Below are 55,971 nucleotides of genomic sequence, written 5' to 3' on the forward strand. Positions count from 1 at the left end.
AACCAGGCACCCGCATCAGATCCTCCGCCCAGGTATTCCACTGGGATACGGCGGAACAGCCGAGGAAGTGGCTCATGTGATCGTCTTCCTGGCCTCCCCCGCGGCGAGTTACGTCACGGGGGCCAGCTGGGAGGTCGACGGCGGCATGGCGGAAGTAGGCGCCCAGGCCAGCTCGCACCTGAGCAACAATGACTGGCGAGAAGCCACCAACGCAGGCACCAGCCAAGCGCGACGCTAGCCGCCAGTGCGGGCGCCGCCGGCGGTAGCCTCCGCCGGAGGCGCCGCTGGCTACATTCGCTTCTTGACCTTGGCTGTGGCCGGTGCACTCCATGGGTCTTCGGGCCAGGGATGCCTCGGATAACGTCCGCGCATCTCTGCCCGGACCTGTGAGTAGGGTCCGCTCCAGAAAGAGCTCAGATCATCCGTCACGGCGAGCGGTCTGCGGGCGGGCGACAGCAAATGGAACAGCACTCGCACCCGGCCGTTGACCAGCCGGGGCGTTTCCGCCAGCCCAAAACACTCCTGCAGCTTTACAGCGGCCACGGGAGGGCCGTCGTCGGACACCTCCGGGTAGTCAATGCGGATGTTCGAGCCACTGGGTACGGGCAGTGTCTCCGGCGCCAGTTCCGCCAACCGGGATGCTTCGGGCCAGGGCAGCAGACGCCGTAACGGATCACTCAGTGAGAGTGAGGAGAGTGCCTTACCAGCAGCCACAGATTCTAATTCAGGCCCCAACCAATCCGGTAAACGCTGCAAAAGTGCGGCGTCACTGACGTCGGGCCACGGTGCCCCCAGTTCACGGTGCAGCAACGCCAAGCGGCGGCGAAGTTGATCCGCCGCTCCAGACCAGGCGAGCAGGCCCAGCCCCTCCTTAGCCACTGCGGAAGCCACAGCTTCGCGGCCTTGTGCCGGCGTGACCTTCGCGGGAGTCGACAGCAAAACAATGGCGCCAAGCCTGCGTTCCCGGCGTCCGGAGACCTTGCCGTTGCTAAAAGTTGCTACCACCGAGTCTTGGAGCATATGTGCGGCCACCTCCTGTGCGTGCTGCTGATCCAAGGGCGCTGCTGAGCGGATGATGGCGCCAGTTCCGGCGGCATCGCGGCCCTGCGCGCGAGAGACTTCAGCTACGGCCAGCCACTCGTGACCGGTCAATGGACTGCCAGCCGGCAAGCCCGCACGGGTGCCCGAGGAGAGCAGATATTGCTGCCCGGCAGCGTTTTCTACCAGCCTGGCCACCCGGTCCGGGAAGGCGAGTCCGACGACGAACCCCACCCCCTCGGCGGCACTCACCTTCCGCGGGTGCGCACCAGCCGATGGACCGGCAGCGGGGCTAGCTGCTTTATCTGTGGCACCGTTGCGGGTGTCCTTGCGGAGAAGTTGTTCGAGCCTGCGTACTGCCTGACTCCAGCGGTGCGATCCCGGATCGCGGCCGGAGCGCATACCGGAGAGTAGAGCGCTCAGATCAGCGCCGGGGGCTCTGCCATCTCCGGACACCAGGGCCACAATCTCAGCTGCCATTTTGGCCCCAACGACTGGAGCGCCGTCGAGCAGGGCACGGGCGAGGCGTGGGTCGGCGGGTATATCAGCAAGTGTCCGGCCCAAGTCCGTGGCGTGACCGGTGGCATCGAGGGCTCCGAGCTCGCCGAGGATTTCCACGGCGGCGGCCAGGGCGGGAGCCGGAGGCGCGGTGGGTAAACGCAGCCCCACTCCCCCTGGTGCGCCCCAGCAAGCGAGCAACAGGGCCGCGGCGCTCAGCTCGGCAACCGCAATCTCCGGCATGGGATGCGCCGGAGCTGCCGCGAAAGTCTTCTGCTCATAGCAGCGCACCACGGTTCCGGGACCTAAGCGGGCAGCGCGGCCGGCACGCTGATCCGCCGAGGCGCGTGAGGTGGAGACGGTGACCAAACCGGTCATACCGCGGGCAGCATCACGCCGGGGTTCACGTGAAAGTCCAGAATCCACCACCAAGCGAACTCCGGGCACTGTCAGCGAAGATTCCGCCAGCGACGTGGAGACGATGATGCGCGGCAATCCCCCGGGCTCACGCGCAGAAACAGCACGGTCCTGCTCACGGGCCGACACCTGACCGTGCAGCTCCAACACGTCGATGCTGGGCTCAGCAGAATCATGTGGACCAGCAGAGTTGGGTTCGGCTGCGTGCTGGCGAGCGGAGCGCAGCCGGTTTGCTATATAGGAGACTTCCCAGGCCCCGGGGGCAAATACCAGCGCGTCAATGGATGGATCTACAGATAGGGCCGCGGCATGCGCGGTGGCACCGGTGTCTGCTACGTGATCCAAAAAGGAGCGAGTGATGCCGCGCTGGTCCATGCGCGGCTGGGCTGAGGGGGCCCACCTGATCTCCAGGGGGAACAGCGCTGAGGGACAGTCAACCACGGGCGCCGGGGACCCGGCGTCGTCCGCTGCCAAGAGCTCAGCAAAGCGGGCGGCGTCCAGCGTGGCGGACATGGCGATGAGGGTCAGGTCGCTGCGCAACTGCCGGACTTCCCCGAGTAGGCCGAGCAAGAGGTCCGTGTCGAGGCCGCGTTCGTGGACTTCGTCAAGGATGACTGCGGCCACGCCCTCGAGCCCCGGATCGTGCAAGAGGCGACGCAACAGGATGCCAGGGGTGAGGAATTCAATGATCGTCTCGGCGCTGCTGTGGCTCTCGCCGCGCACGGTGTAGCCGACTTTGCCACCTAGCGCCGTGCCATCAAGGGACGCTAACCGCCGGGCCGCCGAGCGGACGGCCACTCGACGCGGCTGAGTGACCAGAACCCGGTGGGCGGCGGTGGCGCCGAGTGCGTTGGCTGCCAGGGGTGGCACCAGCGTTGTTTTGCCGGTGCCAGGAGGCGCCTGGACAACGGCCGAGAGACTCTCGTGGGCGGCACCTCCGTTGGTCCGCTGTGGCCCGGCGCCCTTGAGGATGGCGGCCAGATCGGGCAGGGACTGAGCAAAAACCAGTCCCTGCCCGATCGTGGCAATGTTGAAGGGTCCGCCCGGGATTTCAGCCTGAGCGGGAGTCGACATAAGAAATCAGCCGATCTGCAGTTCGCCCATGTCATCCCAATCGCTGCCATCCACCTTGCGGGAAATGATCTTGGGTGTGGAGACCAGGGCCGGGCGCATGGTTTCCAGGCCGGCCTTGAAGTGCTCGCTATTGACGTGCTTGCCGGCGGCATCGTCGTCCAGGAAAGCCTCGACGAGAACGAACTCGTTCGGATCAACGACGCTGCGTGACCAGTCGAACCATAGGTTGCCTGGCTCGGCGCGGGTTGCTTCGGTGAAGGGGGTCACAAGGTCGATGAACGTTGCGGTGGCTTCGGGCTTGACTTGGTATTTAACAACAATGAAGTACATGCCTCTAGCCTATCTCGATGAGGGGACATGCTGGGATTGCGCCGGTGTTGCGAGGCGGTGTTGAGAGGCGGTGGACCAGTAGCGGGCTACCAGCCGCGCTCACGCCACTGGGGCAGGGAGGGGCGTTCGGCGCCGATGGTGGTTCCGTCACCATGACCGGGCAGCACTACTGCGTTGTCCGGGTAGACGTTGAAGAGGCGTTCCTCGACATCGTTCACCAGTGAGGTGAATCGTGCTGGATCGTCTTGGGTGTTGCCGACGCCGCCGGGGAACAGGGAATCTCCGCTGAAAATGATGGGCGCAGCATCAGATCCTGGCTGCAGGACATAAGCGATGGAACCGGGGGTGTGGCCGCGCAGATGAACTGCCACTAGCTCGATTCCAGCCACAGACAGTGTCCCATCGTGTACCAACGCCAGGTCAATGGCCACGCCGGATTCTTTGGCAATGCCGGGGATGTCATCGGTGCCGGCAGCCGTGGGCACACCGCTGTGGGACACGAGCCCGGCCAGCGCGCGGACATGATCCCAGTGTTGGTGTGTCGTGGCGATCATGGCCAGAGATGTGGGCACCTCGGCGTCGCCCGTTGCATCCTTGAGCAGCTCCTTGATGGACGGGAGATCATCCGCTGCATCAATGAGGATCTGTGCCCCGGTGCCCTTGGCGGTAATCAAGTACACATTGTTCGCCATGGCCGAGACCACGTTTCGGCGCACTGTGTAGGCGGGAAGGTCGTATAGCAGCGAAGATTCAACAGTCATAAGAGAACCCTATCCCCAGTGAAGGGAATCAAACTTGACTCAGCGCCGCTCTCGGCCGAACGAACGCGAACAATATGACGTATCTGAATCAAAAGGTTCGGAATAAGTGCCAGCCTAGGTGCCGGCGTCGAACTTGAGAGAAGTAACGTTTTGCTTTGGGGCAAGTTTGTGACGCAACAATTAGAAATATTACTTCTCTTTTGCGTTCGGAGCGTTCACGCTGGAGGAATGAGCAAAACACGCACCTCAGTCCCGGTTCTAGATCTCTCCACCGCCCGCAATTCGGACGGCTTTTTCAATATGGAGTTCATCGACGCGCTGCGCGACGCCGCGCACAATGTCGGGTTCTTCCAAGTCATCAATTACGGCGCCGCCGAGGGCCAAGTTGAGGAACTATTGGAGACGGTGGCAGGGTTCTTCCGCTTGCCGCTGGAGCAGCGCCTTGAGCTGGATAACCGCAGCTCCGCCCAGTTCCGCGGGTATACCCGCCTGGGCAAGGAAATTACCCGAGGCCGTGCCGACTCCCGCGAACAGATCGATTTCGGTCCCGACCGTGAGCCGCTGATCGATGTCCCGGAGGATCAGCTGTTCCTGCGCCTGCAGGGACACAACCAGTGGCCCGATCAGTACCCTGAGCTGGAACGCACGGCTTTGCAGTGGACGGCGTTGATGGCGCGGATCGGCGTGGATCTGCTCGAGGGCATCAGCGTTGCGTTGGGTCTGCCGGAGGATTACCTGGCCGAACCGTTCACCTTTGCGCCCGCATGGATGGGCAAGTTGGTGCACTATGTTGGTGGTCAGGTTCCAGAGGCTGGCACCCAGGGTGTTGGTGCGCACGCCGACTACGGCTTTGTCACCTTGCTGTTGCAGGACAATGTGGGCGGTTTGGAAGTTCAGCCGCACGGTCAAGAAGACTGGATCCCTGTCGAGCCGATTCCCGGTGCCCTCGTGGTGAACTTGGGCGAAATGCTTGAGGTGGCCACCAATGGCTACCTCATGGCCACCATCCACCGCGTAACCGCTCCCCCGCCCGGCGTGGACCGCTACTCGGTGCCGTTCTTCTGGTCACCGCGCCTGGACGCCGTGATTGATACGGTGCCGCTGCCGCCTGCTCTCGCTGCCGAAGCTCGTGGTGTCAGCGATGATCCGGACAACCCGATGTTGTCCTCCTATGGCTCCAACGTTCTCAAGGGCTGGGTACGCGCCCACCCCGAAACGGCAGCCATCCACTACCCCGAACTCGGCTAATACACGCGGCGCTTGAAACGGCGCAGGATGACCCGGAAAACGGCGACGCCGCGAACTGTAGAAGCAGTTCGCGGCGTCGCCGTTTGCGAATACCTTGGTGCTTAGTTGCTGCTAGCTGTTCTCGGAGCCGATTTCCGGGGCGCCCTTGCTGGACTGACCCTTGCTGGAATTCTCGGCGCCGGACTTGCCCTTATTAACGGCATTGAGAAGTCCGCTGGCTGCTCCGCTGGAGGACTCCGTGGACCCGCCGCCGACCATGCCCTGCAGCAAGCCGATGATGTCCAGACCCGTCGAGTCCTTGATCAGCTGCGTTGTCTGCTGAACGCCGTTGGAGACGTTCTTGCTCAACTGGCTGGCGCCGTCGTTGGAGATGACTGTCATGTCCTTGATGGCTGCCATGGGAGCTGCCACCTCGCGGGCCATGGCAGGGAGAACTTCCAGGACCTTGCTGAGGATAGCGGCCTCGTTGAACTTCTCGTACGCCTCAGCCTGAGCTGCAATACCGGCAGCCTCGGCCACACCCTTTGCCTCGGTGGACTCGGCCTCAGCCTGACCGCGGGACTTGATGACAGCCGCATCGGCGCGGCCACGAGCCTCGACCACAGCAGCTTCGGCGTTACCGCGAGCGGTGGATGACGCGGCGTCCGCCTCGGCGGCAACCCTGTCACCCTCGGCCGTGAGCTTGCGCTTGGCGAGCTCTACGGTTGCTTCGATTTCAGCAGCCTCGGAAGCACGACGGCGTTCCTCCAGTTTGGCGTCAGCCTGCTGGATCAAGCGGTATTTCTCGGCGTCGGCCGGCTTGCGAACTTCGGTGTCGAGTTCCCTCTCGCGCAGTTCCGCGCGGCGCAAGGCAACCTGCTGATCGCGGATGATGACCTGCTCCTGCTGCTCTGCCGCAGCCAACGGGCCAGCCGCATCGGCGCGGGCCTGCCGGGCGTCGGCTTCTTCCTTGAGCTCGGCACGCTTGATGATCAGCTGCTGCTGTGCAAGCGCAACCTGCTCGTCAGCAATGGCTTTGGCCTGCTCGGCTTCCTGCAGGAACTGAGCTTCAGCGATCTTGGCGTTCTTTTCGGCCAAAGCGGCCTCGGGGCGACCCAAGTTCATAAGGTAACCGGAGTCGTCGTCGACCGACTGGATCTGGAAGGTATCGATCTCCAGGCCCTGGTTGTGCATGGAGTGCTCGGCTTCTTCTTTCACACTCTTGGCGAAGGTGGCACGGTCCTTGATGATGGATTCCACTGTCAAGGTACCCACGATCGAACGCAGTGAACCGGAGAGAGTCTCCTGCGTGTAGTGGTCAATGGCGTCCTGCTGGTTGAGGAAACGCTGGGCTGCCTTGCGGACGGAATCGGCGTCGCCACCGACCTTGACCTGTGCGACGCCCGTGAGGTGAAGTTTGATGCCGTTCTTGGAGATACCCTCAATCTTCAATGAAACCTGCCGTGAGGCCAGGGACAGAGGGTACGCGCGCTGCGTGAAGGGGTTGATGAAGATGCGGCCGAACACCACGCGCTGGCTGCTGGGATCTGGCAGGCTCTTGTTGTCTTTGGAGGAGATGACAAGGGCCTGGTCAGGGCTAGCAATATGCAGAGCAATCCGGGAGATGACGGCAGCGATGATGATCAGCACCACCAACACGCCGAGCCCAATGAATAAGGGAATGAGGGTCAAATAAGACATGACGCCTTTCGGGTTCACGGCGGCCATGCTGAGACCCACGGCCCGCCTAGTGGCTTCAATCCTACGGACTCCGGCGGTATTCTCCATTTATTGGAGTAACGTGTTCGCACATTCAGGCACCGACACCGGCGATGCAGTGTGTCAGTTGGAGAACAAACCGCAGATTGGCTCCATTTCGGGGACACGAAAGGGACTTGACGTGAATGATTCAAACGGCTGGGGCATCATTATCGAAGATGACGGGCCGGCGCTGATCATCATCTTCCTATTCATTTGCCTTGCCTCCATCGCCTTCCAAATCATGGAGAACGCCCGCCAACGCAGGAAGCTCGCAGTGGTGGCGGGCCCCAACCAGGAAATGCGGGCGAACCGGCGGATGTTTTTCTACACAGTGCTCGTCATTGGCCTTTTGACCCTCGTTGGCAACTACATCATGGGCATCACCTCCAGCTTGGCAGCATCGCACCTTGGCTCGCTGGAGGATTCAGCCGGCCTCCTCTCCCTGCCAGGCACGGGCACCACCCTGGTGACAACGGGCCTCTATGCCCTGGCCATTCTGGTCACCGCCGCCTTGATGCAGAAGAAGGAAAGGCTGGCGTTTCCGGAGCTGCTGGCGGACCTCAATGACGCACGAAAATTTGGCGTCCGTGACAGTGCCCGCCAAGTTGCCCATTACAGGACTGAACTGGACCAGCTCAGGGCGGAACATGACTCGAAACGTGCCGGCCCCTTCACCGGTGAAGACTTTGAACGCCTTTTCACCTCGCACGAGTCACCCGGGCGGCCCGGCCTCGTCGAGCAGCTGAAGTATTTGAAGACTGAACAGCACCACCGCGCCCGGACCCGGAACTTTCAACACAACATTTTGCTCAACTACCGGATCACCACCGGCAAGTGGATCCTGCCCTTTGCAGTGCTGGCCGGGCTCTCCTTGTTCCTCACCGTGCGGGAGTCACTGGCCGCGAACGACGGCGATGGTGACTTTTCGCTGGCCATCGCCTGGGCGGTGGCCAGCCTTTTGGGATTGGCAGCCACCGCGGGCCAGTATTTTAGTGACGTGGGCAAGGTACTGCTGGTTGCCCGCAGGGACTACATCTCACATCAGACGCAGGCGGAATGCCTGAAAATACTGGCCGATGCCGAGGCGGACCTGGCCGCGGTGGACGCGGCCGAACACGTTGGCGGCGCTGTGTGCGGCTGCATCCACGATGATGGATGGGAGCCGATCCTCAGCATGGGCCGGTGGGCCCTCCGGCGTCCTACACGCAGGCGCTAGCCAAGCATTCCGGCCTGGACGGGGACCAGGCTGATGGCGTTGCGCCGGTGGATGTTCTTGGCATTGCGGTCAAAGCCCTTGGCGTCCATGTTGTTGCCCAGCCTGAAGGCGGCAAGCGCCTCGTCGTAGAGCTCGTTCAGGCGCTTCCCGGAATATTCGCCCACTGTGCCGTCCGTAAACGTGATGGTGATTGTTGCCTTGGCCGGGAAATGCCGGGGCATGCGGACGAACCCGTCAGTGTCCTGCTTCAGTTCAATCATGGGGCTTCCGTTTCTGTTGGAGGCCGTTTCATTAGGAGTGAAAAGGCGCTGCCGCCGCCCATTTTGGGTTGGCGTGGAAATCAAGGTTCTCATACAGTGTGTGGGCCGCGTTATTCGAACCCCAACTGGCAGTTCCACGTGGGATTTCCAGCCCCGGCGCTGCGCATGATGAGCAGGATCGTTCACGATAAGGGGCAGGCGCGGGAAATATGAAAAACCGAACAACGTTTTCAGTTATGGCCGGCGCTTTCCTGATCACGGTTCCCTGCGACTATTCAGCATCTCGCGATCGATCATGTGCCCGGGCGTGACCGCTAAGGGAGAGCAGTTTCGCTACGGCCCCATGCATGGAACACCGGAACCGGGCTTCGACGCCAAACGCCTCCCCTGCGACATGCGTACCCTCAAAGTGATCGGGACAGACCTCATCTACGAGGTCGATAAGACACCCACGGCAAACGTGCGGCCGAACATCACCATCAAGTTCACGCAGTACATCCGTCTGGCTCGGACGTGGCGAGATTGTCTCTTGGAAACGGTCGGAGGAGGATCTGATTGTAGAGATCCTGACGCTGGTGCAGGTGGACGATGCGGACCGCCCCGGCGCCGGAAGACGGCGTGCCCACGGAATCCGTTGCTGGTGTACTGCCCAGGACTGTGCAGCCGTCGTCGGCAATCATCTGGAGATCGACCCGGCCGGGCTTGCCTTCGCTAGTGTTAACTAGATCAGGTTCAACGGGTGTTCTCTCAGCCCCGCGTGGAGCACCCGTGTCACTGCAAGCGAATATAGCCACACGTCCTGGCCGCCCCGCAATCGGGGCCGCCCGGACGTGTGCCTTGTGTTAGGCGAGGCGCTTGCGGACCATTTCAGAGACGGCCTTGCCGTCAAAGCGGCCGGCGATTTCGGCGGTGACCGGCTTCATGGCCACACCCATCTGGCGCATGGACAGTTCGCCCTGTTCGGCTTCCAGCCCGCTGATGATCCGGTCTACAATGGCTGCGGCTTCCTCGGCATTCAGGGCCTTGGGCAGGTAGGCCTCGATGACTTCAGCTTCCGACAGCTCTGCTGCGGCACGGTCGGGTTCGCCGGCTTCGGTGTAGATTCCGGCGGTGTCGTGGCGCTTGGCCGCTTCCTTCTGCAGCAGGGTGATGACCTGTGCGTCGTCGAACTCAACGGGGGTCTTGCCGCCCTTTTCACGCGTTTCAATCTCGCCCAGCACGTTGCGGACAGTGGTCAGGGCAATCTTGTTGCCGGCTTTCATATGCGTGACGACGTCTTCTTTGAGTTTCTGCTTCAGCGTGGACATTGGATTCCTTAAATTTGGTCACTGTGGCCGCACTGCGGCCGCCATGGTCAATTATCCCATCCAGCAACAGCCGCAATGTGCACAGCGGGCTTGATGGCAGCGATCGGCAGTGCGGCTGCTGCGGGTGGCCCCTCTGGAGGCGGCGGTAGGCTGATGGCACTACTTGGGGAGGCAGTCATGGCTGGACAGGGCAGCAGTTCTTTGAAGAAGGTCCTCTGGATCGTGCTCGGGGCGGTGGCGCTCTGTTTCGCCATCGTCCTGCTCGTCACGGACCCGGCCGCGCTGGGAGGCTGGCTGGCCCTAGGACTTGGCATCGCCGTCGTACTGGGCATGGCGGTCAAGATGATCCGTGCGCCCAGGGGCAAGAAGCTGCGGGCAGGGCTGGCTCCCATCGGGGCTGCGGCCGAAACCTACCAGGAATTGCTGCTGGGCCGGGAGCCGACCAGTTCCGCGATTGAGCATTCGTTCCCGGCTGTGCCGGACGACAAGGCGAGCAGCGGGAGCTGAGGGGCGCCGCATGCAAGCCTGCACGGAAATGGCGGCGCAGACGGCGAGTTGCTGGCCCGCTGCCCACGCCGCCACCGGGTGAAAACACTTATTGCTGGCCTGGCCCCGGATTCTTGGGGAATGGCGGTTGTTGCCACTGCTGCTGTTGGTCGATGCTCCCGGCATCATCGTCGAACCGCGGGGCTCGAACGGACTCTATGTGGCACTCACCCGTTGCACCCAGGAGCTGGGGCAGCTCCTGGTGGAATGAGCGGCCAGCGGCTGGGTCGGACCTGTTCGAACATGTCTTCTATATGACTGCCTGTCCGCCCGGCGTAGAATTTCCACGCAGCCAAACCAACAGAATCCAGGTGGTTCGCATGCGGACCGAAATCAGCGGGAAATGGGTGCGCGCCATGGTGGGCGGCACAACGGTGGTGGACAGCAGGGCACCCCTCATCTTTTGGGAGCAGAAGTTCCCCATCCCTGCCTATGCCTTCAGCCTGGACGAGGTCCGGATGGACCTGTTGGTGCCGGCGAACTCCGCCCCATCTGGCGCGCCGACGTTCTTCGGACCTAAGGGGCCCGTGGCCCAATGGTTTGACGTGCATGCCGGCGGCAGGGTGCTGCCCCACGCCGCATGGTGCAGGGACGATCCCGCCCTCGAGGGCCGCATCACCCTCACCTGGGCCCCGGAGGCGCTTGACCGCTGGCTCGAGGAAGAAGAGGAAGTCCACAGCCATCCGCGTGATCCCCACAAGCGTGTCGAGGCACTGCCCAGCTCCCGGCACATCACCGTCAAGCTCGACGGCGTGCTGCTGGCGGACAGCACCGAACCTGTTCTGCTCTTTGAGACCTACTTGCCCACCCGGTACTACCTTCCGCGCGCTGACGTGCGCCTTGACCGGCTGAGCGCCAGCAACAACCGCAGCCACTGCCCGTACAAGGGATACGCCGAGGACTACTGGGACGCGCCGGGCTCCCCCTCGGTGGCCTGGTCCTACCCCGACCCCTACCCGTCAGTGGCGCGCATCAAAGACAGGATTGCGTTCTACAACGAATCAGTGGATATCACGGTCGACGGGGTGGCCGTTCGACGTCCCCGGTCCATCTTCTCCAACACCAAGAACCGGCCCAGCGCATGAACGGCGCCGGCCCAAAACACACCGGCCGGAGCGATAATGAAGGCCTTGACCCTGCCGCGCTCGCCGTCCGGGACGCGGTCACGGCCCAGAGCTTCGGTCCCACAGCCCCGCATCGAGGGCAAACAACGTGGCCGTGACCCTGTTGGAGGCGCCCGTCTTCGCATAAATGTGCTCCACATGGTTACGCGCCGTCTTGGGCGCGATGACCAGCTCCGCCGCAATGGCCTTGTTGTCCATCCCCCGGCACAGCAGCCTGAGCACCTCCGCCTCTCTGGCCGTCAAGGCGGCAGGCAGGATCCGCCGTCGTGCTTCCTTATGCCCGGCAGCCTGCAGGACACTTTCAACGGCGTCCCCCGCCAACCTGCCCGCCCCCACCTCCGCACGCAGCCGCGCGGCAGCCGCGGCCGGGACCAGGGCCGGCCGGTGCGGACGCGGCTCAAGGGCGCTCTGGTAGGCGTCGGCGGCGGCCAGGATGCGCTGTCCCGGATCCAGCCTGGAGGCACCAAGGCCGCGCGGATATCCCGATCCGTCCAGCCACTCGCGGTGCGCACCGGCCAGCTCCGCCACCCGCCGCATGCCGGGCACCCGGCCCATGATGCGCTCGCTCAGGAATGGGTACAGCTGCAGGCGCTCGCGGTCCATGGATGACAGCGGCCCGGCCTTGTCCCAGACCCCGTTGGAGACGCCCATCCGGCCGAGGTCGTGCACCCAGCCGGCCCTGCGCAGCGCCAGCACCTCCGGCGCACTGCATCCGCGGTGTGCCGCGGCATGCGCGGCGAGGAAAGCGACCTGGCGGGAATGCCCGGCCGTCCACGGCGACTTCAAGTCTGCAAAATCACCCATCGCCGCCAACACCGTATCCAGTTCCGCGCCGCTGAGCAGGGGTTCGGCCGGGGCTGCCGCCAGTGCGGCGGGCCAGGGGTCCAATTCCAGCAATCCGTCGGTCAGCTCAGCTGCGCGGGCGCAAAACAAGTCCGCCAGCACGGGATCGAACTGGGTGCCGCGGCGTTCCGTGGCAATCCCCACTGCGGCGGTCACGCCTGCTGTGCGGAGGAAGACTTCCGCGGTGTCGGCCAGCTGGGCTATGCGCATCTCCAGCGGGATTCGGGCTCCCGAAATTCCGGCGGGCAGCCCCTTGCCGTCCCATCGCTCAAAGGTGTGGCGCAGGATCGCCGGCATGTCCGCATCCAGGCCCACCCGGTTGGCCAGCTGGCCCGCGGAGGTGCAGTGGGACCGGATCAGTGTCCGCATGGCGGTTGCCGCGGTTGCCGCAAACTGGGAGCGGCGGGCGGTGCGCTGCACCAGCGGCAGCGCCGTGCCGGTGTGGCGCAGCATCAGTGAAAGCATGGGCAGCCCGTGCGCGTCGATGAAGTAGTAGTCGGCACGGAAGGCAATGTCGTCCCCGAACAAGTCCGCGAGCTCGTGGGAATCGGCGTGGCAGCCGATCCAGGCGATCAAGTTGGCGTAATAGATGTGACCCCGGGCGTCCTGCCCGATTCCCAGCAGTTCAGCCATCCGCAGCCCCAGCAGCGTGGCCCGCAGCATGTGCTCCATGGGTTGGCCGAGCCCAAGGTCGATGGCCAGGGACAGTGCCGCCAGCAGTTCGGCGCGGCTGGTGGTGCCCGGATCCCGCAGCGCGGCTTGGTTCCGCGGCGCTGCCGGCTGACCCCCTGGAACCCGGCCCGGGGGCGGTGTTTTGACGCTGTCCGAACCGCGCTCAGCCACCCTCCCATTGTAAAACCGGAGCGTGGTCATGCACCCGCCGCAGGTCGGCAATGTTCAGCTTTCGCACGCCCCTGTACCGCGGTGGCCAGGATGATCACCGCCCGGTTCATGCCGCACCCGCCTTTCCGGCAAGCGCCGTGTGACCGCGTTGCGTCCGGACCCCTGCGCGCCCCGTCTCCGCCTGCGGCGCTGTGGACGGGAATCGCACGGTCATCTCGGCCACGAACAGGCCGCGCTGCGGCAGCCAAAAGTCAGCCAGATGTGCCTGCTCCGGCAGCGGTTGCGGAGCTCCGGCACTGTCGCCGTCGATCGTCGCGTGGCTGTTCTTGACCATCCACACGCTCAGCGGCTGGGCCTGGTACTGCTGGCCGTTGGGGACGGTTCCGGTGAGCCTCAGCTTTCCGGCTTGCAGCGCCGGGCCCATGAACCTGCCCATGGCGGCCAGCACCTTGGGCGAATGCCACCACGGATCAGGCATGAGGTGCGCCAGGGAGGTGAGTGCCGCCGTCGTGCGCGTTTCCCGGAACTCAAGGTCCCAACGCACGACGCCGGGCACGCCCACCGACAGTTTGAAGGGTCCCTCCCACCGGAACGGGACTTCGGCCAGGCGGGTCCCGGCAAGGGCGGCGCCGAAGTACCGGGCGCAGCTCACCTCGGGCGGGGCGTCGGCGTAAATGGTCCAGCCGACCGTGGGCCGGTAAAGCCACAGGGCGGTGTAGGCGGGGCCGACTGAGCTGGCCGGGAAGCGCCGGAATGCAAGGTAGTGCCCGGAACTGAACGGCATGCCCATGACGGCGTAGCCGGCGAACCGTTCGCAGTTTCCGGTCGGCAGGGTGGCGGTGGATTCCGCCAGCTCAGCATGGGACCTGGGTGAATTACTGGTCATGATGTGCTCCTTCACGTTGTGTGAAAAGCGTAAATCCGCGGGGCCGGCCGGGGCATGGGGCCGATGACCCATCTTTGCGCAGTGTCTTTGCTGTGGATTTTCGTGGGTTTCGGTGGCGGTTGCGGCGGGATGCGCCGGCACCGGGGACGGGGATGCCTTTGGCGCCATGCGGATGCCACCTCCGGCGAACAGCCCGGAACTGGCGGAACTGTTCAGCGACGCCAACGATGCCTATGCCGCATTCCCGCTTTCCGAGATTCAGGCAATCGGCGCGGTGATGGACATCCTATGGGCTGCAATGGACCCCTACTTCGGCTACAACACTTTGCCGATCGTGGCCGGTATGCACATGGACTCGATTGAGGGTGGCCGGATATTCAGCCCGATCTTTGAGCGATGCGTCTATCCGCAGACCGCCGGCACGATGACCGTGCGCGAGGTGGCAAGGAGTACGTGGTCTTCCTCAGGCCGCAGTCGTCCCGACGGCACATTTCACGAATACGCCATTGACGGCTTCCAGTTCGGGCTCCGGGAAGTCAAAGGCTCCGGCGATGATACTGCCGTTCTCAACATTGAGACCAGAAAGTGGGAGAGCCTGAGCGGCATCGTGAAGCTGGACTGACGGTGATATTCGTGGCAGAGGGGCCCGCCAGCCTCAGTAGAGCGGCGGCGCCGGCGGGTTCAAGGGATCCGGCGGAAAGATCGGATCCGGAGGGCCGGGGTGCGGATAAGGTTCGTTCGGCTCCGGCGGCCGGTACGGGTCCGGCGGACCGGGCGGCTGTGTGGGATCGGGATGCCGGGGCGGACCTTCGGGATCAGGGATGCTGCCGATGCTTGGATGTCGCTCGTCGGGATTCATGACTGTCTCACTCTCAGCACTGCTAGGCGCCGGTTTCGCGTGGTTCAATGTCCGGGTCAGAGGTGCTTTCTTCCTCCAACAGCTCGGGGTTCGGAACTATCAACTTGATGAAGTCCTCCACCGACGAGTGTTTCCCGGCGTCGGTGGACTCCTCAGCTGGGTCCCCATTGACTGGCTGTTTGTTCATGAGCCAACGTTACGCCGCCGGGACCGGTGAGGGAACACTTTTGGGCGGCAGGCCGCCGTCGTGCTTCCGGTCCGGCTGCGTCCCGGGACACACAGGAAAAACGCAGCTGATGCTGGCATAGTGCGTACCTTCGGGAACACTATTTCGTAGAGGCTGGGCATGCGCAAAAAGTTGATTGTCGCGGGAATATTGTTGGTGGTGGCCATCGCTGCCATCTGGGGCGGGAGCGTCATTTACGCCTCGGTGGAGAACGGCAAGGCCGCGGACCAACTCGCGCTGTCGACCCCGACACCCGGGGCCGGGCCGGTGGGCACGGTCGACGCCACCGAGCTGTCCGGAACATGGAAAATTTCGGCAGGGTCGCAGGCAGGCTATCGGGTGAAGGAGGTGCTCAACGGCCAGGGCGTGACCGTGGTCGGGCGGACAACTGAAATATCCGGGGAAGCGGGCATTGACGGCACCAGCCTGACGTCCGCGACTGCCTTGGTGGAGTTGGGCAAGGTGGCCACCGACAACGGCAGCCGGGACCGGCAATTCCAGGGCATCTTGAACACGGCTGAATTCCCCACGTCGACGTTCACGCTCACCTCTCCCGTGGACATTGCTGCCATCGCAGGCGGGTCCGCAACTGCCGAGGCGTCCGGGGAACTGACCATTGCCGGTGTCACGCGAGCCGTGAGGGTCAGCTTAAAGGCGCAGACCACGGACGGCGGGGTCGAGGTTCAGGGTTCCATCCCGGTCACGTTCGCTGACTTCGGCATTGCCGCGCCGGACCTGGGCTTCGTCAAGGTGGAGAACACCGGCACCATCGAGATGCTGTTGCAGCTGAAAAGGTAGCGCCCGACGGTTCAGTCGATCCTAAACGCGAGGCCTCGAACAGCCAGCTCTTCGCCAAGGATCCTGATTGTGTTGGATCCTACGCCGTGCAGTGCCAGGAGTTCCTTAGCGCTGTGGGTGCTGAGTTGTTCGAAGTTGCTGATGCCCGCAATGGCCAACGCCCGGGCTGCCGGTTTCGAGATGGTGCTAGGGAACTCGGGCGCTGTGCCGCTGCTGGGATTGGTCATGGCTTCATTGTTGCACCAAGGATCCGCAGGGCACCGTGAGGAACGCCGCACTACTCGCCGTACAGGGTTCCGGCTGGAATGTCGGTGCCTGCACATACCCTTGAGGCAGCAGGTTTTGTCCACGTATCACGGGTTCAGAACGAAGACCCGAGAATGCAAGGACGTGCCCTCATGATGGGAGCCCACCACGCCGCCAGCGGTGCCGCCGTTTGGCTGGCCCTGACCACCCAGTTCGACGTCGGACTGGGTCATCTTGCGCAGGTGGTTCCGGCACTTCCGGAGTCGCTCACCGTTGGCATGGGGCTGCTGGACCTGACGCCCACGTCCGTGGTGGCCGGGGCGCTGGTGACTGCCGGGGCCGCGCTGGTGCCCGACGCCGACCACCGGAATGCGACCATTGCCCATTCGCTGCCGCCGCTGTCCAACATCATGTGCATCCAGGTGGGGAAAATGTCCGGCGGACACCGGCACGGCACACACTCAATCCTGGGCATGGCCGTCTTCATCGCCATCGCAGCGCTGGCCGGCATGTGGACCATGGAACTGCGTGGTTGGGGCACGATATTTCCGGGTGCCGGACTGTTGGCGGTCATGCTGGCATCCTTTGCGGCCAAGGCGCTGAAGTTCGTTCCTGACACCATGCGCAAGTTTCCGTGGGCGTTGGGGATCGCCGTCGGCACGTTCGTCACGCTCTTTGCCCCGCAGCACGAGTACTGGTTCCCGTTGGCCATGGGACTCGGTGTGGCCGCGCACATCCTAGGCGACATGCTGACCACTGGCGGTTGCAACCTGTTGTGGCCGCTGCGTATCAGGCCGCCGCGCTGGCTGCGGAGGATGCCGCTGGTAAAGAACATCTGGCGCCCCAGCGGAAATGTGGCCATCCCCATCCTCGGCAACGCCGGCTCGGTGCGTGAATGGCTCGTGTTGGTTCCGGTCAGCGCCTACGTTCTCTGGGCCATGGCGGATGCGGTGTTTTCCTGACGCTGGCCTCGGCACTGGCTCTAGCTCTGGTGTAGGGAAACCTGACGTGCCAGGTCAACGTGTGCCTATGGGCCAGCAGTCACCTGCGGGCGATGCCCCACATGAGCCAAACAGGTAGCTGTACGGCCGGGAGTATCCAGCAGATAGCAACAAACGTGGCTCAGGTGTCAGTTCCCGGAGTCACGATCGTGGCGACGAGGCGAAGAATAGTGCTTCCGACAGTGGGTCCGCCGAAGATTGCCGCCATGATGACGTGGAATTTCAGTTGGCGCTTCTTGGGTTTTGGATAGTGGGCCTGCTGAAAATGGGCAGGTGTCTGGGCCAGGAAATGCGCTGGGGCAGGAGACTGAATCATTGGCTGCCGCGGGGTTGGCATTGGCATTGGTTGCGGCCGCACCGGTCCACGGTAGATCGGAGGCGCGTGTTGTGGCAGTCTCGGCCGGGATCTTCCGTAAGGTCACGGGCGTATTCAATGACGGAATGGTTTCGGAAGGCTCCTGTACTCGACTGGCAAAACAATGTTTGCGGCATCCTCAGGCAGGAAACCGCTGGGGCTCCGCACAACTATGGGCATAATCATGAGATCGTCCGTGGCCAACACTGTTAACATTGCAGCTAGCACGCAAAATTCGACAACAGGTCCGGGCGTTGCTTCCAGACGAAGGAATGATGCAAGGCATGTACATAAAGATTTGCGGTTTGCAGACTGCTGACACCGTCGCCGCAGCCGTGGGTGCCGGTGCTGACGCGATCGGATTTATCTTTTCCCCCGGGAGCCCCCGCACCATCACGGCAGAACTCGCCGCGGAACTGGGGCGAACGGTGCCAGTCGGCGTGGAGACGGTGGGCGTGTTCCGCAACCAGCCCATGGACGAGGTCCTGGAGATTGCTCGCAAAGCGGCCGTGACCACCGTGCAATTGCATGGAGACGAAAGCCTGGCGGACATGGCAAGCGTGCACGCCGCTGGCTTCAAGGCGCTGCGGGCGTTCTCCGCAGATGCCTACAACAGCCTCTCCCATGACGAGAAGCGTGACTGGGAATCCGAGCGGATCCTGCTGGACGCCGTCGAACCTGGCGCCGGTGTCACCTTTGATGCTGCGGTCCTGACCGATGGCACCCCCAACGGCTTCTGGCTGCTGGCCGGAGGCCTCAACCCGGCCAATGTGGCTGCTGCCGCCTCGGCCATGAAACCTGCCGGCGTGGATGTCTCCAGCGGAGTGGAATCGAGCAGGGGAATCAAGGATGAGCAGTTGATCCGCGATTTCATCCTGGCCGCACAGACAAACTCCTAGAGTCGCCAAACCACTGGTGCCTTGCACGCAATCCCGGAACTCAACTCGCCGGGTTCGGCGCCCAAGCCCGCAGCTGGAGAAAGCACGGCTCCGCACCAGGGTAGCGGAAACGTTGGCGGAACCACCTTGGACGCGGATGATGCCGCTACGTACGAATCCACCAAGGAAGTTCTGACGCAGCCCGGTGCTCTTACTCCTGGCTCGTATCTACACATTGGCCGCGACGGATACCTCACGCTTCAAAGCGTGCCGGCCAGCGCGTGGCTGCTTCTGGCCGTCCACGATGGCTCCAGCGAAGCGAGAACCGCGGCGACAAATCGTTGGGTGCGAAGCAATGCAGCAGATGAAGCACCGTTGAGTGTCCCCACTCGTCTCGCTGCTGGAGAGTACGCAGTGACCGTTCAGGAACCTGAAGGCGTACTGGTTGGTTTTGCCGCTTTGGCCATCGCCGAAGAAGTCCTCCCCACCGAATAGCCAACAGTTGACCCCACCACGCACAGCACTACCAGCGCTACGCCAACGCACGGAACGGCGTCGCCCACGGCACCGTCCAATGGGACCAATCAGGATGATTTGGCCGCCACAGGCGCCTCATCAACCTTGATGATTGGTGGTGCAGCTTTCGCGCTCATCGCCGGTTTGGTCATTGTGGCCGGATCTCGCAGGCGCTCCAGCCAGCACTAGGTACGAGCACGCAGAAGCCGGGCACCCCTTTTCCCGAAGGGTGCCCGGCTTTTGCCGCCATATTTTCAAGCCTTGCGAACGCTCCATGCCCAAGCGATCAAGGGGATTTGCAGGGGAAGTCTGATGGCGTGGATTCGCTTGCTCGCAGCTGTTCCCTCTGGCCCGAACGCGCGTCTCAAAGCAGAGAAGTGTCCGGCGGTGAATCCCACAAACATGACCGTTGCGGCAATAGCTGTGACTTTGCGGGTACGCGGAATCAGCAAACCAGCAACGGCGAGAGCCTCCGGGGCGGCTGACGCCAGAACCCACTGGCGACGTGTCATCACGCCCCGCTTGTCACCTTTGTCACTGCACAACGACGGCGGAACCACTGGATAGTAAAACGCAGGATTCTTCAGATGGTTGATAGCACTGGCACCCAAGAGGGCCGCCAAGCCCCACGTTTTTACGGTATCTACTCGCATCATGGACTTCTCTCGATCGTTCCTAAATGGTTTTCGCACAAGCATAGTGGGGGCTCGGAGGCATGGTGTGAGGAAAACGGGAATAGAAGCACCACAGTAGGCGCTTACTTTCGTGTGCCGTTGTTCTACAGTGGCAACTAGCCCTGTATATTTCTGGCACCTTTGAACTTTTCCGCACCATACGATCAGGACCCCACCATGTCACTTTCCACCGCTGAAGTCTCCGAAAGGCTTTCAGCCCGGGACCGCACCACCCTCGGCGTTCTCCTCGTTTCAGCCTTTGTGGTGATCCTCAACGAGACCGTCATGAACGTGGCCCTGGCCAAGTTGATGCACGAGTTTGATGTCTCATCCTCAGCCATCCAATGGCTGGCAACCGCGTTCATGTTGACCATGTCCGTGGTCATCCCCACCACGGGCTACCTGCTTAACCGTCTGTCATTGCGCACTATTTTCATCCTGGCGATGGGGCTTTTCTCGGCCGGTACACTCCTGGCAGGGCTGGCTCCGGGCTTTGAAATCTTGCTGGTGGCCCGCGTCGTTCAGGCTTCCGGCACCGCCATCATGTTGCCGCTGTTGATGACCACCATTTTGGATCTGGTTCCTTCACATCGCCGTGGTGCCATCATGGGCAACGTCTCGATCGTGATCTCGGTGGCTCCTGCCATTGGTCCCACACTGTCCGGGCTGATTTTGCATTCGCTGTCCTGGCGTTTCATCTTCCTACTGGTGCTTCCTATTGCATTGCTGGCCTTGATTTTGGGTGCACGGCTGCTGCCAACAGGTGGCGAACGCAGCCGCTCCAAGCTGTCCGTGCCCTCGCTGCTCATTTCAATTCCCGCCTTCGGTGGCTTGGTCTACGGCCTCAGCGGTATTGGATCGCCCGACGCCGGTACTCACCTGATTGCCCTCGTGGCCCTAGGTGTCTCACTCGTTTCTCTGGCAGCGTTTGTGCTGCTGCAGCTGCGACTCCAGCGCAGCGATAGCGCGCTCCTAGACATGCGCCCCTTCTTGCACCGCCAGTTCACGCTGGCCCTAGCACTGATGGTCATGGCGATGCTGGCTCTGTTTGGTGTCATCATCTTGCTACCGCTGTACCTCCAAAACGTGCGCGGCCTGGATGTCCTGAATACCGGACTCGTGATGCTCCCCGGCGGCATTCTCATGGGTCTGCTGGCACCCGGGGTGGGTAAGTTGTTCGATAAAGTCGGCGCCCGCCCACTGCTCATGCCCGGTGGTCTGCTGCTATCTGCAGTCCTCTTCGGCTACACACAGCTGAACGAGACCACGCCCCTGGCCATGATCGTCGGCATGCACCTTGCCATGTCCCTCGCGCTGGCGTTCATTTTCACGCCCGCTTTTACCGCTGGCCTGAACCCACTCCCGCATTCACTACATTCACACGGCTCGGCTCTGCTCTCCACCTTGCAGCAGCTCGGCGGTGCGGCTGGGACGGCCCTGCTGGTGGGTGTCATGGCTGCTGGAACCGTGGCCGCCGCCGCGGCAGGGAAGGATGAGATCGCTGCCCAGACCGCAGGATTCAGCAATGGTTTCATGGTCGCGGCATGCGTTGCCTTGGGCATTGTGGTCGTTGCCGCTTTCATGGGCAAGTCCGACGCCGAACCCTCCTCGGATGTGAGTGTCACCACCGAAAAGACTGCCACCGCCATCCACTAAAGTGTCCACCAGAGCTTGAGTCTGAGCTTGAGTCTGACTCGAAGTCGGGGACTGGGCCCGGTTCGTTGCCTGTAGTTGTGGCAGCGAGCCGGGCTTTGTCGTTTCTACAGTCGGGAGTCCAGCGAAGAGAACGGGTCAAAGACTGCACCTGGCCCAAAGGCTAATGCTGCGAACCGCTCACCAATGATGCGGTGGGTTTCGCCGTCCGGATGCAGCGCGTCCGGCAGAGGATGTTCCAAGGAGTCCGCTTCACCGTAAAGAGCAAGCCCATCTAGGAAATGTAAGTTCGAATCATGCTCTGCGCGCGAGTGCACGATCCGCTCCAACTCCTTGCGAATACTACGCAAGCTGAGTTTTCCGGCGGCAATCTCTGCAGGATCTCCGGTGGCCGTGAAACGCATTCTCCCTTCTGCGAAGGCAGCCATGTCAAACGCTCCAGGCCCCGGGGTATCTTCGTGGATGCCGCAAAAGATCGGTGAAATCACCAATAACGGTGTGTCTGGGTGCCCGTCGCGGATGGTATCGAGGAACCCGTGGACGGCTGGCCCGAAGGCGCGCAATCGCATCAGGTCCAGGTTGACGAGGTTGATGCCTATCTTGATACTGATGGCATCAGCTGGGGTGTCCCGCATGGTGCGCGCCGTGAACGGATCCAGCAGGGCGCTGCCACCAAAGCCGAGATTTGTCAGTTCCACCCCACCCAAGCGAGAAGCGACGGCTGGCCAGATCGCCGTCGGACGTGTGGCGTTGGAGCCGTGGCTGATAGAGCTGCCGTGGTGCAACCACTGGGGGCGTCCACTGTCACGCTGGGGTGCAACAGCTGCATTGCTTCGTAGCGCTAGGAGTTCGGTGGCTTCATTGTGGGGAAGCCAAATTTCGACATTCTTGAGTCCCTCTGGCAATCCGGTGAAGCTGTTAGTGCAGAGTGGACCTTCGGCCCGGGAAGGAATACCCGTGGCCATGTCTATGGTGGTCAAAGTGCCACCGTTGGTGACGGACTCCCCCAGAACGGTTCCGTCCACGATAAGTTCAATGACTCCATCTGGCCGGGCCGGCGCTCCCGCGTACGTGGTACGGGAACGTAAGGTGTCCAACTCAATGACCGTGGCGGTGGTTTCGAAGGCGATGCGCACTCCCGAGGGCTGCTGCTCCACCATCAAAAGTTGGGGATCACCGTTAGCCTGTGCACGGGCGGCAGCGGGCAGCCGATGCACGATCGTGCCAGTTGCGGTGCTCTCAAGTTCAAGGCCACCGCGAATGAAGACGGACGGGATGGGCTGGGTGGTGATCACGTTGCTCCAGAGTGTCTGTATGGCCGTGTATCTATGTTTGCTGCAGGCTCCATCCTTACACGCGTGACTGAAAACTTTTTCGTTCATGCACCACCAGGTACCCCGGTGGGATTAGTGCTGAGCTGCTCCGGCAAAACTTTTCGCTGCTTCCAGTGCCGGTGGTGTCTCCGGTTGCAGTGCCGCTTTGGCCTTGCTGCGGCGGGCCCGGAATATTCCGATAACCTTCTCAAGCAGGATTCCCAGAAGACCGGCCGCTACCATTGCGGCTACCAGGCCTAACAGCGGGTGTTCTTGCAACCACGTACCTGCCACCGCCCCAATAGCCACCGAATAGATGGCCCATAGGGTTGCTGAAAGTGCCGATACTGCCATGAACTTCCGCTGAGGGTATCTGGTGGCACCTGCAGTGAGATTGACGGCAACTCGGGCAACGGGGAGGAATCTTGCCACCAGAATCATCGCTACTCCTCGATATTCAAGCTCCGTCCCGGCTCTCGTAAAGGCCCGCTGCATGACTGGACGACGCATCCAGGCAAACCGGCTGATGCCGATTCTCCGCCCCATCAGGTACGCGATGTTATCGCCCAGAAAAGCGGCTACGGCGGCCGCCGCCACCAATAATCCAAGGGCTGCCAGGCCATGGCTCACTGCCAATGCGGCCACTGCCACCACCATCGTTTCGCTGGGAATCGGCGGAAAAAAGCCGTCCAGCAGACAGAACAGCACCACTACCGCATACGCCCACGGTTGCCCGGCAGCGGCCATTAACAATTCAGTCATGAGCACACGCTGCTGTCAGGGTGTTTTGCGAGAATTTCCATAGCTTCAACGCTACGGACAGCTGCGGGGCACCACTAGGGGGCAAACCCCCCACTTAGCCCTGAGGAAACCCTGAGTGAGGGGCGCATATTTCTTCGCGCGCCGTCAGGGCGAGTTGTGCCAAGAGCTGTTGGGCGCTTTGCTAGACGGCGTCTTCCTCAACATCGCTGGGACCGGAAAGGTTCATCTCCAATAACGGCACCACCTTGGATTTAGTGACGAATCGGTGAACGATCCAGAGCCCCAGGAAGATGGGGATGCCAATGTAGGAGGACAGGACTTCGACACCGCGGCCGGCCAGGACAGCCTCATAATTTTGCCCGGCAATCACCAAAATGAGCACCGCGAATGCCAGTGCCGGACCGATCGGGAAGAAGGACGCCTTGTACGGCAAATCGTCAACCGTGTTTCCTTGGGCGAGGAATCCCCGCCTGAAACGGTAGTGCGAGACGGCGATTCCCGCCCAGACAATGAACCCACTGAGCCCTGAAACGTTGAGCAGCCAGGCATAAGCTGCGCCCTGTCCTACGATGGCGCTCAAGAAACCGAAGAGTCCGACGCCGGATGTGGCCAGTAGCGCCGCCATGGGCACGCCCCGCGAGTTGACGCGGCCGAAAATCTTCGGTGCCTTGCCATCACGGGCCATGGCATAGAGCATGCGTGTCGATGCGTACAGCCCGGAATTCCCTGCCGAGAGAATGGCTGTCAGGATAACGGCGTTCATCAGCGCTGCGGCGAAGGCGATCCCTGCGCGTTCAAACACCAAGGTGAACGGGGAAGCGGCAATATCTGCCTCGCCCGATGACAAAAGACTGGGGTCGGTGAAGGGAATGAGGCAGCCGATCACGAAGATGGCACCGACGTAAAAGATCATAATGCGCCAGAAGACGGAGCGGATTGCACGCGGAACCTCTCGCCGAGGGTTCTGGGCCTCGCCAGCTGCAACACCGACCAGTTCGGTGTCTTGAAAAGAGAACCCGGCAATCATGAAGACGGAAATGATGGAAACCCATCCGCCATGGAACACATCCTCGCCCGTTTGCCAGTTCGTCATGCCCGATGGGCCGTCGCCTAGGATGCCAAAGATCATCAGCACACCGGCGATGAGGAATAGGATCACGGCAACAACTTTGATCGAGGAGAGCCAGAATTCACTTTCACCAAAGGCTTTGGCTGAGAGAGCATTCACTCCGGTCAGCAGTAAGAGGAAGCCACCGGCCCACACCCAGCCCGGCACTCCTGGGAACCAAAAGTCCATAATGATGCCCGCAGCAACCAACTCCGCGGCCACGGTTATGGCCCAGTTGAACCAGTAGTTCCAGCCAACGGCAAACCCGAATGATGGCGACACAAAGCGGGTTGCATAGGTCTGAAAAGAACCGGCCACAGGAATCTTGGCAGACATCTCACCCAAGGACTGCATGAGCAAGAAGACCATCAGGCCCACAAGAATGTAGGCGAGAAGTGCTCCACCGGGACCGGCCTGCGCGATGGTGCCACCGGAAGCCACGAACAGGCCCGTGCCAATGGCGCCACCAATCGCGATCATTTGAAGATGGCGGCTTTTGAGGCCTCGCTTAAGCTCGTTGTCCGCCTCGACCGGTTGCGGCCCGTGAGTAGCGCTGACCGCAGGCTTGAGGGCTTCGGTTTTTGTGTCCCCTGATTGATTGCTCATCATTGGCTAAGTGCCGCCTCTCGAGACGTAAGAACCTGTGACGTGGTGGCGGAGAGAACCCTTGCATAGTCCAAGGATTGGTACTGCTGATGCATGTGTGTGACTTTCTGGCTGTGTGCCCCGACGAGTCTCATTCACGAACAGGACACTTCATTATGACGGGGAATTGGCATCCACATGGAATTAGTGATCTGCATCATGCTCATGTGCCGAATGGATGCGCTTGAACGCGGCAAGAGTTGGCGCTTCGCAGGGCAATAGTTCACACGGAGTTGGTCTGAGCGTCACGTTGGCAGGGCAGGCTCCCAAGAGTCATGCCTTGTGCCCAACGAATATCCCGCCGCTAAGGAAAACTCTTGAGAAACAAACAATGGAGATTGCGCACCGCAGTCGGACTCGCCACCCTAGCAATGGCTGGAAGCGGCGTCGCTGTTGCACTGCCGGCCGTTGCTGACACCCCCAACACGGTGCGCATCAATGAGGTCATTCAGAACAACGACACCATTGCCGACGGGGTTGAACTCATCAACACCGGCCAGCAGGCTGTGGATGTTTCTGGGTGGCACATCTCCGACAATAAGCCGGAAAACGTCATAAATTTGCCGGCCGGATCAATAATTGCCCCCGGCGGCTACCTGATGGTGACGGTGGACGATGACACCGCTCCGGTGAAGTTTGGCTTCGGAAAAGAAGACGAAGCCAAGCTCCTCGGTCCCGACGGGACCACAGTGGTGGACTCCTTCGCCTGGAGTGGTCATTTGAGCACCTCCTACGCCCGGTGTTCCGATGGAACCGGAACATTCGCTGTTTCACCGCAGGCCACGCCTGGTGCCGCAAACATCTGCACGGCCCCAGTCGCCGGAAACCTGGTCATCAATGAGATCGAGTCCAGCGGCGGGGAGCCCGGCGATTGGATCGAACTCCTGAATAAAAGTGCTGTTGAGATTGAGTTGGGCGGACTCTCAGTCCGCGATAGCGATGACTCCCATGTCTACACCCTGCCGGCAACTGTCGTGGCGCCGGGGGCCTTCATGGTCTTGAACGAGGCGGAATTCGGCTTCGGGCTCGGTGCCAGCGATTCCGTGCGCCTCTTCGACACGGACGGCGCCACACTCATTGATTCACACACGTGGACTGCCCACTCCCCCACCAGCCTGGGCCGTTGCGCGGACGGAACTGGCGATTTCGCCACAACCGCCACCGCTACTAAGGGTGCTGCGAACGACTGCGTAGCTGTTGCGACGCCAGCGATCCTCGTGAACGAAGTAGAGTCCAGCAATGGCAACCCCGGTGACTGGATTGAACTGTTCAACGCGGGCACAACCGTGGTGGATCTCTCTGCTTGGGTAGTGCGCGACAACGATGACAGCGCCAGCCACGCAGCGGTGCTCCCCGATGGTGCCAGCATTGCTCCGGGCGGTTTCTACGTGGTTGAGGAAAACATGCTCGGCTACGGCCTGGGCAAAGCTGACTCAGCCCGCATCTACCTCCCCGGCGGCCAGGTACTAGTTGATTCCTATTCCTGGACTGCGTGGGGTAACGACGAACACGCCCCGACAACGTTTGGCCGCTGCGCCGATGGCACTGACAACTGGGCAGTGACCACCACTTCCACTAAGGGCGCCCCGAATGACTGCGGCCTCCCCATCCGCATCAATGAGATAGAGTCCGACGGCGGTGTCTCCGGCGATTGGGTAGAACTCACCAACATCGGTGCCACCCCAGTAGATATCTCTGGATTCCTGATCCGTGATGATTCAGAGAAGGCACCCTTCGCCGTTCCTGCCGGAACCACGCTGGGCGCGGGCGCCTACATTGCACTTGATGTTGATACCGCGTTTGGACTGGGCAAGGCTGATGCCGTGCGGCTCTCCGACGCGACCGACACTCAAATTGACGCTCACAGCTACAAAGCTCACGCGGCAACCACCTGGGGACGCTGCCCGAACGGCACTGGCGAGTTTGTGCAGACCAGAGAAGCTACCAAGGGTGCAGCCAATGCTTGCGAAGGCGATCTGATCACGGCCGTATGGCCCGGTTCTGACGCTGTTGCGACCGCAGATGTTGCAAACACCTTCGGCGCTGACATGAGTGGCTTGGCCTTTGAGCCACAGGCCACTGCAGGTGCCGGTACCTTGTGGGCTGTCAACAACGGTGCTGGCTCCTTGCACCGACTGGTTCAAAGCGGTGAGGATTGGGTGGAACAAGGTAACGATGTGTGGGCTGGCATCACGACCCTGCGTTACGCCGATGGCGCCGGTGAGGTTGATGCAGAAGGCGTCGCCATGACGTCCGCCGGACCTTCGGCCGGAATCTTTGTGGCCTCCGAACGAAACAACGCAGCCAGTGGTGTCTCCCGTCCGTCAATTCTGCGTTACGACGCCCTTGGTGGGGCTGACACCTTGGCGGCGACCGCCGAATGGAACCTCGTAGAGGACCTGCCTGTGATCGGCGCGAACGCCGGGCTTGAGGGAATCGCCTGGATCCCCGATACCCAGCTGGTAGCCCAGGGGTTCGTGGACGAATCCACTGCCACCGCCTACAACCCCGCTAGCTACCCGAACCATGGTGCGGGACTGTTTTTCGTTGCGGTGGAAGCCAACGGCATGATTTACGCCTACGCCCTGGACCAGGATGGTTCCGGTTACACCCGCGTGGCCACCATTGAGAGCGGGTTCCCCGGTGTCATGGAACTGGAACTAGATCCGGCCACCGGTTTGCTCTGGGCTATCTGCGACGACACCTGCGAGGGTCGCAGCGCAACTCTGGAAATCACCGACAGCGGCGAAGGCGCCGGAAACTTTGCGGTCACACAGGTCTTTGAGCGCCCCACCGGCATGCCTAACCTGAACAACGAGGGCTTTGCCATTGCCCCGGCGGTGTTCTGTGTGGATGGGTTCAAGCCTGTGGCGTACTCCGATGACGGACAAACCGACGGGCACGCACTGCGGACCGGCACCATGAATTGCGCCACGACTACAGTGCCAGAGGTGCCCGGCGCCGGTGAAGCCGTTGACGGAGAGCCGAGCCCGAGCAAGTCCCCTCAGGGCACAGATGTACAGCAGCCCAGCCAAAATGCTGCGGACAAGCAAGCTTCTGGTTCCTCGCAGGATCTTGCACAGACCGGAGCTAATGGTGCTGGACTCCTTGGTGGTGCAGCCCTGCTGTTGCTCGGGGGCATGACTGCCTTGGTGTTTGCCAACCGCCGGAGACTGAGTAACCACTAGTTTCTACCGACAGTAAAGAATCACCATTAGAGACACAAGACAGCAGGGTCATCGCTGCTGAATCACTCTGAAAGGGTCGGAGCGCTCGCACATGCGGACGCCCCGGCCCTTTCTGGTTTGAAGCCTGATGCGTTTAAAGCCTATTGCGCGGTCGCTTCTGTCGGCGAGGTGCTTGGAGCCATGGTCGCAATAAGCGCGTACTCAAGGGCAACATCAGGTAGGTCATGATCGGCGTCAGAATGCAGACGTTTAGCAGAACGGCCAGTGCCAACGGCCAATCGCTAGTGACTGGCCCCAGCAAGAAATTTGCCAACAGGCTCACGGGTAGGAATGGCAGGAAGATACTTATGGCCTGCTTCCACCGGGGAGGCACCACCGTTTCTGGAACCGTTATCGAGACATCTCCGGGTTGGTCAAACCAGCCTTCGATTCCCGTTCGATGCTCTACACGGGTGATTTCCATGAGGCCACCACTGCCGTCCATCCACCATTTCCGCTCATGCGAATCGTCCCAGGCGAGCAGTGTTTGCGCGTCGGAAAAGCGGTACATGACGTGCCATTCATTGGAGTCCAGTTTGCTGCGAACCCATCCGGACCCGAGGTAGCCAGGCCACTCTCGGGCAAGCTCCTGCCCAGCCAAGGCCCAGGCAGCGAACTGGCGGTGACAGCCGGGCTGGACGGTACGGGCAATGGACACAGTGACGGGTTGAAGTTGAGGCACCCCACTAGTGTAGTGCCCCACGCAAGCCACTTCCACCATGTGGACACCTCGCTACGAGGGCGTCAGGGAGTAGACAACACCAAGAAGGCGCCGGCCGCACCCAACAGGGCGGACCGGCGTCGTACTTCTTGGGGCGGGTTCTAGTCCACCACTACCCGGGGGAATGCGTCCGGGAGTTTGGCGGTGAGCCAGCTGAGCAGTGGGCCGAGCTGGAGGAGAGTAGCGTTGGCGCGGCCTTTCAGAATTGTAGGGGGGTTCCCGGGGCACGCCATGGTTTGTGTGAATTGCCTTGGAAGGGCGCTAGTGGCGCGGCTTTTCGTAGGTGCCGTGAGTGGCGATGAGTCCCATGATGACGGTGATAATAACGATGACTCCAATGACAATGGCTAGTCCCCACATATTCATGACAGTCAGCTCCTTCAGCTCAGCGGCACAGTGGCCGGCGGCGAACGGTCAGTGGCGGAAATTTGGGTTCGCCTACCCCCATCATGCACCCGCGGGCCAGATCTCTCCAGAGCTGTGCAGACAGGGGAACATGGGCGCCGCTATTATCGAAAGGAATTCTCGTGATCAGCGGAGCCCCCATGGAACTCGGAGCATTCTCAGCCAGTCTCGCGGTCAAGGACCTCAAAGAGTCGGTGGCGTTTTAGGAAAAGCTCGGATTTACCCTCACGTGGGTGATATTTCGCAGAACTGGCTCGTGATGAAGAACGGCGAATCCGTCATTGGATTGTTCCAGGGCATGTTTGAAAGGAACTCGTTGACGTTCAATCCGGGCTGGAGTCAAGATGCCCAAGCTATCGCCCCTTTTACCGATGTACGTGAAATTCAACAGCAGCTCAAGGAAGCGGGCCTAGAGTTTATGGCCGAGGCGGATCCTGCTTCCACCGGGCCGGCCAGCTTCGTGATTCTCGATCCGGACGGTAACCCGGTGATTGTGGACCAGCATGTGTAAGACACCAGCTCAATCGGTATCAGCGCCAACCACCATTTCGCTAGAGGAACGCTATGAAACTGACATTGACGCAATTCGTGAGCCTTGACGGCGTATCGCAGGGTCCCGGCTCCCCCGATGAAGACACCAGTGGCGGCTTTACGCGCGGTGGGTGGTTCGTCCCGCACATGGATCAGGACTTCATCGCTCAGGCATCGAGGTGGCTCGACCTCGCCGACGCCTTACTGCTAGGGCAACGCACCTACACCGCCTTCGCCCGCGATTGGCCGCTCATCACCGATCCGCAGGACCCGTTCACAGCACGCATGAACAGCCTGCCCAAATACCTCGCCTCGAACACCCTGACGGAGGGTTCCTGGAATCCCACCACCATTCTCTCCGGCGATATCAACACCCAACTCCGGGAACTCAAGGCCGCCCGAGGCGGAGAAATTCAGATTCACGGCAGCTCCACCCTCGCCCAGTCACTCTTCGCAGCAGGGCTGATCGATGAGCTCCGGCTCGTGGTGGCTCCCGTGGTGGTGGGTAGTGGCCGCCGACTCTTCCCCGACGGCGCCACACCCGCCGGGCTGAGACTGCTCGCCAGCCGCACCACACCTGGAGGCCTCGCGCTGCACAGTTATCAGCTCACCGGGCCTCCCGGCTATGCCACTTACACCGGTGTGCGGGACGTCCCCTCTTCCTAGAATGTGACCTTCGTGAAGTTCGACGGCGGCCCTCACCGTGGGAGCGCATCCGAGGCTTCGCGTGTGAGACTTGGTGTAGCTTCCCATGCTGCCTGTCACCAGCGAAACGCGCTGGCCTGCGAGGATGCCCGTGCCCCGATCACATAAATTCTCAGTTTCACGACACTTACCCATGGCCTTCTATAGACGCTCGAAACACTGTTCCGTATCAGGGAACCACCGGGCAATAAGTCGGGTCAAGCCTAAGGAATCTGGCAGCTGCGGAAACACGCCAATTCGAAAATTTCCGACATCTACTGCATTTGCTCCGGTGAACGACCGGCTTAAAGGACGATGCCGGATTCCCCGTTCAAACAAACCCTGACTGGACGCTGCGACAGTTCCAAAGGCAGGGAAGTGACCATTCAAGGCTCGCTAACGGGTGCTGCTCATCTATTGGAAGTACCTGCCAAAGCATTATGATCTCGACATGACTACCCTGCTTCCACCATCTGCGCTGCCCCTTTCAAAGGTCGAGCAGGCGCTCGTTGATCTGGCGAGAAAGACCATCGATTCAACCACCGATGCCGGGCCCGGTGAAGACGGCATTCACACCATGGGCGCTGCCGTAAGGGCTGCCGATGGTCGGATGTTCACTGGGGTGAACCTCTACCACTTCACCGGCGGACCATGCGCAGAATTGGTGGCGCTCGGGGCAGCGCGCGCAGCGGGGGCGACTGAACTGACACACATTGTGGCCGTAGGAAACCACGCCCGTGGCGTGAAGAATCCCTGCGGCCGTGACCGGCAAATCCTTGCCGACCACTACCCGAACATACGCGTGGTTATGACGTCATCAGGAGGGCCCGTGAGCATTCTCGCGAGCGATCTACTGCCGCTTGGATACGACTACAACGCTGAACAGCTGTAACCCCGAATCCACGCCCCGTAGGAGGTTGCCGCAACGGAAGCCTGATCGCGCCTGTGATTGCGACCCCGTTTAGGCAGCGTGCGGAATGATAGTCACGCTGAGCTCGGAGTCTAGAGCGACGGCGATTCGCTCCAGTATGGGGATCGTGGGCACTGCTCCGCCAGCCTCAAGCCGGGATAGTGCCGACTGGGTCATGCCAGCCCTGGCGGCGACCTCGGTCTGTGACAGACCCAGCGCAAGTCGGCGTTCGCGAACTGCCTGGCCGATCAAGAACGCCCGCTGTGCCTCGCCGTAGCCTTCACGATAGACCGCACTGCCTCGGCGATGGTGTGCGACCTTTTCATAGGAGTTGTGCGTAGGGTTCATTTCAACTTTCCTCACGTTCGTAGATGGTATGCGCGGCACCATGGGACTCTTCGCAGGTCCGCTGCGCTCGTATGGCTCGTTCAACCTCGAGCATCTCGGCACTGCGGGTCTTGTGGAACGTGGTGAGCGAGACCACCCGACGACCAGGTGCCAGCCAATAGGTCACCCTGGTCTGCTGGCGGAGCAGACGGAACCGCAGCTCGCGAACCTTCCCGCCTAGACGGCGAGCATACGGTTCGCTGAGGGTCTCGGCGTGTTCGGCAAGCAGGCCCACAAGGAAGTCGACACGACCAAAGTCGCGGTCAGTGAGGCTTTCCAGCCATGCCCGCACCTCGGGTTCCATCTCGACCTCGTACAGATCGGCCATGCACCCTACGCTATATACATTTCACGCAATATGGACGACATGACTGACGACGATCGAGCATCGCGCCTGCCCCGCAGCGGGTTCCCCTTGCGGGACACCACGCAGTCCCTAACGAACAGATCAGGGCTTGTTGGTGACTACAACCAAAAAATCTCGTGGTGAGATGAAATCCGGATTGGTGACACGCTGGTGACACGAAACCCGGATTAGCGGCACGTAGCGACGGATCCTACACTTGGGGCATGGATTTAACGGTTTCTGCGGCACTCACGATTCCCTCCAGCGAACTCAGCTGGCGGTTCTCGCGTTCTTCAGGGCCCGGCGGTCAGCATGTGAACACCTCCGATAGTCGGGCAGAATTGCTGTGGAACGTGGCCGAATCGGCGGTGCTGTCTGAGGAACAGCGCGTGCGTTTGCTTGAACGCTTCAGCAGACGGCTCGTGGACGGCGTCATCACGGTGGCCGCGCATGAACAGCGCTCGCAGTTGCGCAATCGGGAGATCGCCCTAGAGAAATTGGGTGTGCTTGTGGCTTCGGCGCTGGCCCCCGCAGCTACTCCCCGCAAGAGCACCAAGCCCACCCGGGGATCCAAACGCAGGCATCAGGCAGCGAAACAGCAGCGCTCCGCGACGAAACAGTTGCGGCAACGCCCTCACACGGATTGAGCTCGTCAGAACACTGGAGACTGTTGGGACAGGGGCGCCACTAAATGTTGGCGACCGTTAGGGTTGAGCCATGACACAGACTGTAGCGGTTTTGCTGGCAGCAGGTGCTGGAACCAGATTGGGGCTCGGGCCCAAGGCTCTCCTACCTTTCCGCGGAACCACACTCGTTGGACATGCAGCAGCGGAACTGCTCCGTGGTGGCTGTGCTGAAGTCTTTGTGGTGGTGGGCGCTGGCGCCACCCAAATGCGGGCCACTCCCCTGCCCCCAGGTTGCCGGATTGTGGAGAACCCACGCTGGGAAGAAGGTATGGGTACCTCCTTTGCCGCAGGGATCACGGCTGTGCTCAGCAGCAGCTGTACTAATGGCAGTGATGGCGCAGGTGGTGCCGAGAGTGGGCCCATCCTCGTGGCTCTGGTGGACCAGCCGGGAATGAACTTTGGGCTCATCCAGATTCTGCTCGCCCTGCACCGGCCCGGACGCATTACTGCCGCGGGATACCGCTCGACTTCTGGTGTGGAGGAATCTGGTACCCAAGATGCTGGCTCTATGACTGCTGGCGTTGAGCGCTCCGGCACTGCGGATGCCACCTCTGCAGTACCAGACCGGAGTAAGTTGCGGCGCGGGAATCCCGTGGTGTTCTCCCCCGAGCATGCCTCCGCAGCAGCAGCGGTGGCCACGGGGGATTCCGGCGCCCGAGCATACCTCGCCGCACATCCGGAGCTAGTAGATGTAGTCGATTTCAGTCCATACACCGATGGTTCGGATATCGACACCCCAGCGGACCTCCATCTGTTGGAACAATAAGTCCCAAACGGACCAATGCTCTCCAGGCCCACAGCGGTTCCTGCGGGGCATCGAAGATGTGACATGAAAGACGTGACCCGGCCGCAGGGAATACCGCCCCAATTCTCTAGGTTGTGCCAGACGTTGTCCATCAACTCAACTCTGGAGATGTCCTTGAACTTGTTTTCCCCCGTCACCCTCGGCAGCTTAGAACTTCCCAACCGCGTTGTCATGGCGCCGCTGACGCGGTCCCGGTCCGGTGTGGACGGTGTTCCCGGGGACTTGGTGGTTGAGTACTACCGCCAGCGCGCATCCATGGGCCTGCTGACCAGCGAGGGTGTCTACCCCAGCTTTGCCGGCCAGGCATTCGTGCGTCAGCCGGGACTAGTCACCGATGAGCAGATTGCTGGCTGGAAGCGCGTCACCGACGCCGTTCACGCAGATGGTGGGCGCATCATCGCCCAGGTCATGCACTCGGGCCGCGTCACCCACCCGGACACCAACGGCGGACGCCAAGTAGTAGCCCCGAGCGCCATCGCAATCGACGGCGTGACCCGCACCTATGAGGGCAAGGCGCCTTACCCGGTCCCCCACGCACTAGAAGAAGGCGAACTGGCTGGCATTGTCGGCGAATTCGTCCAGGGTTCCCTCAATGCCATCGCTGCCGGATTCGACGGCGTGGAACTCCACGGAGCCAACGGGTACCTGCTTCACGAATTCCTGTCCCCTGCATCAAACCAGCGCACTGACGGATACGGCGGCAGCCCCGCGAAACGTGCGCGTTTTGTCATTGAAACCGTGCAGGCAGTGGTCCAGGCCGTTGGCGCCGACAAGACGTGGCTGCGCATCTCACCCGAGCACAACATCCAGGGGGCACTGGAAACGGATGCAGCCGAAACGTTAGCCACCTATTCGGCGCTGGTAGAAGGCATCGCCCCTCTGGGTCTGGCCGGACTGAGCATTTTGCACAAGGATCCTTCGGGGAACCTGGTACAGACGCTGCGTACCCGTTTTGGTGGTCCCGTGCTGTTGAACACCGGGTTTGAGTCCGTCACTACGCTCGCCGATGCCCGGTCCCTGACCGAGTGGGCCGACGCCGTAGTGGTGGGCCGCCCTGCCATTGCCAACCCGGATCTGGTCCGCCGCTGGGCTGAGGACCTCCCACTGAACGAGCCGGATTTCGCCACGTTCTACACCGAAGGCGCGGCCGGCTACACCGACTATCCCTTCTGGGCGAACTAGTCTGGACCATCTAGCCCACCGCTAGCCGGCCAGCACTCCACCGAGACTCAAGAATCGCGTAACATTCGACGTCGGCACCCGCCCAAGTGCCGACGTCGAACGCGTTCTTGGAACCTTCGTTTAGCATGGGAGGCATGCGATGGTTTCTTCGATGAGGCGGGAAGCGTCCTTTGGCGCGCATCCCTCCCCGGGGCTACCCCGGGGCACGAAGTATTGCCTGATCCATGCACCGCGGGTGCCTCACTGCGCTCCGCGCAGCAGCGCACCCGCACAGACAGCCAGGTCATCGGAGAAGCCATCGCACTCATGACTCCATCCCTGAATTCACCAGTGACAGCGCCAGTAACAATGGCAGCGGCCACGCTCAAGCGCACACCACGCCCGACGCACTCAGCCATCGCGCAAACCTTGGCTCAAGCCTTTCTGACTTCCCCGCAGTGGCACAAGACGGATCTAGTAGATGCCGGTGCCCACGTTCTGGGAGCACGACGGCGTTGGCTGGGACCACTGGTTACTCACGTATTGCGCGGGTATCCGCGCCCGCCGCTGGATGCTCCGCGCGAGCTTGCCGCCATGATCGGCGGCTGTGACGCCTTCCTCGAGGCAGTCGCCAAGGCCGCCCAGCAACGCAAACCCATCTTGATCACCAACTATGTGTTGGCGCCATCGGCGGCCCGTGATCGTCGACAAACAGGCGTACCCCGGATCGACACCCTGGGCGAGCTGGCCCAACGTCTCAAGCTCAGCAGCGGCGAACTGGAATGGTTCGCGGATCCAAAGCACTGGAACCGAACGGCTGCTCGCAAACTGCAGCACTACCGCTACGAATGGCGGACCCGTCCGGGCAGGCTCCCCCGGCTGCTCGAGATTCCGGCTCCGCGCCTGCGCTCCATCCAGCGCACCGTGCTGCGGGAACTGCTCTATCCGGTGGAGCTTCATGATGCCGCGCACGGGTTTGTGCCGGGCCGCAGCGCCGTCACAGGAGCGGCCCAGCACACCGGGCGGGACGTGGTGCTGAACCTGGATTTGGTGTCCTTTTTTGCCAAGGTCACGGCCGGGCGCGTGTTCGGCACGTTGCGGCAGTCAGGCTTCACGGAAGCCGTGGCACACCGGTTGACGGGCATGCTCACTCACGTGGTTCCGCCGCGGGTACTTGCCCAAATGCCTGCTGGCGGGGACGCTGCCGAGCGGTTTGCGCTGCGCCAGGCCCTCTCCTTACCGCACCTTCCACAGGGCGCCCCCACCTCGCCCACGCTCGCGAACCTGTCCCTGCGCCGGCTGGATTCGCGCCTTGCTGGCCTGGCTGAAAAGTTCGACGGCGGCTACACCAGGTACGCCGACGACCTCGCCTTCAGCGGCGGCCGCGACATGGCGCGGCGCGCGGATGCATTCGTGCGGGCCGCCACCGCGATCATTGACGATGAGGGGCACAGTGTTAACCGCTTGAAGAGCCGTGTGCGCCCGGCCGGTGTCCGCCAGAGTGTGACCTCGGTGGTGGTCAACGAGCGCACCAATGTTCCCCGCGCCGACTTTGACCGTCTCAAGGCCATCGTCCACAACTGCCGCGTGCACGGCCCGGAATCGCAAAACTGGAATGGGCACCCTAATTTCCGCGGCCACCTGCTGGGACGCATTTCCTGGGTCGCTGCCCTGAATCCGGCACGCGGCGCCAAACTCCGCCAGGATTTCCTCCACATCCAGTGGTAGCACCCCACCCAGTGGTGAGACGGGGCGGTCGGTGCGTGCCGCCGTCGTGGTTCAAACCTTCGAGAAACTCCCGCCCTACGGGTTGATGGTTCGGTTGAGGTTCTTCAGGAGTTGCTTGAACCGTCTCTCGCCGGTATCGCTTAGCCTCACCAGCGTGTGGCCGTAACGGTTCTTCCGTTCCTTGCTGACCTCGACCATGCCGCGCTCCTCTAGGTCCCGAATGATTTTGGAGAGGTCCGTGATGGACAGCCCGGTTGATTCCTGCAGGGCGGGATAGTCCGCCTGTTCCACTTGGTGCAGGTGCGCCAGTGTGACAAATCGCTTGGGTGCCAGCAGGTGGGGGTCCAGGTCCTGATAGCTCATTGCTTCCTGCCCCTGCGGAAGAACAGGAGCAGGTAAAAGGCCAGCCACGCGGCCGGGGCCAGCCCGGCAATGATCCAGGCTTCCGGAAACGGCACCGTCTCGCCGCGCGTGAGCCCCCGCCAGATGGGCAGCATCAACCACGTGGTAAACGCGATGGTGGCGATAAGTCCGGCCTTGATCCGGGGCTCGTTGGGGCGGGCTTTCCGATCCGAGATCCAAAAATTGGAGGCTGCGATCGCTGCTGCCCCGGGAAGGAGCGCCCACCAGGGATGCCCGGACATGGCAAGCAAGCCCGAAAGCAACCCCGTGACAACTGCCGCGGCCGCATAGAGGTGATCGCGCAATTTCAGCTGCCGCTTGGGCGGGGCCGGGATCGAGGCGAGCAGTTTCTCGGCCTGTTGCCGAGTCACCACACCGGAGCCGGGCGTGTCATCCTGTTGCTTATCCATATCTCAAGCTTTGCATCTAGTTACAATAAGTGCAACTAGATGCAGGCTCTGGCCACGCAGCAATGTGAACCTTGGAAACCGGGGCCTGCTGCATGAATGTTCGGGAAAACCACATTAGAGAGGGCGCGTCCGGGAAAATTCCCCAGAAGGTGAGGGAGGGTTTTGGTGGAGGCCGGCCCGTCAGCTCCACAGCGCCACATGAACTTTTGAGCCACGGTGTGCCAGGCCCCGGGACCCCCGCTGGGCCACCATGGCAGCGGTTGCCGCAGCCGTGGTGGCGAAATGCTGCAGCTCCCGTGCGGCGCCCGTTGACCGGCCGCGGTCCAGCATGCTCGTCCACCACATCCCGACAATCGGCATTCCGGCGCTCGCCACGGCAACTAGGGCGCCCGTGCGCAGCTCGGTGCGCACCACGTGTTCCAGGGCCAGCATGACTCCTTCCCCGGACCTGACGGCTGCGAGGGCAGCCGTTTCACTGGTTAGTGCCACCATGTTTGGCGTGTTTCCGCCGGCCGCCAGCCACCGCCCCTCCTCGGTGGCATCCTCGATGCCGCGGGGTCCGGAAAACCATTGGTGTTCACGCAGCCGGGGCGCAGCGACCTGGCCGTGCGCCCTGCCCAGCGGGTGTGAGGGCGCGGCAACCAGCACCCGGCTGTACCTCAGGATCGGCAGGCTCTCCACCCCGGCCATGACCGCCGCCTCCGGCCGCGCGCCCAGGGCAATGTCGTAGGAACGGCGGGTGAGCAGGGCCGGCACATCCACAGCAGGCTCAACCACAACCTCCAAAAGGGCGCCGGGCATGCGCCCGATGAAGACGTCCAAAAGGCGGCCCGCCGCATGCTCGGCAAACGCAGCCGTTGCCAGCACCCGCAGCCCGCCGACGGAGTGCCGAGCCTGGGCCACATCGCGGCGAATCGCTTCGGCGAGCCCCACGAGCTCTTCCGCGTGCACGGCAAGTGCCCGGCCTCCCTCCGTCAGGGCAATTCCGCCGCCTGCCCGAACAAACAAGACATCGCCGAGGTCGCGGCGCAAGGCCGCCAGCGCGGAGGAAACTGCCGGCTCGCTGATCCCCAAAGCTGCCGCTGCCGCGCGCAAGGACCCTAATTCGGCCACCATGCTAAAAGTCAGCAGCTGTCTCAACGTCATCGACATAGCCTCATAACCTTTCGCTTATCTCGATGTTGACATGCCGGACACAGTTGGACAAGGGTTGCTTTTACTGGGACCCGTGCGTTCCGCCAGGCCCCGCGATGCAAGGGGTGGATTGTGCAGATTCCGGCTCCGTTTGACTATGAACGCGCCACTGATGTGGCCCATGCGATCATGCTTCTCAAACGCCATGGACCAGAGTCCCGGGTCGTGGCGGGAGGGCACAGCTTGTTGCCCATGATGAAGTTGCGGCTGGCCCGGCCCGAATGGCTGATCGACATCAACAACCTCGCCGAGCTTGACTTCATCCACCGCAACGGCGACACCCTGTGCATTGGGGCGCTGGTCCGCCACACAACCCTCCTCGAGTCGGAGGAGGTGGCGCGCCACTTTCCCATCATCCGCGAGGCTGAGCAGGTGATTGCAGATCCGGTGGTGCGCAACCGCGGCACCCTCGGCGGCTCACTGTGCCAAGCCGACCCGGCGGAAGACCTTTCAACAGTCTGCGATGTCCTGGCTGCGGTCGCCGTCATCAGGGGACCCGGCGGTGAACGGCTGGTGCCGATGGCGGAGTTCCACAAAGGACCCTACGAGACGGCTGTTGCACCGGATGAACTCCTGTGCGAGATCCGCCTTCCCATTAGCAGGCACTCCTCAAGCTCCTATGTAAAGGTTGAGCGCCGGGTTGGTGACTGGGCCGTCGTTGCGGCAGGTGCCACTGTGACACTTGCCCCGGACGGACTCATCGGCGACGCCGCCGTCGGCCTGACCGCCGTCGGGCTCGACGGCACTGTCCCATCGGTGGCAGAGACGCTTCGCGGACAGCCGCCCGGGGAGGAATTGTTCGCGGAGTCCGGGCGTCTGGCAGCCGCCGCCTGCCGCCCCGTCGAAGACCAGCGCGGCCCGGTCGACTATAAACGCCACTTGGCAGACGAACTCACCCGCAGGGTCCTGCGGCGTGCCAGTGCCCGTGCGGCACAAACCCTGACACAAGCCCAGGAAGGTTGAAGACCATGCAGATCAGCATGATCATGAACGGGGACGAGGTTACCCGCGAGGTTGAACCCCGCGTCCTGCTCGTCCACTTCATCCGCGAGGTTCTGGGGCTGACAGGCACCCACTGGGGTTGCGACACCTCCAACTGCGGCACCTGCGTGGTGCTCATGGACGGCCAACCGGTCAAGTCCTGCACGGTGCTGGCGGCCATGGCCGACGGCCATGACATCCGCACAGTGGAAGGTTTGGCGGACGGCGCAGTGCTCGATCCGGTGCAACAGGGCTTCATGGAGGAACACGGCCTGCAGTGCGGCTTCTGCACTCCCGGCATGATGCTCACCGCCCGGGCACTGCTGGACCGCAACCCGCATCCGGATGACACCGAGATCCGCCAGGCCATCTCCGGGCAGATCTGCCGGTGCACCGGCTACGCCACCATTGTCCGTTCCGTGAAATGGGCCGCCAACCACCCACTGAGCAGTGAAGCCGGAGAACCCGAGGATTCGCCCACCACCGAGGATGTGAAGGCATGACCACCGTCTCTGAACATGCACCGAACCCGGCGGCTGGGGATCCGGACCGGCCCGTCGGCTACGGCCGCATGCAACGCAAGGAGGACCCGCGGTTTGTTCGGGGCAAGGGCACCTACGTTGACGACATCGTCCTGCCCGGCATGCTCCACGGAGCCATCCTGCGCGCGCCCGTCGCCCACGCCCGGCTGGTGTCCATCGACACGAGCGAGGCGCTGGCCCACCCGAAAGTCCTGGCCGTCATTACCGGCAAGAACCTTGAAGCCCTCAACCTGGCATGGGCGCCAACGCTGTCCGCTGATGTGCAGGCGGTTCTGGTCACCGACAAGGTCCGCTTCCAGGGTCAGGAAGTCGCGTTTGTTGTTGCCGAGGACCGGTATGCCGCCCGCGACGCACTGGAGCTGATCGACGTCGACTATGAGATGCTGCCCCCTGTCATGGATGCCCGCAAGGCCCTGGACGACGGCGCCCCCGTCATCCGCGACGACCTCCCGGGCCGCACCGACAATCACATCTTTGACTGGGAGGCCGGGGACGCGGCCGAGACTGACGCTGTCTTCGCCAGTGCCGACGTCGTGGTGGCCCAGGAACTCGTGTACCCGCGGGTCCACCCGGCACCCATGGAAACGTGCGGCGCCGTCGCCGACTTCGACGCCGTCGACGGCCGGCTCACGCTGTACGAGACAACTCAGGCCCCGCACGCCCACAGGACGCTGTTTGCCATGGTGGCCGGCATCCCCGAACACAAGATCCGGGTGGTCTCCCCCGACATTGGCGGCGGCTTTGGCAACAAGGTGGGCATTTACCCCGGATACATTCTGGCCGTGGTTGGCTCGATCGTCACGGGCCGGCCGGTGAAGTGGGTTGAGGACCGCTCAGAGAACCTGATGTCAACCTCCTTTGCCCGCGACTACATCATGCAGGGCGAGATCGCGGCGACCAAGGACGGGAAGATTCTGGCCCTGCGCACCAACGTCCTGGCCGACCACGGCGCGTTCAATGCCACGGCCCAACCGACGAAAAATCCCGCCGGCTTCTTCCACATCTTCACCGGCAGCTACGATCTGGCCGCCGCGCACTGCAAGGTCACCGGCGTCTATACCAACAAGGCCCCCGGCGGCGTGGCCTACGCCTGCTCCTTCCGTGTCACCGAGGCCGTCTACCTCGTGGAACGGATGGTGGACATCCTGGCCCGGAAGCTGGACATGGATCCGGCCGAGCTGCGGCTGAAGAACTTCATCAAGCCCGAGCAGTTCCCCTACAAGAACAAGACCGGATGGGAGTATGACTCGGGCAACTACGAGCCGGCCATGCGGCTGTCCATGGAAATGGCCGGGTATGAGGAACTCCGGCGCGAACAGAAGGAAAAGCGGGAGCGCGGGGAACTCATGGGGATCGGGATCTCCTTCTTCACCGAAACTGTGGGCGCCGGCCCGCGCAAGCACTTCGACATTGTGGGCCTGGGCATGGCCGACGGCGCCGAGCTGCGCATTCACCCCACCGGAAAAGCCGTGGTGCGCATCTCCGTCCAGTCCCAGGGCCAGGGCCATGAGACAACGTTCGCCCAAATCGTCGCCGAGGAGCTGGGCATCCCGCCGGAAGACATTGACGTGGTTCACGGCGACACCGACCAGACCCCGTTCGGGCTGGGCACGTACGGCAGCCGGTCCACCCCGGTCAGCGGCGGCGCCGTCGCCATGGTCTCGCGCAAGGTGCGGGACAAGGCCCGTTTCATCGCCGCGGCCATGCTGGAGACCCGGGCCGAGGACCTGGAATGGGAGAAGGGCCGCTGGTTCGTCAAGGGCGATCCTTCGGCAGGCAAGACGATCACCGAAATCGCCCTCGGTGCGCACGGCACACTCACCCTGCCCGACGGGATCGACGGGAACCTCGACGCCGAGGTCACTTACGACCCGCCCAACCTGACCTTCCCATTCGGCGCCTATATCGCCGTCGTCGACATTGACCCCGGCACCGGCCACGTCAAGGTGCGCCGCTTCATCGCCGTCGATGACTGTGGGACACGGATCAACCCAATGATCATCGAGGGCCAGGTGCACGGCGGCCTGACCGACGGCGTGGGGATGGCGCTGATGGAAATCATTGCCTTCGACGAGGACGGAAACTGCCTCAGCGGTTCGTTCATGGACTACCTGATCCCCACAGCCATGGAAGTCCCGGACTGGGAGACCGGGTACACCGTCACACCCTCCCCGCACCACCCGATTGGGGCCAAGGGCATCGGCGAGTCTGCCACTGTCGGATCCCCGCCGGCCCTGGTCAATGCCATCGTTGACGCCCTGGCACCGTACGGAGTCACCCACATGGACATGCCGTGCACGCCCGCCAGGGTGTGGGCTGCCATGCAGGGCCGGCCAAGGCCGCCGGTCTAAATGAAAAGCAATGAGGATGCCCGTGCGGCACGGGCCGAAGAACTCAAGGAGCGGCGGGAGCCTTTCGTGCGCGCCACCGTTGTGCGCGCCATGCGCCCCACCAGCGCGCATGCCGGCAACACCGCCCTGGTGCTGCCCAACGGGGACATTGACGGCTTTCTCGGGGGCACGTGCGTGGAGGCGTCCGTGCGCGAGTACGGGCTGCAGTCGCTGGCAACCAAGGAGCCCCTGTTGTTGCGGGTGGTGCCGGGCGAGCCTTCCCATGTCCACCAGGAGGGCGCGGTAGAAGTCACCAACCCGTGCCTGAGTGGTGGCACCATTGAGATCTTCCTCGAACCCCAGCTGCCGGCCCCCCGGGTGCTGGTTGTCGGCACAACCCCGGTCGCCGAGGCGCTGTCGGCACTGGGCGCCGTCCTTGACTTCGATGTGCAGCTCACTGCCGGAACCGCAGCCGATCCCCGGGCCGATGATGCCGCTCTCATCGTGGCCTCGCACGGCCGGGAGGAAGAGCCAGCACTGGAAGCCGCGCTCCGGGCCGGCGTGCCCTACATCGCCCTGGTCGCCAGTGAAAAGCGCGGTGCCGCCGTTCTGGCCTCACTCGAGGTCGACGACGGCCTGCGAGAGCGCGTTCATAGTCCGGCAGGGATCCCCTTGGGCGGACAGACGCCGGCCGAAATCGCATTGTCGATCCTCGCCGAGCTTGTCGCCGCACGGGCCGCTGCACGTGCAGGGGCAGGAGCACGGGCAGGAACCACCGGCGCAGACGACGGCACCGGGGCGAGAACCAACTCCACAAACGGTGCCGCGGACACTGCAAGCCCCGCGGCACCGGCCAGCGCCATCGACCCCATCTGCGGCATGAGCGTCGCCGCCGTCGAAGCCAGCCTGCACACCGATCACGATGGTGTGCGCGTGTACTTTTGCGCCCCCGGATGCAAAAAGGCGTTCCTGGCGGATCCAGGCCGTTATGCCACAGTCCACTGAACACCGGGTGGCCGTCCTGGTGTTGGCCGCCGGGGCGTCGCGACGGCTGGGCAGGCCAAAACAGCTCCTGCCCTACACCGGCGGTGTGTTGCTGGACGCAGCCCTGGCCACGGCCCGAGGCAGCGGAGCGGACCAGGTTGTGGTGGCTTTGGGCGGTTCCGGAGATGAGGTGCGGGCGGTAGTGGACACCAGTGGCTGCACTGTCGTGGAGAACCCCAACTACAGCACGGGGTGCTCGTCGTCGATCGCGGCTGCCCTCCCCTCCCTGCACCCGGACACGGAGGTGCTAGTTCTCCTGCTGGGCGACCAACCGGGCGTCACGGCCGCAACCGTGCACCGGCTGCTCGAAGGCCGTGGCGATGCGCCCCTTGCCGTGTGCCGTTATGCCGACGGCATCGGCCACCCGTTCGCGTTCGACAGCACCGTCTTCGCGGCACTTTCGGGCCTGCACGGGGACAAAGGTGTCTGGAAACTGCTCGAGCAGCGGGCCGCCGATGTCGTTGAAGTCCCCGTGCCTGGCCCAATCCCGCCCGATGTGGACACCGAGGATGACTACTTGCGGCTGCTGGCCGGGCAGGGCGGTGCCGGATGAGCGGGGCGGCCCGCTCCGGTGCCGAGGGCGAGGTGCAGCAGCTGATCCCTGATGTCCAGTCGCTGGCAGCGACCCTTGACGACGGCGACTACCTGACCGACGTCGGACTGGCCACCGCCTTGTTCCTTGCCATCCGGTTGCCGCAACCCATCCTGCTTGAGGGTGAGGCCGGCGTCGGAAAGACGGAGGCCGCGAAGGCGCTGGCGAGGGTGCTGGACACCCCGCTGTACCGGCTGCAGTGCTACGAGGGCATCGACGCTTCAGAGGCCCTCTACGAGTGGAACCACCAGCGCCAGCTGCTGGGCATTCGGCTGGCCGAGGTCCGTGACAGGGAGCTGGGCGAAGAAGACCTGTTCAGCGAGCAGTACCTGCTCCGCCGTCCCCTGCTCAAGGCGATCGAACACCCCGGCCCGCGCCCGGCCGTCCTGCTGCTGGACGAGATCGACCGGGCCGACGCCGAGTTTGAGGCGTTCACCTTCGAACTGCTGGCCGAGGCGGCGGTGACCATCCCGGAACTGGGCACAATCAGCGCCACGCACCCTCCCATCGTCGTGCTGACCAGCAACCGGACCCGGGACCTGCACGATGCCCTGACCCGGCGCTGCCTCTACCACTGGATTGACTACCCGGCGCCGGAGCGCATCGCTGAAATCGTCCGACGCCGGGTCCCCGGCAGTTCTGCGCCGCTCGCCCTGGGCGCGGCCGCCGCCATCACCCGGCTGCGTTCCCTGGACATGGCAAAACCGCCGGGCATCGCCGAGGCCATCGACTGGGTGGCGGCGCTGACAATGCTGGGCGTGGGGCGTCTGGATGCTGCGGCTGTGGACCAGACCTGGGGTTCGGTGCTGAAAAACCGCGATGACCTGGACTTGGCATGGGCGCGCGGAGCCGCCTGGGTGGCCGGGTCCGATGGCTAGTGGCGTGCCTTCGGTTGGCTCTGGTCCTTCGGTAGGGGCTGTGCCTCTGGGTGGCGCCACGGTGGGCGGGCCCGTCGTCGAAGCAGCCGCACTGGTTGTTGGATTCAGCACCGCCCTGCGCCGCGCGGGGCTGCCCACTTCCCCAGACCGGGCCGCGTGGCTGGCCCAGGCACTGCGCCTGATTCCCCCGTCCACCCGCGACCGCCTCTACTGGGCATGCCGGATAACTCTCGTGTCCACCAGGGAGCAGCTTCCCGTGTTTGACGCCGTCTTCTCAACGGTGTTTGACGGCCGACCAGATCCCGCCGACATCCGCGGTGACCTCAACAATTTGCCTGCCGCCGGCTCCGAAGGGCCGGCCCGGGCAGCGCCGGCAGAGCAACGCCGGGACACCCCGGCAGCTTCGTCTCCCCGGGCGCGCACGGCGGCCGCCGCGCCCGGCAGTGACGGCCACGCCGAGGGTCAGGAACGGGATGCGGTCCTGGCCATGGCCTCCGTCGATGAACAGCTGCACGGGATGTCCTTTGCCGAGCTCACGCCGGAGGAGGTCCTGCGGGTGCGGGCCCTTGTGCGGCGCATCGTGCTTGCCACCCCGGTTCGCCGCAGCCGCCGTACCAGGAAGTCCCGCCATGGCGGTGCCACCGTGGATATGCGCCGCACCCTCCGGGCGGCACGCCGGGTGGGTGCTGCGGCCGGTCTTCTCGTCTATGCCCGCCGCCGCACCCGGCCTCGCCGCCTGGTGTTCCTGTGCGATGTGTCCGCATCCATGGAACCGTACACGCACATGTTCATTTCTCTGCTCCAGGGCGCCGTGGCGGGTGCCGGCGCCGAGGCCTTTGTCTTTTCGACCCGACTGACCCGCCTAACCCGGCAGCTCTCTGGGGGCAATCCGGACCGTGCCCTGATTCTGGCAGCCGCAGCCGCACCGGACTGGGCCGGAGGGACGCGCTTGGCGGAGAGCCTGCGCCGCTTCATTGACGGGCATGGTCGCCGCGGACTGGCCCGGGGTGCTGTCATCGTGGTGCTCTCGGATGGCTGGGCGCAGGACACACCCGAAGATGTCGCCGCCCAAATGGCCCGGCTGCGGCGCCTGGCCCACCGGATCATCTGGGTCAACCCACGCAAGGCCGGCTTGGATTACCAGCCTTTGGTGGGCGGCATGGCGGCAGCACTGCCGTATTGCGACGTGTTCGTCAGCGGCCACAGCTACGAATCACTGCAAGAGGTAGCGGCCGCCATCCGTGCCGGCACCACTAACTAGTCATCGCCGGTGATAATCCCGCGCCGGGCACTGAGCAGATCCACACCGGGACGGGCTGCCACGTGCTCCTCGACGGCGTCAAGCACGGCAACAATCCGGCTGCGGTCAGCAGCCACCAAACCAACACCAACAACACCACGCCGGTGCAGGTCTTGGAGGCCCGCCTCTGCGACAGAGACGTCAAAATGTTTCCGGAGCTCGGCCATCAGGGGCCGCAGCACGGAGCGTTTCTCCTTCAATGAATGAACGTCGCCAAGCAACAGGTCAAACTCGATCCAGCCAATCCACATGCCCGTCCCTTTCCTCCACCAATGCTCCCACACCTGATATGGGGCGGGCCGGGTGTCTGCTGTCAGGGTGCCCAGCGCTCAGCTTCAAGTCCCGGCGGACACCCCGACAGAAGGCACCTTTCGCTGCATGGCACTAGCTCGCAGGTCCGCACAGCACGGCCCCAACAGCCTGCCTGCCACGTGACTTGAGTGCGATAGCGTCGCCCAAAAGGCAACCATTGCTGCGACAGCGTCGCCCAAAAAGCAACCATTGCTGCGACAGCGTTCAGAGGGGGCACCGGTGGGGCGTTGACTTGAGGTCATATGCTGGTGCCATGACGACGACGTCGATTGCTTCCGCGGCCGCTCTTTCTGCCAAGCTTGCCGAAACCGGTTATCTGGCTGATGAGGGGCTGTCTACCATTGCCTATCTCGCTATGGCCATGGAACGGCCCTTGCTGCTTGAGGGCGAACCGGGCACCGGTAAAACGGCTATGGCCGAGGCGCTGGCACAGGCTTTCGGACTGCCCCTGATCCGGCTGCAATGCTACGAAGGCATCGAAGCCAGCCAAGCTCTCTACGACTGGGATTTCACGGCCCAGATCCTGCACCTACGCAGCGTCGAGGCAGGCGGGGAAAACCGCAGCACCGCAGATCTGGAGAGCTCCCTCTATGACGAGCGCTTCCTGCTGGCCCGGCCCATCCTGAAGGCGCTGCAGCAAAGCCCGGCAGTTCTGTTGATCGATGAAATTGACAGGGCCGATGACGAATTTGAGGCGTTCCTGCTCGAGGTCCTCTCCACCTACCAGGTCTCCATCCCAGAATTCGGGACTGTCAAGGCCGCCGTCCCGCCCCTAGTGGTCCTGACCTCCAACCGCACCCGCGATCTGCATGACGCCCTCAAACGCCGCTGCCTGTATCACTGGATTGACCACCCGGGCTTGGCCCGCGAGGTGGAGATTGTCAGGACCCGGCTCCCCCAGGTCCCGGCGTTGCTGGCCGAGCAAGTGGTCCGGGCCGTCCAGCAGATCCGTGCCACCGACGATGTCATGAAGCCGCCCGGCGTGGCTGAAACCCTCGATTGGGCGCGCGCCCTGCACCTGCTGGGCAGTGCCGAACTGGATCTGGAATCGGCGGCGGCCAGCATCGGCGCGCTGTGCAAGTACCGCGAGGACACGCAACGCGTTTCGGCTGCGCTGGCCAGGATGCTGGGCTGATCCATGGCCGCGGCAACAAACAGTGCTGAGGAGATGCTGTTGGCCTTTGCCGCCGCCGTTCGGGCTGCCGGCGTGAAGGTCACCGCAGAGCACTCACGCAGTTTTGTTGACGCCGTGGCCCATTTGTCGATCGAGAATCGAGCTGATGTGTTTTGGGCTGGGCGTGCCACCTTATGCGCCGCCCCTGAAGACTTGGATGTCTATCAGCGAACTTTTGAACGCTGGTTCACGCCAGTGCACGCCGCCCCCACAACCGAGAAGGGCGCAGCCACCACCGTCAAGGCTGCGTCGCTTGACGAGGACGACGCCGGGCCGGACGGTACCGAACAAAGCGAAGAGTCCCTGCGTGCGATTGCCAGCCGCCACGAACTCTTGCGGCACCGAGATGTGGCCACCCTTGACCCCGCCGAGAGGGCCCTTCTACACCGGCTGTTCGGCGAGTTAACCGTCGTCTTGCCCTCGCGTCCATCCCGCCGGAAACAGCCGTGGCGCAACGGGCAGATTGACCGCGCCCGCACCTTCCGCGAACAACTGCGCCATGGGGGCGAGCCCGGCCCCCTGAAATATGCACGAACACCCAGGAAGCTACGCCGGATCGTCTGGCTCATCGACGTTTCGGGCTCCATGTCCCCGTATGCGGACAGTCTGCTGCGGCTGGCCCACCATGTGCTCCAAGCCGCCCCGCGCCAGGTCGAGGTGTTCACGCTGGGCACCAGACTGACCCGGGTTACCGCAGCCCTCCGCATGCCGGACGCCGACGACGCGCTAGCCCTAGCCGGGCGCACCGTGCCGGATTGGTCTGGTGGCACCCGGTTGGGCGAGGTGCTGCGGGCCTTCAACGATCGGTGGGGACAGCGCGCGGTGGCGCGGTCCGCCGTCGTAATTGTGGCAAGCGACGGCTGGGAACGCGGCGATCCAGCGCTCCTGGGCAGACAGGTGGAACGGCTGCACCATGTGGCGCGGCGCGTCATCTGGGCCAACCCGCACCGGGGGAAGCCCGGCTACGAACCCGTGCAGCAGGGAATTAGGGCCGCCCTACCGCACGTTGATGACTTTATAGGGGGCCATTCATTGAAGAGCTTCGAGGAGTTGTTGGCTGTGATGGGTCATGCGTGAAGTACTCAAGGATTTAGTCGAGGCTGTGACGGCCGGGCACACGGTGGGACTGGGGACGGTGGTACGCACCTTCCGCTCGGCCCCGCGGCCGGCGGGTGCCTCCATGATGGTCGACGCCGATGGGCAGGCCGTGGGCTCCGTGTCCGGCGGGTGTGTGGAGGGCGCCCTGTATGAGTTGGCCACCGAGGTGGCGGACAGCGGCACCCCGGTGTTGCAACGGTATGGGATCAGCGACGATGCTGCCTTCGAGGTGGGGCTGACGTGCGGGGGCATCATCGATGTCTTTGTCGAAGCCGTCTCCCAAGCCACGTTCCCGGAATTGGCCCAGGTCGCTGCCGATCTGGACGCGGACCGGCCCGTAGCCGTGGTGACTGTCATTGAGCACCCGGATCCGGCCTGGCTGGGACGCCACTTGGTGGTGCGTCCGGACGGATTTGCGGGCTCGCTGGGCTCGGCGCGCGCCGATCACGCTGTCAGTGATGACGTGATGGGCCTGCTGGCAGCCGGGCGCAACACCACGCTCATGTACGGGCCCGACGGGGAACGGCGCGGGGATGGGATGCGTGTTTTTGTGGCCAGCTTTGCACCGCAGCCACGCATGCTGGTGTTTGGCGCCATCGACTTCGCCGCGGCAGTGGCACGCCAAGGTAGTTTCCTGGGATACCGGGTCACAGTCTGTGATGCCCGCGCCGTTTTTGCCACCAAGGCCCGCTTCCCCGTAGCCGATGAGGTGGTGGTGGAATGGCCGCACCGCTACTTGCAGGCCCAGATTGACGCTGGATGGGTGGATCCGCGCACCGTCATTTGCGTGCTGACCCACGATCCGAAGTTTGATGTGCCGCTCTTGGAAGTGGCGCTGCGCCACGAGGTTGCCTATGTGGGGGCCATGGGCTCGCGCAAAACACACGATGACCGCATGGAGCGGCTGCGCGAGGCCGGGTTGACGGAAGCGGAACTAGCTCAGCTCTCCAGCCCGATCGGCCTGGACCTGGGCTCGCGCACCCCGGAAGAAACGGCCGTATCCATTGCAGCCGAAATCATCTCGCTGCGATGGGGCGGGCAGGGGCGCCGGCTCAGTGACATGGACGTGCGAATACACCATGTACCCGTCGCGGACGCCGCACATGAGGATGAAAGCGGGGATTCCACGCTCTAATGCGGAAAGGCGGGCGGGGGCTCTAACTATCCTCCTGCCCGTCATGTAACGTGATGCACATCATGGGCTGGAGACAGGCAATGGCGTCTGAACTCCAAGGAAACTAGAGGAGTTCTCAATGGCGAGTTCCATATCCATCACCGTGGACGTTGACGGGGTCAGCTACACGGACGACGTCGAACCCAGACTTTTGTTGGTCCAGTACCTTCGTGAGCGGTTGGGAAAAACAGGCACCCTGATTGGTTGTGACACCACCAACTGCGGTGCCTGTACTGTGCACCTGGACGGTGTCAGCGTGAAATCATGCACCATGTTTGCCGTGCAGGCGGACGGGCATCGGGTCACCACCATTGAGGGCATGTCCCAGAACGGGAAACTCGCCCCCTTGCAGGAGGCCTTTCACCAGTGCCACGCACTCCAATGCGGTTTCTGTACGCCGGGCATGATCATGCAATCGGCCTCGCTGCTCAAAGAGAACCCGCACCCCACCGAAACCGAGATCCGGGAAGGGCTCGAGGGCAACCTCTGCCGTTGTACCGGTTACCAAAATATTGTGGCTGCTGTGAAGTCCGTGGCAGACGGTGTCCAATACGACGAGTCCGGTGTCTCCGTAGCCCCTTCCTTAGCCGAGGACGATTCCGAAACGGCAGGTGTGTCATGACGGCGACAGCAGAAAGCGGCGTAGCAGGCAAGGACCGCGCCGAGATTGGCACAGCCCGGCTCCGCAAGGAGGACGCGCACCTGATCACGGGACGCTCGCGCTTCACCGACAACATGGTGCTTCCGGGCATGTTGCACCTGGCCATGGTGCGCAGCCCCTTTGCGCACGCCAAGATCACCTCCATTAACGTCTCCGCGGCGCAGTCCTCCCCCGGCGTCGTAGCCGTGTTGACTGGAGCCGATGTGGCGGACGAGCAGGGTTCGCTGCCGAATGCATGGCCGGTCACCCCGGATCAGAAGGCACCCAGCCATCCCTCAATCGCCGTAGATGAGGTGGCCTTTGCCGGTGAGATCGTGGCGGTGGTGGTGGCCCGCAGCGTGGCCGCCGCGCGGGACGCCGTCGAACTTGTCGATGTTGAGTACCTCGAGCTGCCGGTGGTCATGGACCTGGAGGAAGCCGCTACGGATGCGGTGCTGGCGCACACCTCGCTGGAGTCGAACAAGTCCGCAACGTGGGTGTTTGATTCGGCCGAGGCCGGCACCGGCACCGCCATTGATGAGGCGCTGGCAAACTCCGATGTGGTGGTGGAGCGGACCCTGTACCAACAGCGCCTCATTCCGGCATTCATGGAACCACGCTCTACGGTGGTGGATCCCACGGGTCAGCAGATCACCATGTGGAGCGCCACGCAGATCCCGCACATTCTGCGGCTCATGCTGGCGCTGACACTGGGCATCGCCGAGAGCAAGGTTCGGGTGGTCGCTCCGGATGTGGGTGGTGGTTTTGGCGGGAAGCTGCAGGTCACTCCAGAGGAAGTCATCACCTTGTTGGTGGCTCGGCGCATGGGTAAGCCGTGCAAGTTTACCGAGACGCGCAGTGAATCATTACAGGTGGGCCACCACGGCCGTGCGCAGGTGCAGCGGCTGAAGATTGGCGCCACCAAGGACGGCATCGTCACGGGTCTGCACGTGGATCTGTTGGCGGATATGGGCGCCTACCTGGGTCTGATCACCTCCGGTATCCCGGTGCTGGGCGCTTTCATGTACAACTCGATCTACAAGTTCCCGGCGTACCACTTTGAGTGCCACAACATTTTCACCAACAAGGCCTGGACGGATGCGTACCGTGGGGCCGGCCGGCCAGAAGCCACCTTCGCCATTGAGCGGATGATGGACGAACTCGCCACGGAACTGAACATGGATCCATTGGAGCTGCGCGAGAAGAACTGGATCAAACACACCGAGTTCCCGTTCACCACGGTGGCCGGGCTCGAATACGACACCGGTAACTACGAGGCCGCCACCGAAAAGGCTCTCGGCCTCTTCGGTTACCAGGAGCTGAGGGCCGAACAGAAACGGCGGCGTGATAGCAACGCGACTGTGCAGTTGGGCATTGGCATCTCCACCTTCACAGAGATGTGTGGACTCGCTCCGTCCCGCGTGCTCGGTGCGCTGAACTATGCGGCCGGCGGCTGGGAACACGCCCAAGTACGGGTACTGCCCACTGGCAACGTGGAAGTCGTCACCGGTTCTTCGGCGCATGGGCAAGGCCACGAAACAGCGTGGAGCCAGCTTGTTGCTGACAGGCTCGGCGTGCCGTTTGAGAACGTTGAGGTGCTGCACGGCGACACGCAAGTGTCCCAACGTGGCCTAGACACCTACGGTTCCCGGTCCTTGACAGTAGGAGGCATGGCCGTCTTGGCCGCCGCGGACAAGGTCATTGAAAAGGCCAAGACCATCGCGGCCCACATGATGGAGGCCAGCGAAGCCGATCTCGAATTCGCCAACGGCTCCTTCACCGTCAGGGGTACCGAGCAGTCCACCTCCTTCGGTGAGATTGCCTTTGCCGCGTTCTCCGCGCACAATCTGCCCGATGGCATGGAACCGAATCTGGACTCCGAGGCCACTTTCGATCCCGTCAACTTCTCCTACCCGCACGGCACCCACCTAGCGGCCATGGAGGTGGACACCGAAACTGGCGAAGTCAAGGTCCTCAAGTACGTGTGCGTGGACGATGTTGGGGTGGTGGTGAATCCCATGCTCGTTGAGGGCCAGGTCCACGGCGGCCTGGCCCAGGGCATCGCGCAGGCACTGTTCGAAGAAGCTGTCTACGACGACGCCGGCACCCTGGTCTCAGGATCGTTCGTAGATTATCTGGTCCCCAGCGCCCCGGATCTGCCGCACTACATCACAGCGCGGACAGAAACCCCGGCCACGAGTAATCAGCTCGGCGCCAAGGGCGTGGGCGAGGCAGGCACCATCGCCTCCACCCCGGCCATTGTCAACGGAGTGCTGGACGCCATCCGCCACCTAGGCGTGCAAGATATCAAGATGCCCTGCACACCAGCCCGTGTGTGGCACGCCCTGCAGGAAGCCAAAACCACCGGAGGTGTGCAATGATCCCCAGCGCGTTTGATTACGCCGCGCCCACAACGGTTGCCGAGGCGCTTTCGCTCCTGGCCGCCGCCGATTCAGCCGGTGACGACGTCAAGGTGCTCGCCGGCGGCCAAAGCCTGATCCCCGTCATGAAACTGCGCATGGCAGACCCTTCCATGGTGGTGGACTTAGGACGAATACCTTCGCTGTCAGGCGTCACGGACGACGGCGGGTCCCTCACCATTGGTGCCATGACTCCACACCACGTGGTGGCAACAGATCCCATGATTGCCAGCTATGCGCCGTTGTTGGCGCAGGCCGCCGCAACGGTGGCTGATCCTCAAGTCAGGCATCGCGGCACCATTGGCGGGGCACTAGTTCACGCGGATCCGGCCGGCGACATGCCAGCTCCCATCTTGGCTCTGGAGGGGGTGTTCAATCTGCAGGGGCCGGGTGGAACCCGCTCAGTGAAAGCCGCTGACTTCTTCCAGGGCTACTTCACAACGGCAGTCGAAGAAGGCGAGATTCTCACCAGCATCACGGTGCCCAAGTACACCGGGTGGGGATCACACTATGAGAAGTTCACCCGGGTGGCCCAGCAATGGTCCATTGTTGCTGCGGCGGCTCTAGTTCGGGTGGAAGCTGGCGTGATTGTCGAGGCCCGATTGGGGCTGACCAATATGGCCAGCACTCCCCTACGTGCTACCTCTACTGAGGCTGCGCTCGCAGGCTGTGCCGTGGAGACCAGTGCCATCGCTGCAGCTTGCACCAACGCGGCCGACGGAACGGATCCGGCCAGCGATTTGAATGGGGATGCCGCCTACAGGCGCCATCTTGCGACGGTGCTGGCCAAGCGTGCGGTGCTGGCCGCCGTCGGACTTTCAGAGGAAAGAGGGTAGGAACGCTATGGAACTCAAACACCACTTCAGCGTCCCGTCGTCGCTGGAAGATACGTGGCACTCCTTCAACCAGCTGGAAGAGATTGCGCCGTGTTTTCCCGGTGCCACCCTGACCGGGGTGGATGGTGACACCTTCACCGGCACAGTCAAGATCAAACTGGGACCCATCGCCATGCTCTACACGGGCACGGGTCGCTTTCTCTCCCGCGACGAGGCCACACACACCGTGATCATCGAGGCGCAAGGGAAGGATAAGCGTGGCAACGGCACGGCCGGAGCAACCGTCACGGCGGTGCTGGCACCTGACGGTGAGGGCACCACGGTGGACGTTTCCACTGACATGAACGTCACGGGCAAGCCCGCACAATTTGGCCGGGGCGTCATTCAGGACATCTCGGACAAGCTGTTGGAACAGTTTGTGCAGTGCGTGATCCGTAAGGCGGAAGGTCCGGTGGATGAGCCGGAGGAGACTGAGTCGGCCCCTGTGGTCCCGACTGCCGAGGCCGAGGCCCCGGTGACCCCAACTCCCCCACCACCGGCAGCGCGCCATGCTGCCCCTCCCGTTCAGGCAGCCCCTTCGCAGGCCGCACCGGAACTAGATTTGGGTTCGGCGGTGTTGCCGGTGCTGGCCAAGCGCTTTGGACCGGCTGTTCTGGGCGCCATTGCACTGCTGGGTGTGATCCTGCTGGTCTGCCGCAGGAAGAAAAGCTAACGCGTCGGCCACCCGCTGCCCAGTGCTTTCACGCGCTGGGCAGCATCCCGACACCCTGAAGGGCGGGCCAGTCACCATGACTGGCCCGCCCTTCCCTAAACCCTTCCTCAGCTTTTGGGCTGTCTAAGTTATCCGCCGCTTGAATCGGGTGGCGTTGTTGTCGAGGCCGGGCCGTTCAACCGCGATGCGCGGCGCCCTATTCCGCAGAACTCCAGCAAGGTATTAGCGTCCCTCGGCGTGAGGCCGTGCCCAGCGGCCGCCGAACCGGATCATTCTTCAAAGCGGGGTATGAGTAGTAATGGAACAGGATTGCGCGTTTAGCCCTCGACTTGAGAATTTCAGGCTGGCCCGATGAGGGCTTCCCCGGAAGTCTCGGGGTAGCTGGAGATGCTAGGTCCGGGCCATCCGCCATTGGCGTGATTCGGCCTGTGCGATGCGCCGATAGAGACCTGGCGTTCCTTTGACTGCGGCCATCCGGCAAGCAGCTGATGAGTTCCCCGTGAGAGTCATTGGCCTTGGGTAGTGATCCAGTGTTGTGCTTCGATCCCTGCGATGCGCCGGTACAGGGTTGCTCGGGACATGCCCATGTCCCGAGCAACCTGGGTGGCCGGCTGACCCCCGTCGATCAGGCGTCGGGCATTGTCGATCTGGCTGTTGGTGAACCGTTCCCGCCGCCCACCCAAATCCTTGCCCGCAGCCCGGCGTTTGGACACCGAATCGGTGATCCGCTCCCGCTTGATTTCCAGCTCCATCTGCGCCAGCGCCGCCATGACGGTGAAGACCATCGACCCCATCGGCGTGCCGGTGTCCACATCGCCGCCACCCAGGTTCAGCACCCGCAGTCCGATTCCGCGCTCCCGAAGCGCTTTGGAAAGATCCAGCATGTTGGCGGTGGATCGACCCAGCCGGTCCAGGGTGGTGATCACCAGGGTATCGCCCTCCTGCAGGGCTTCCAGGGCCTGGTCGAATCCGGGCCGACTGGCCCTGGCGCCACTGACTCCCTGGTCCGTGAACAGGTCATCGCGGCGCACCCCGGCACCGAGCAGGTCGGTGATCTGCCGGTCAGCATCCTGAGCCCGCGTCGATACCCGTGCATACCCGATCAATTTGCCCATTTGTCTTCTCCAAAGTGTCCCGTAACAGTGGTTGCCTACTGCAACTACGCCTCGTACTTAT

Annotated in this window: 56 protein-coding genes and 1 riboswitch (1 of these 57 cut by a window edge); of the genes, 33 read left to right on the forward strand and 23 right to left on the reverse strand. The window is 62.9% G+C overall.

Features of this window, described 5'->3' with window-relative positions; genetic code table 11:
• Positions 1-238 carry the end of an SDR family oxidoreductase gene (locus AB0P14_RS09215; protein WP_363840780.1) on the forward strand. The gene continues 620 nt to the left of window position 1, outside the view, so the window shows 238 of its 858 coding nt (coding positions 621-858); its start codon lies off the left edge, out of view; its stop codon occupies positions 236-238.
• Between the two features lie 50 nt (positions 239-288).
• On the opposite strand, the gene hrpB is transcribed toward AB0P14_RS09215, so the two are convergent.
• The 3 genes from hrpB to AB0P14_RS09230 all read right to left on the reverse strand — a co-directional run bounded on the left by hrpB (position 289) and on the right by AB0P14_RS09230 (position 4,118).
• A complete protein-coding gene (gene hrpB / locus AB0P14_RS09220; protein ID WP_363840783.1) occupies positions 289-3,027 on the reverse strand; it encodes an ATP-dependent helicase HrpB in 2,739 nt (912 codons plus the stop codon).
• A gap of 6 nt (positions 3,028-3,033) precedes the next feature.
• Positions 3,034-3,357 carry a putative quinol monooxygenase gene (locus AB0P14_RS09225; protein WP_363840786.1) on the reverse strand — a complete coding sequence of 108 codons (324 nt, stop codon included), beginning with the start codon at positions 3,355-3,357 and terminating at the stop codon, positions 3,034-3,036.
• 86 nt (positions 3,358-3,443) lie between these two features.
• The gene (locus AB0P14_RS09230; RefSeq protein ID WP_363840789.1) at positions 3,444-4,118 is read right to left on the reverse strand and encodes an MBL fold metallo-hydrolase; all 675 of its coding nucleotides are present in this window, start codon (positions 4,116-4,118) and stop codon (positions 3,444-3,446) included.
• Positions 4,119-4,346: 228 nt separating this feature from the next.
• On the opposite strand from AB0P14_RS09230, the gene AB0P14_RS09235 reads away from it, so the two are divergent.
• Positions 4,347-5,366 (forward strand): 2-oxoglutarate and iron-dependent oxygenase domain-containing protein, encoded by a 1,020-nt coding sequence (locus AB0P14_RS09235; protein WP_363840792.1) that lies wholly within the window; start codon positions 4,347-4,349, stop codon positions 5,364-5,366.
• A 111-nt stretch (positions 5,367-5,477) separates the two neighbouring features.
• On the opposite strand, the gene AB0P14_RS09240 is transcribed toward AB0P14_RS09235, so the two are convergent.
• Entirely contained in the window at positions 5,478-7,046 is a 1,569-nt protein-coding gene (locus tag AB0P14_RS09240) for an SPFH domain-containing protein (RefSeq protein ID WP_363840795.1), read from the reverse strand.
• 199 nt (positions 7,047-7,245) lie between these two features.
• Between AB0P14_RS09240 and AB0P14_RS09245 the strand changes: the two genes are divergently transcribed.
• The gene (locus AB0P14_RS09245) at positions 7,246-8,322 is read left to right on the forward strand and encodes a hypothetical protein (RefSeq protein WP_363840798.1); all 1,077 of its coding nucleotides are present in this window, start codon (positions 7,246-7,248) and stop codon (positions 8,320-8,322) included.
• Here AB0P14_RS09245 and AB0P14_RS09250 read toward each other — a convergent pair.
• Positions 8,319-8,582, reverse strand: a complete 264-nt coding sequence (locus AB0P14_RS09250) for a hypothetical protein (RefSeq protein ID WP_363840800.1) — start codon at positions 8,580-8,582, stop codon at positions 8,319-8,321. The two genes, AB0P14_RS09245 and AB0P14_RS09250, sit on opposite strands and share 4 nt — an antisense overlap.
• A 686-nt stretch (positions 8,583-9,268) precedes the next feature.
• Positions 9,269-9,361: riboswitch (TPP riboswitch) on the reverse strand.
• A gap of 63 nt (positions 9,362-9,424) precedes the next feature.
• Positions 9,425-9,889 carry a GatB/YqeY domain-containing protein gene (locus AB0P14_RS09255; RefSeq protein WP_363840803.1) on the reverse strand — a complete coding sequence of 155 codons (465 nt, stop codon included), beginning with the start codon at positions 9,887-9,889 and terminating at the stop codon, positions 9,425-9,427.
• 177 nt (positions 9,890-10,066) lie between these two features.
• On the opposite strand from AB0P14_RS09255, the gene AB0P14_RS09260 reads away from it, so the two are divergent.
• Together AB0P14_RS09260 and AB0P14_RS09265 are read left to right on the forward strand one after the other, a co-directional pair.
• On the forward strand, positions 10,067-10,396 hold the full coding sequence (locus tag AB0P14_RS09260; protein WP_363840806.1) for a hypothetical protein: 330 nt from the start codon (positions 10,067-10,069) through the stop codon (positions 10,394-10,396).
• A 359-nt stretch (positions 10,397-10,755) separates the two neighbouring features.
• On the forward strand, positions 10,756-11,520 hold the full coding sequence (locus AB0P14_RS09265) for a DUF427 domain-containing protein (protein ID WP_363840809.1): 765 nt from the start codon (positions 10,756-10,758) through the stop codon (positions 11,518-11,520).
• A 78-nt stretch (positions 11,521-11,598) separates the two neighbouring features.
• Here AB0P14_RS09265 and AB0P14_RS09270 read toward each other — a convergent pair whose 3' ends face one another.
• On the reverse strand, positions 11,599-13,245 hold the full coding sequence (locus AB0P14_RS09270; RefSeq protein ID WP_363840812.1) for an HD domain-containing phosphohydrolase: 1,647 nt from the start codon (positions 13,243-13,245) through the stop codon (positions 11,599-11,601).
• 106 nt (positions 13,246-13,351) lie between these two features.
• Entirely contained in the window at positions 13,352-14,131 is a 780-nt protein-coding gene (locus AB0P14_RS09275; protein WP_363840814.1) for a hypothetical protein, read from the reverse strand.
• Positions 14,132-14,243: 112 nt separating this feature from the next.
• On the opposite strand from AB0P14_RS09275, the gene AB0P14_RS09280 reads away from it, so the two are divergent.
• Positions 14,244-14,753, forward strand: a complete 510-nt coding sequence (locus AB0P14_RS09280) for a hypothetical protein (RefSeq protein ID WP_363840817.1) — start codon at positions 14,244-14,246, stop codon at positions 14,751-14,753.
• 259 nt (positions 14,754-15,012) lie between these two features.
• Here AB0P14_RS09280 and AB0P14_RS09285 read toward each other — a convergent pair whose 3' ends face one another.
• Positions 15,013-15,177 carry a hypothetical protein gene (locus AB0P14_RS09285; protein ID WP_363840820.1) on the reverse strand — a complete coding sequence of 55 codons (165 nt, stop codon included), beginning with the start codon at positions 15,175-15,177 and terminating at the stop codon, positions 15,013-15,015.
• Between the two features lie 159 nt (positions 15,178-15,336).
• Here AB0P14_RS09285 and AB0P14_RS09290 point away from each other — a divergent pair, with 159 nt between their 5' ends.
• On the forward strand, positions 15,337-16,014 hold the full coding sequence (locus AB0P14_RS09290; RefSeq protein ID WP_363840823.1) for a YceI family protein: 678 nt from the start codon (positions 15,337-15,339) through the stop codon (positions 16,012-16,014).
• Positions 16,015-16,025: 11 nt separating this feature from the next.
• Here the strand turns inward: AB0P14_RS09290 and AB0P14_RS09295 are convergent, their stop codons facing one another.
• Positions 16,026-16,241, reverse strand: a complete 216-nt coding sequence (locus AB0P14_RS09295) for a DNA-binding protein (protein WP_363840825.1) — start codon at positions 16,239-16,241, stop codon at positions 16,026-16,028.
• Between the two features lie 171 nt (positions 16,242-16,412).
• On the opposite strand from AB0P14_RS09295, the gene AB0P14_RS09300 reads away from it, so the two are divergent.
• Complete coding sequence (locus AB0P14_RS09300) at positions 16,413-17,222, forward strand: metal-dependent hydrolase (protein WP_363840829.1); 810 nt, start codon at positions 16,413-16,415, stop codon at positions 17,220-17,222.
• A gap of 160 nt (positions 17,223-17,382) precedes the next feature.
• Here the strand turns inward: AB0P14_RS09300 and AB0P14_RS09305 are convergent, their stop codons facing one another.
• A complete protein-coding gene (locus tag AB0P14_RS09305; protein WP_363840832.1) occupies positions 17,383-17,598 on the reverse strand; it encodes a hypothetical protein in 216 nt (71 codons plus the stop codon).
• A gap of 302 nt (positions 17,599-17,900) precedes the next feature.
• On the opposite strand from AB0P14_RS09305, the gene AB0P14_RS09310 reads away from it, so the two are divergent.
• Positions 17,901-18,515, forward strand: coding sequence for a phosphoribosylanthranilate isomerase (locus tag AB0P14_RS09310; RefSeq protein ID WP_363840835.1), 615 nt, complete (start codon positions 17,901-17,903; stop codon positions 18,513-18,515).
• Positions 18,516-18,536: 21 nt separating this feature from the next.
• Positions 18,537-18,989, forward strand: coding sequence for a hypothetical protein (locus tag AB0P14_RS09315; protein WP_363840838.1), 453 nt, complete (start codon positions 18,537-18,539; stop codon positions 18,987-18,989).
• Between the two features lie 275 nt (positions 18,990-19,264).
• On the opposite strand, the gene AB0P14_RS09320 is transcribed toward AB0P14_RS09315, so the two are convergent.
• The gene (locus tag AB0P14_RS09320; protein WP_363840840.1) at positions 19,265-19,666 is read right to left on the reverse strand and encodes a MauE/DoxX family redox-associated membrane protein; all 402 of its coding nucleotides are present in this window, start codon (positions 19,664-19,666) and stop codon (positions 19,265-19,267) included.
• 195 nt (positions 19,667-19,861) lie between these two features.
• Between AB0P14_RS09320 and AB0P14_RS09325 the strand changes: the two genes are divergently transcribed.
• Entirely contained in the window at positions 19,862-21,340 is a 1,479-nt protein-coding gene (locus AB0P14_RS09325; RefSeq protein WP_363840843.1) for an MDR family MFS transporter, read from the forward strand.
• Positions 21,341-21,444: 104 nt separating this feature from the next.
• On the opposite strand, the gene AB0P14_RS09330 is transcribed toward AB0P14_RS09325, so the two are convergent.
• The 3 genes from AB0P14_RS09330 to AB0P14_RS09340 all read right to left on the reverse strand — a co-directional run bounded on the left by AB0P14_RS09330 (position 21,445) and on the right by AB0P14_RS09340 (position 25,126).
• Positions 21,445-22,632, reverse strand: coding sequence for an SGNH/GDSL hydrolase family protein (locus AB0P14_RS09330; protein WP_363840846.1), 1,188 nt, complete (start codon positions 22,630-22,632; stop codon positions 21,445-21,447).
• A gap of 111 nt (positions 22,633-22,743) precedes the next feature.
• On the reverse strand, positions 22,744-23,412 hold the full coding sequence (locus tag AB0P14_RS09335; RefSeq protein WP_363840849.1) for a DedA family protein: 669 nt from the start codon (positions 23,410-23,412) through the stop codon (positions 22,744-22,746).
• Between the two features lie 181 nt (positions 23,413-23,593).
• Positions 23,594-25,126: an amino acid permease gene (locus tag AB0P14_RS09340; RefSeq protein ID WP_363840852.1), complete on the reverse strand. Its 1,533-nt coding sequence runs from the start codon at positions 25,124-25,126 to the stop codon at positions 23,594-23,596.
• A 356-nt stretch (positions 25,127-25,482) separates the two neighbouring features.
• Here AB0P14_RS09340 and AB0P14_RS09345 point away from each other — a divergent pair, with 356 nt between their 5' ends.
• Positions 25,483-28,353: a lamin tail domain-containing protein gene (locus AB0P14_RS09345; RefSeq protein ID WP_363840855.1), complete on the forward strand. Its 2,871-nt coding sequence runs from the start codon at positions 25,483-25,485 to the stop codon at positions 28,351-28,353.
• A 133-nt stretch (positions 28,354-28,486) separates the two neighbouring features.
• On the opposite strand, the gene AB0P14_RS09350 is transcribed toward AB0P14_RS09345, so the two are convergent.
• Complete coding sequence (locus tag AB0P14_RS09350; RefSeq protein ID WP_363840858.1) at positions 28,487-29,074, reverse strand: antibiotic biosynthesis monooxygenase; 588 nt, start codon at positions 29,072-29,074, stop codon at positions 28,487-28,489.
• 673 nt (positions 29,075-29,747) lie between these two features.
• Between AB0P14_RS09350 and AB0P14_RS09355 the strand changes: the two genes are divergently transcribed.
• The 3 genes from AB0P14_RS09355 to AB0P14_RS09365 all read left to right on the forward strand — a co-directional run bounded on the left by AB0P14_RS09355 (position 29,748) and on the right by AB0P14_RS09365 (position 31,625).
• Positions 29,748-30,029 carry a VOC family protein gene (locus AB0P14_RS09355; protein ID WP_363840861.1) on the forward strand — a complete coding sequence of 94 codons (282 nt, stop codon included), beginning with the start codon at positions 29,748-29,750 and terminating at the stop codon, positions 30,027-30,029.
• A gap of 53 nt (positions 30,030-30,082) precedes the next feature.
• Entirely contained in the window at positions 30,083-30,715 is a 633-nt protein-coding gene (locus tag AB0P14_RS09360; RefSeq protein WP_363840864.1) for a dihydrofolate reductase family protein, read from the forward strand.
• 469 nt (positions 30,716-31,184) lie between these two features.
• Positions 31,185-31,625 (forward strand): cytidine deaminase, encoded by a 441-nt coding sequence (locus AB0P14_RS09365; protein ID WP_363840867.1) that lies wholly within the window; start codon positions 31,185-31,187, stop codon positions 31,623-31,625.
• A gap of 69 nt (positions 31,626-31,694) precedes the next feature.
• Here AB0P14_RS09365 and AB0P14_RS09370 read toward each other — a convergent pair whose 3' ends face one another.
• Positions 31,695-31,991: a helix-turn-helix transcriptional regulator gene (locus AB0P14_RS09370; RefSeq protein ID WP_363840869.1), complete on the reverse strand. Its 297-nt coding sequence runs from the start codon at positions 31,989-31,991 to the stop codon at positions 31,695-31,697.
• Position 31,992: 1 nt separating this feature from the next.
• On the reverse strand, positions 31,993-32,358 hold the full coding sequence (locus AB0P14_RS09375; RefSeq protein ID WP_363840872.1) for a type II toxin-antitoxin system RelE/ParE family toxin: 366 nt from the start codon (positions 32,356-32,358) through the stop codon (positions 31,993-31,995).
• Positions 32,359-32,600: 242 nt separating this feature from the next.
• On the opposite strand from AB0P14_RS09375, the gene arfB reads away from it, so the two are divergent.
• The 4 genes from arfB to AB0P14_RS09395 all read left to right on the forward strand — a co-directional run bounded on the left by arfB (position 32,601) and on the right by AB0P14_RS09395 (position 36,756).
• Positions 32,601-33,023 (forward strand): alternative ribosome rescue aminoacyl-tRNA hydrolase ArfB, encoded by a 423-nt coding sequence (gene arfB / locus AB0P14_RS09380; RefSeq protein ID WP_363840875.1) that lies wholly within the window; start codon positions 32,601-32,603, stop codon positions 33,021-33,023.
• A 70-nt stretch (positions 33,024-33,093) separates the two neighbouring features.
• Positions 33,094-33,828 carry a nucleotidyltransferase family protein gene (locus AB0P14_RS09385; RefSeq protein ID WP_363840877.1) on the forward strand — a complete coding sequence of 245 codons (735 nt, stop codon included), beginning with the start codon at positions 33,094-33,096 and terminating at the stop codon, positions 33,826-33,828.
• Between the two features lie 147 nt (positions 33,829-33,975).
• The gene (locus AB0P14_RS09390; RefSeq protein ID WP_363840880.1) at positions 33,976-35,049 is read left to right on the forward strand and encodes an alkene reductase; all 1,074 of its coding nucleotides are present in this window, start codon (positions 33,976-33,978) and stop codon (positions 35,047-35,049) included.
• Positions 35,050-35,262: 213 nt separating this feature from the next.
• Positions 35,263-36,756, forward strand: coding sequence for a reverse transcriptase family protein (locus tag AB0P14_RS09395; RefSeq protein ID WP_363840883.1), 1,494 nt, complete (start codon positions 35,263-35,265; stop codon positions 36,754-36,756).
• Between the two features lie 75 nt (positions 36,757-36,831).
• Here the strand turns inward: AB0P14_RS09395 and AB0P14_RS09400 are convergent, their stop codons facing one another.
• From AB0P14_RS09400 to AB0P14_RS09410, 3 genes are all read right to left on the reverse strand, one after another.
• Positions 36,832-37,119 carry a transcriptional regulator gene (locus tag AB0P14_RS09400; RefSeq protein ID WP_363840886.1) on the reverse strand — a complete coding sequence of 96 codons (288 nt, stop codon included), beginning with the start codon at positions 37,117-37,119 and terminating at the stop codon, positions 36,832-36,834.
• Positions 37,116-37,568, reverse strand: a complete 453-nt coding sequence (locus AB0P14_RS09405; protein ID WP_363840889.1) for a hypothetical protein — start codon at positions 37,566-37,568, stop codon at positions 37,116-37,118. Before AB0P14_RS09405 ends, AB0P14_RS09400 begins: the two co-directional genes overlap by 4 nt.
• A 180-nt stretch (positions 37,569-37,748) precedes the next feature.
• Entirely contained in the window at positions 37,749-38,714 is a 966-nt protein-coding gene (locus AB0P14_RS09410) for a LysR family transcriptional regulator (protein WP_363840892.1), read from the reverse strand.
• A gap of 120 nt (positions 38,715-38,834) precedes the next feature.
• On the opposite strand from AB0P14_RS09410, the gene AB0P14_RS09415 reads away from it, so the two are divergent.
• The 7 genes from AB0P14_RS09415 to AB0P14_RS09445 are packed head-to-tail and all read left to right on the forward strand — an operon-like array spanning position 38,835 to position 46,390.
• Entirely contained in the window at positions 38,835-39,725 is an 891-nt protein-coding gene (locus tag AB0P14_RS09415) for a xanthine dehydrogenase family protein subunit M (RefSeq protein WP_363840895.1), read from the forward strand.
• 5 nt (positions 39,726-39,730) lie between these two features.
• Complete coding sequence (locus AB0P14_RS09420; RefSeq protein WP_363840897.1) at positions 39,731-40,246, forward strand: (2Fe-2S)-binding protein; 516 nt, start codon at positions 39,731-39,733, stop codon at positions 40,244-40,246.
• Positions 40,243-42,636: an aerobic carbon-monoxide dehydrogenase large subunit gene (locus AB0P14_RS09425; RefSeq protein WP_363840900.1), complete on the forward strand. Its 2,394-nt coding sequence runs from the start codon at positions 40,243-40,245 to the stop codon at positions 42,634-42,636. The genes AB0P14_RS09420 and AB0P14_RS09425 overlap by 4 nt, the downstream gene beginning before the upstream one ends.
• Positions 42,637-43,620, forward strand: a complete 984-nt coding sequence (locus AB0P14_RS09430) for an XdhC family protein (RefSeq protein ID WP_363840903.1) — start codon at positions 42,637-42,639, stop codon at positions 43,618-43,620. It abuts the gene before it with no gap.
• The gene (locus AB0P14_RS09435; RefSeq protein ID WP_363840906.1) at positions 43,604-44,212 is read left to right on the forward strand and encodes a nucleotidyltransferase family protein; all 609 of its coding nucleotides are present in this window, start codon (positions 43,604-43,606) and stop codon (positions 44,210-44,212) included. The genes AB0P14_RS09430 and AB0P14_RS09435 overlap by 17 nt, the downstream gene beginning before the upstream one ends.
• Positions 44,209-45,129 (forward strand): MoxR family ATPase, encoded by a 921-nt coding sequence (locus tag AB0P14_RS09440; protein WP_363840909.1) that lies wholly within the window; start codon positions 44,209-44,211, stop codon positions 45,127-45,129. Before AB0P14_RS09435 ends, AB0P14_RS09440 begins: the two co-directional genes overlap by 4 nt.
• 4 nt (positions 45,130-45,133) lie before the next feature.
• Positions 45,134-46,390, forward strand: coding sequence for a VWA domain-containing protein (locus AB0P14_RS09445; RefSeq protein ID WP_363840912.1), 1,257 nt, complete (start codon positions 45,134-45,136; stop codon positions 46,388-46,390).
• Here AB0P14_RS09445 and AB0P14_RS09450 read toward each other — a convergent pair.
• Positions 46,387-46,680 carry a DUF503 domain-containing protein gene (locus AB0P14_RS09450; protein ID WP_363840915.1) on the reverse strand — a complete coding sequence of 98 codons (294 nt, stop codon included), beginning with the start codon at positions 46,678-46,680 and terminating at the stop codon, positions 46,387-46,389. The genes AB0P14_RS09445 and AB0P14_RS09450 overlap by 4 nt on opposite strands.
• Before the next feature lie 314 nt (positions 46,681-46,994).
• Here AB0P14_RS09450 and AB0P14_RS09455 point away from each other — a divergent pair, with 314 nt between their 5' ends.
• The 7 genes from AB0P14_RS09455 (at position 46,995) to AB0P14_RS09485 (ending at position 54,795) form a co-directional block, all read left to right on the forward strand.
• Positions 46,995-47,876 carry a MoxR family ATPase gene (locus AB0P14_RS09455; RefSeq protein WP_363840918.1) on the forward strand — a complete coding sequence of 294 codons (882 nt, stop codon included), beginning with the start codon at positions 46,995-46,997 and terminating at the stop codon, positions 47,874-47,876.
• Positions 47,877-47,879: 3 nt separating this feature from the next.
• Complete coding sequence (locus AB0P14_RS09460; protein WP_363840920.1) at positions 47,880-48,992, forward strand: VWA domain-containing protein; 1,113 nt, start codon at positions 47,880-47,882, stop codon at positions 48,990-48,992.
• Positions 48,985-50,148 (forward strand): XdhC/CoxI family protein, encoded by a 1,164-nt coding sequence (locus AB0P14_RS09465; protein ID WP_363840923.1) that lies wholly within the window; start codon positions 48,985-48,987, stop codon positions 50,146-50,148. Before AB0P14_RS09460 ends, AB0P14_RS09465 begins: the two co-directional genes overlap by 8 nt.
• 118 nt (positions 50,149-50,266) lie before the next feature.
• A complete protein-coding gene (locus AB0P14_RS09470) occupies positions 50,267-50,809 on the forward strand; it encodes a (2Fe-2S)-binding protein (protein WP_363840926.1) in 543 nt (180 codons plus the stop codon).
• On the forward strand, positions 50,806-53,208 hold the full coding sequence (locus tag AB0P14_RS09475; RefSeq protein WP_363840929.1) for a xanthine dehydrogenase family protein molybdopterin-binding subunit: 2,403 nt from the start codon (positions 50,806-50,808) through the stop codon (positions 53,206-53,208). Before AB0P14_RS09470 ends, AB0P14_RS09475 begins: the two co-directional genes overlap by 4 nt.
• On the forward strand, positions 53,205-54,083 hold the full coding sequence (locus AB0P14_RS09480) for a xanthine dehydrogenase family protein subunit M (protein ID WP_363840932.1): 879 nt from the start codon (positions 53,205-53,207) through the stop codon (positions 54,081-54,083). Before AB0P14_RS09475 ends, AB0P14_RS09480 begins: the two co-directional genes overlap by 4 nt.
• Positions 54,084-54,090: 7 nt before the next feature.
• Positions 54,091-54,795: an SRPBCC family protein gene (locus AB0P14_RS09485; RefSeq protein ID WP_363840935.1), complete on the forward strand. Its 705-nt coding sequence runs from the start codon at positions 54,091-54,093 to the stop codon at positions 54,793-54,795.
• A gap of 506 nt (positions 54,796-55,301) precedes the next feature.
• Here AB0P14_RS09485 and AB0P14_RS09490 read toward each other — a convergent pair.
• On the reverse strand, positions 55,302-55,910 hold the full coding sequence (locus AB0P14_RS09490; protein WP_096287906.1) for a recombinase family protein: 609 nt from the start codon (positions 55,908-55,910) through the stop codon (positions 55,302-55,304).
• Positions 55,911-55,971 lie beyond the last annotated feature (61 nt).

It is taken from the genome of Specibacter sp. NPDC078709 (genome assembly GCF_040686795.1).
Lineage (GTDB): Bacteria > Actinomycetota > Actinomycetes > Actinomycetales > Micrococcaceae > Specibacter.

Coding starts and splice junctions, on each gene's coding strand:
- hrpB (WP_363840783.1), bottom strand. CDS start 3,027: ATGTCGACTCCCGCTCAGGCTGAAATCCCGGGCGGACCCTTCAACATT.
- AB0P14_RS09225 (WP_363840786.1), bottom strand. CDS start 3,357: ATGTACTTCATTGTTGTTAAATACCAAGTCAAGCCCGAAGCCACCGCA.
- AB0P14_RS09230 (WP_363840789.1), bottom strand. CDS start 4,118: ATGACTGTTGAATCTTCGCTGCTATACGACCTTCCCGCCTACACAGTG.
- AB0P14_RS09235 (WP_363840792.1), top strand. CDS start 4,347: ATGAGCAAAACACGCACCTCAGTCCCGGTTCTAGATCTCTCCACCGCC.
- AB0P14_RS09240 (WP_363840795.1), bottom strand. CDS start 7,046: ATGTCTTATTTGACCCTCATTCCCTTATTCATTGGGCTCGGCGTGTTG.
- AB0P14_RS09250 (WP_363840800.1), bottom strand. CDS start 8,582: ATGATTGAACTGAAGCAGGACACTGACGGGTTCGTCCGCATGCCCCGG.
- AB0P14_RS09255 (WP_363840803.1), bottom strand. CDS start 9,889: ATGTCCACGCTGAAGCAGAAACTCAAAGAAGACGTCGTCACGCATATG.
- AB0P14_RS09260 (WP_363840806.1), top strand. CDS start 10,067: ATGGCTGGACAGGGCAGCAGTTCTTTGAAGAAGGTCCTCTGGATCGTG.
- AB0P14_RS09265 (WP_363840809.1), top strand. CDS start 10,756: ATGCGGACCGAAATCAGCGGGAAATGGGTGCGCGCCATGGTGGGCGGC.
- AB0P14_RS09275 (WP_363840814.1), bottom strand. CDS start 14,131: ATGACCAGTAATTCACCCAGGTCCCATGCTGAGCTGGCGGAATCCACC.
- AB0P14_RS09285 (WP_363840820.1), bottom strand. CDS start 15,177: ATGAACAAACAGCCAGTCAATGGGGACCCAGCTGAGGAGTCCACCGAC.
- AB0P14_RS09290 (WP_363840823.1), top strand. CDS start 15,337: ATGCGCAAAAAGTTGATTGTCGCGGGAATATTGTTGGTGGTGGCCATC.
- AB0P14_RS09295 (WP_363840825.1), bottom strand. CDS start 16,241: ATGACCAATCCCAGCAGCGGCACAGCGCCCGAGTTCCCTAGCACCATC.
- AB0P14_RS09300 (WP_363840829.1), top strand. CDS start 16,413: ATGATGGGAGCCCACCACGCCGCCAGCGGTGCCGCCGTTTGGCTGGCC.
- AB0P14_RS09305 (WP_363840832.1), bottom strand. CDS start 17,598: ATGCCAACCCCGCGGCAGCCAATGATTCAGTCTCCTGCCCCAGCGCAT.
- AB0P14_RS09310 (WP_363840835.1), top strand. CDS start 17,901: ATGTACATAAAGATTTGCGGTTTGCAGACTGCTGACACCGTCGCCGCA.
- AB0P14_RS09320 (WP_363840840.1), bottom strand. CDS start 19,666: ATGATGCGAGTAGATACCGTAAAAACGTGGGGCTTGGCGGCCCTCTTG.
- AB0P14_RS09325 (WP_363840843.1), top strand. CDS start 19,862: ATGTCACTTTCCACCGCTGAAGTCTCCGAAAGGCTTTCAGCCCGGGAC.
- AB0P14_RS09335 (WP_363840849.1), bottom strand. CDS start 23,412: ATGACTGAATTGTTAATGGCCGCTGCCGGGCAACCGTGGGCGTATGCG.
- AB0P14_RS09340 (WP_363840852.1), bottom strand. CDS start 25,126: ATGAGCAATCAATCAGGGGACACAAAAACCGAAGCCCTCAAGCCTGCG.
- AB0P14_RS09360 (WP_363840864.1), top strand. CDS start 30,083: ATGAAACTGACATTGACGCAATTCGTGAGCCTTGACGGCGTATCGCAG.
- AB0P14_RS09365 (WP_363840867.1), top strand. CDS start 31,185: ATGACTACCCTGCTTCCACCATCTGCGCTGCCCCTTTCAAAGGTCGAG.
- AB0P14_RS09370 (WP_363840869.1), bottom strand. CDS start 31,991: ATGAACCCTACGCACAACTCCTATGAAAAGGTCGCACACCATCGCCGA.
- AB0P14_RS09375 (WP_363840872.1), bottom strand. CDS start 32,358: ATGGCCGATCTGTACGAGGTCGAGATGGAACCCGAGGTGCGGGCATGG.
- arfB (WP_363840875.1), top strand. CDS start 32,601: ATGGATTTAACGGTTTCTGCGGCACTCACGATTCCCTCCAGCGAACTC.
- AB0P14_RS09385 (WP_363840877.1), top strand. CDS start 33,094: ATGACACAGACTGTAGCGGTTTTGCTGGCAGCAGGTGCTGGAACCAGA.
- AB0P14_RS09390 (WP_363840880.1), top strand. CDS start 33,976: ATGTCCTTGAACTTGTTTTCCCCCGTCACCCTCGGCAGCTTAGAACTT.
- AB0P14_RS09400 (WP_363840886.1), bottom strand. CDS start 37,119: ATGAGCTATCAGGACCTGGACCCCCACCTGCTGGCACCCAAGCGATTT.
- AB0P14_RS09405 (WP_363840889.1), bottom strand. CDS start 37,568: ATGGATAAGCAACAGGATGACACGCCCGGCTCCGGTGTGGTGACTCGG.
- AB0P14_RS09410 (WP_363840892.1), bottom strand. CDS start 38,714: ATGACGTTGAGACAGCTGCTGACTTTTAGCATGGTGGCCGAATTAGGG.
- AB0P14_RS09420 (WP_363840897.1), top strand. CDS start 39,731: ATGCAGATCAGCATGATCATGAACGGGGACGAGGTTACCCGCGAGGTT.
- AB0P14_RS09425 (WP_363840900.1), top strand. CDS start 40,243: ATGACCACCGTCTCTGAACATGCACCGAACCCGGCGGCTGGGGATCCG.
- AB0P14_RS09430 (WP_363840903.1), top strand. CDS start 42,637: ATGAAAAGCAATGAGGATGCCCGTGCGGCACGGGCCGAAGAACTCAAG.
- AB0P14_RS09435 (WP_363840906.1), top strand. CDS start 43,604: ATGCCACAGTCCACTGAACACCGGGTGGCCGTCCTGGTGTTGGCCGCC.
- AB0P14_RS09440 (WP_363840909.1), top strand. CDS start 44,209: ATGAGCGGGGCGGCCCGCTCCGGTGCCGAGGGCGAGGTGCAGCAGCTG.
- AB0P14_RS09450 (WP_363840915.1), bottom strand. CDS start 46,680: ATGTGGATTGGCTGGATCGAGTTTGACCTGTTGCTTGGCGACGTTCAT.
- AB0P14_RS09455 (WP_363840918.1), top strand. CDS start 46,995: ATGACGACGACGTCGATTGCTTCCGCGGCCGCTCTTTCTGCCAAGCTT.
- AB0P14_RS09460 (WP_363840920.1), top strand. CDS start 47,880: ATGGCCGCGGCAACAAACAGTGCTGAGGAGATGCTGTTGGCCTTTGCC.
- AB0P14_RS09465 (WP_363840923.1), top strand. CDS start 48,985: ATGCGTGAAGTACTCAAGGATTTAGTCGAGGCTGTGACGGCCGGGCAC.
- AB0P14_RS09470 (WP_363840926.1), top strand. CDS start 50,267: ATGGCGAGTTCCATATCCATCACCGTGGACGTTGACGGGGTCAGCTAC.
- AB0P14_RS09475 (WP_363840929.1), top strand. CDS start 50,806: ATGACGGCGACAGCAGAAAGCGGCGTAGCAGGCAAGGACCGCGCCGAG.
- AB0P14_RS09480 (WP_363840932.1), top strand. CDS start 53,205: ATGATCCCCAGCGCGTTTGATTACGCCGCGCCCACAACGGTTGCCGAG.
- AB0P14_RS09485 (WP_363840935.1), top strand. CDS start 54,091: ATGGAACTCAAACACCACTTCAGCGTCCCGTCGTCGCTGGAAGATACG.
- AB0P14_RS09490 (WP_096287906.1), bottom strand. CDS start 55,910: ATGGGCAAATTGATCGGGTATGCACGGGTATCGACGCGGGCTCAGGAT.